General features: G+C 32.9%; 52 protein-coding genes and 2 tRNA genes (2 of these 54 running past the window's edge). 40 read left to right on the top strand and 14 right to left on the bottom strand.

The window, feature by feature from the left end:
- On the top strand, positions 1 to 481 hold the 3' portion of the coding sequence (locus tag ACM6UH_RS10135; RefSeq protein ID WP_011303501.1) for a fumarylacetoacetate hydrolase family protein. The gene continues 425 nt to the left of window position 1, outside the view; the window shows 481 of its 906 coding nt (coding positions 426-906); the start codon falls outside the window, past its left edge; it ends in the stop codon at positions 479 to 481.
- 202 nt (positions 482 to 683) lie between these two features.
- Complete coding sequence (locus ACM6UH_RS10130) at positions 684 to 1,073, top strand: YisL family protein (protein WP_011303500.1); 390 nt, start codon at positions 684 to 686, stop codon at positions 1,071 to 1,073.
- A gap of 69 nt (positions 1,074 to 1,142) precedes the next feature.
- On the opposite strand, the gene ACM6UH_RS10125 is transcribed toward ACM6UH_RS10130, so the two are convergent.
- Both ACM6UH_RS10125 and ACM6UH_RS10120 read right to left on the bottom strand, forming a co-directional pair.
- A complete protein-coding gene (locus ACM6UH_RS10125; RefSeq protein ID WP_069844420.1) occupies positions 1,143 to 2,465 on the bottom strand; it encodes a CoA-disulfide reductase in 1,323 nt (440 codons plus the stop codon).
- A 26-nt stretch (positions 2,466 to 2,491) separates the two neighbouring features.
- Positions 2,492 to 3,340, bottom strand: a complete 849-nt coding sequence (locus tag ACM6UH_RS10120) for a Cof-type HAD-IIB family hydrolase (RefSeq protein ID WP_011303498.1) — start codon at positions 3,338 to 3,340, stop codon at positions 2,492 to 2,494.
- Between the two features lie 113 nt (positions 3,341 to 3,453).
- Between ACM6UH_RS10120 and ACM6UH_RS10115 the strand changes: the two genes are divergently transcribed.
- The 3 genes from ACM6UH_RS10115 (at position 3,454) to clpB (ending at position 8,816) form a co-directional block, all read left to right on the top strand.
- Positions 3,454 to 3,762: a metal-sulfur cluster assembly factor gene (locus ACM6UH_RS10115; RefSeq protein ID WP_002483779.1), complete on the top strand. Its 309-nt coding sequence runs from the start codon at positions 3,454 to 3,456 to the stop codon at positions 3,760 to 3,762.
- 224 nt (positions 3,763 to 3,986) lie between these two features.
- On the top strand, positions 3,987 to 5,819 hold the full coding sequence (locus ACM6UH_RS10110; RefSeq protein ID WP_011303497.1) for an acyltransferase family protein: 1,833 nt from the start codon (positions 3,987 to 3,989) through the stop codon (positions 5,817 to 5,819).
- 387 nt (positions 5,820 to 6,206) lie between these two features.
- On the top strand, positions 6,207 to 8,816 hold the full coding sequence (clpB, locus tag ACM6UH_RS10105; RefSeq protein ID WP_283995366.1) for an ATP-dependent chaperone ClpB: 2,610 nt from the start codon (positions 6,207 to 6,209) through the stop codon (positions 8,814 to 8,816).
- 294 nt (positions 8,817 to 9,110) lie between these two features.
- Here clpB and ACM6UH_RS10100 read toward each other — a convergent pair whose 3' ends face one another.
- Positions 9,111 to 9,305: a YjzD family protein gene (locus ACM6UH_RS10100; protein WP_011303495.1), complete on the bottom strand. Its 195-nt coding sequence runs from the start codon at positions 9,303 to 9,305 to the stop codon at positions 9,111 to 9,113.
- 228 nt (positions 9,306 to 9,533) lie between these two features.
- Here ACM6UH_RS10100 and ACM6UH_RS10095 point away from each other — a divergent pair, with 228 nt between their 5' ends.
- The 3 genes from ACM6UH_RS10095 to ACM6UH_RS10085 all read left to right on the top strand — a co-directional run bounded on the left by ACM6UH_RS10095 (position 9,534) and on the right by ACM6UH_RS10085 (position 13,271).
- A complete protein-coding gene (locus tag ACM6UH_RS10095; protein WP_011303494.1) occupies positions 9,534 to 10,475 on the top strand; it encodes a beta-ketoacyl-ACP synthase III in 942 nt (313 codons plus the stop codon).
- 11 nt (positions 10,476 to 10,486) lie between these two features.
- Positions 10,487 to 11,731: a beta-ketoacyl-ACP synthase II gene (gene fabF, locus ACM6UH_RS10090; RefSeq protein ID WP_002483774.1), complete on the top strand. Its 1,245-nt coding sequence runs from the start codon at positions 10,487 to 10,489 to the stop codon at positions 11,729 to 11,731.
- A 307-nt stretch (positions 11,732 to 12,038) separates the two neighbouring features.
- Complete coding sequence (locus tag ACM6UH_RS10085) at positions 12,039 to 13,271, top strand: MFS transporter (protein WP_011303493.1); 1,233 nt, start codon at positions 12,039 to 12,041, stop codon at positions 13,269 to 13,271.
- A 55-nt stretch (positions 13,272 to 13,326) separates the two neighbouring features.
- On the opposite strand, the gene ACM6UH_RS10080 is transcribed toward ACM6UH_RS10085, so the two are convergent.
- Positions 13,327 to 13,701 carry a DUF3899 domain-containing protein gene (locus ACM6UH_RS10080; RefSeq protein WP_011303492.1) on the bottom strand — a complete coding sequence of 125 codons (375 nt, stop codon included), beginning with the start codon at positions 13,699 to 13,701 and terminating at the stop codon, positions 13,327 to 13,329.
- 246 nt (positions 13,702 to 13,947) lie between these two features.
- Between ACM6UH_RS10080 and opp3b the strand changes: the two genes are divergently transcribed.
- Genes opp3b through ACM6UH_RS10055 form a run of 5 tightly spaced genes read left to right on the top strand, consistent with a single transcriptional unit; the run spans position 13,948 to position 19,649 of the window.
- A complete protein-coding gene (gene opp3b / locus ACM6UH_RS10075; RefSeq protein ID WP_011303491.1) occupies positions 13,948 to 14,874 on the top strand; it encodes an oligopeptide ABC transporter permease in 927 nt (308 codons plus the stop codon).
- Complete coding sequence (gene opp3C / locus ACM6UH_RS10070; RefSeq protein ID WP_002483770.1) at positions 14,874 to 15,941, top strand: oligopeptide ABC transporter permease; 1,068 nt, start codon at positions 14,874 to 14,876, stop codon at positions 15,939 to 15,941. Before opp3b ends, opp3C begins: the two co-directional genes overlap by 1 nt.
- Positions 15,942 to 15,959: 18 nt before the next feature.
- On the top strand, positions 15,960 to 17,042 hold the full coding sequence (locus tag ACM6UH_RS10065) for an ABC transporter ATP-binding protein (protein WP_011303490.1): 1,083 nt from the start codon (positions 15,960 to 15,962) through the stop codon (positions 17,040 to 17,042).
- Complete coding sequence (locus tag ACM6UH_RS10060) at positions 17,032 to 17,976, top strand: ABC transporter ATP-binding protein (RefSeq protein ID WP_011303489.1); 945 nt, start codon at positions 17,032 to 17,034, stop codon at positions 17,974 to 17,976. Before ACM6UH_RS10065 ends, ACM6UH_RS10060 begins: the two co-directional genes overlap by 11 nt.
- Before the next feature lie 20 nt (positions 17,977 to 17,996).
- Positions 17,997 to 19,649 carry a peptide ABC transporter substrate-binding protein gene (locus ACM6UH_RS10055; RefSeq protein ID WP_002483767.1) on the top strand — a complete coding sequence of 551 codons (1,653 nt, stop codon included), beginning with the start codon at positions 17,997 to 17,999 and terminating at the stop codon, positions 19,647 to 19,649.
- Positions 19,650 to 19,731: 82 nt separating this feature from the next.
- Here the strand turns inward: ACM6UH_RS10055 and trpS are convergent, their stop codons facing one another.
- On the bottom strand, positions 19,732 to 20,721 hold the full coding sequence (gene trpS / locus ACM6UH_RS10050; protein WP_002483766.1) for a tryptophan--tRNA ligase: 990 nt from the start codon (positions 20,719 to 20,721) through the stop codon (positions 19,732 to 19,734).
- A gap of 303 nt (positions 20,722 to 21,024) precedes the next feature.
- Here trpS and spxA point away from each other — a divergent pair, with 303 nt between their 5' ends.
- The 5 genes from spxA to ACM6UH_RS10025 all read left to right on the top strand — a co-directional run bounded on the left by spxA (position 21,025) and on the right by ACM6UH_RS10025 (position 26,489).
- Positions 21,025 to 21,420, top strand: coding sequence for a transcriptional regulator SpxA (gene spxA, locus ACM6UH_RS10045; protein ID WP_002483765.1), 396 nt, complete (start codon positions 21,025 to 21,027; stop codon positions 21,418 to 21,420).
- Positions 21,421 to 21,770: 350 nt separating this feature from the next.
- Entirely contained in the window at positions 21,771 to 22,487 is a 717-nt protein-coding gene (mecA, locus tag ACM6UH_RS10040) for an adaptor protein MecA (RefSeq protein WP_011303487.1), read from the top strand.
- Positions 22,488 to 22,694: 207 nt separating this feature from the next.
- Positions 22,695 to 23,693: a competence protein CoiA gene (locus tag ACM6UH_RS10035; protein WP_047502509.1), complete on the top strand. Its 999-nt coding sequence runs from the start codon at positions 22,695 to 22,697 to the stop codon at positions 23,691 to 23,693.
- 51 nt (positions 23,694 to 23,744) lie between these two features.
- Positions 23,745 to 25,553: an oligoendopeptidase F gene (gene pepF / locus ACM6UH_RS10030; RefSeq protein ID WP_002483762.1), complete on the top strand. Its 1,809-nt coding sequence runs from the start codon at positions 23,745 to 23,747 to the stop codon at positions 25,551 to 25,553.
- Positions 25,554 to 25,874: 321 nt separating this feature from the next.
- Positions 25,875 to 26,489, top strand: a complete 615-nt coding sequence (locus ACM6UH_RS10025) for an NAD(P)-dependent oxidoreductase (RefSeq protein ID WP_011303485.1) — start codon at positions 25,875 to 25,877, stop codon at positions 26,487 to 26,489.
- 593 nt (positions 26,490 to 27,082) lie between these two features.
- Here ACM6UH_RS10025 and yjbH read toward each other — a convergent pair.
- The 3 genes from yjbH to ACM6UH_RS10010 form a co-directional block, all read right to left on the bottom strand.
- Positions 27,083 to 27,871, bottom strand: a complete 789-nt coding sequence (gene yjbH, locus ACM6UH_RS10020; RefSeq protein ID WP_011303484.1) for a protease adaptor protein YjbH — start codon at positions 27,869 to 27,871, stop codon at positions 27,083 to 27,085.
- 17 nt (positions 27,872 to 27,888) lie between these two features.
- Positions 27,889 to 28,260 (bottom strand): truncated hemoglobin YjbI, encoded by a 372-nt coding sequence (locus ACM6UH_RS10015; RefSeq protein WP_002483759.1) that lies wholly within the window; start codon positions 28,258 to 28,260, stop codon positions 27,889 to 27,891.
- 87 nt (positions 28,261 to 28,347) lie between these two features.
- A complete protein-coding gene (locus ACM6UH_RS10010) occupies positions 28,348 to 28,932 on the bottom strand; it encodes a CYTH domain-containing protein (protein ID WP_011303483.1) in 585 nt (194 codons plus the stop codon).
- A 187-nt stretch (positions 28,933 to 29,119) separates the two neighbouring features.
- Between ACM6UH_RS10010 and ACM6UH_RS10005 the strand changes: the two genes are divergently transcribed.
- The 7 genes from ACM6UH_RS10005 to fabI all read left to right on the top strand — a co-directional run bounded on the left by ACM6UH_RS10005 (position 29,120) and on the right by fabI (position 36,102).
- Positions 29,120 to 29,467, top strand: coding sequence for a hypothetical protein (locus ACM6UH_RS10005; RefSeq protein WP_002483757.1), 348 nt, complete (start codon positions 29,120 to 29,122; stop codon positions 29,465 to 29,467).
- A 16-nt stretch (positions 29,468 to 29,483) separates the two neighbouring features.
- Positions 29,484 to 30,119 (top strand): GTP pyrophosphokinase, encoded by a 636-nt coding sequence (locus ACM6UH_RS10000; protein ID WP_011303481.1) that lies wholly within the window; start codon positions 29,484 to 29,486, stop codon positions 30,117 to 30,119.
- Between the two features lie 11 nt (positions 30,120 to 30,130).
- Positions 30,131 to 30,940 (top strand): NAD kinase, encoded by an 810-nt coding sequence (locus ACM6UH_RS09995; RefSeq protein WP_011303480.1) that lies wholly within the window; start codon positions 30,131 to 30,133, stop codon positions 30,938 to 30,940.
- On the top strand, positions 30,940 to 31,794 hold the full coding sequence (locus tag ACM6UH_RS09990; RefSeq protein ID WP_002483754.1) for an RluA family pseudouridine synthase: 855 nt from the start codon (positions 30,940 to 30,942) through the stop codon (positions 31,792 to 31,794). Before ACM6UH_RS09995 ends, ACM6UH_RS09990 begins: the two co-directional genes overlap by 1 nt.
- 26 nt (positions 31,795 to 31,820) lie before the next feature.
- A complete protein-coding gene (gene mgtE, locus ACM6UH_RS09985; RefSeq protein WP_002483753.1) occupies positions 31,821 to 33,206 on the top strand; it encodes a magnesium transporter in 1,386 nt (461 codons plus the stop codon).
- 9 nt (positions 33,207 to 33,215) lie between these two features.
- A complete protein-coding gene (locus ACM6UH_RS09980; protein WP_011303479.1) occupies positions 33,216 to 35,060 on the top strand; it encodes a monovalent cation:proton antiporter family protein in 1,845 nt (614 codons plus the stop codon).
- Between the two features lie 271 nt (positions 35,061 to 35,331).
- Entirely contained in the window at positions 35,332 to 36,102 is a 771-nt protein-coding gene (gene fabI / locus ACM6UH_RS09975; RefSeq protein ID WP_011303478.1) for an enoyl-ACP reductase FabI, read from the top strand.
- A 175-nt stretch (positions 36,103 to 36,277) separates the two neighbouring features.
- On the opposite strand, the gene cozEa is transcribed toward fabI, so the two are convergent.
- On the bottom strand, positions 36,278 to 37,363 hold the full coding sequence (gene cozEa, locus ACM6UH_RS09970) for a lipoteichoic acid biosynthesis protein CozEa (protein ID WP_011303477.1): 1,086 nt from the start codon (positions 37,361 to 37,363) through the stop codon (positions 36,278 to 36,280).
- 337 nt (positions 37,364 to 37,700) lie between these two features.
- On the opposite strand from cozEa, the gene ACM6UH_RS09965 reads away from it, so the two are divergent.
- The 3 genes from ACM6UH_RS09965 (at position 37,701) to ACM6UH_RS09955 (ending at position 40,711) form a co-directional block, all read left to right on the top strand.
- A complete protein-coding gene (locus tag ACM6UH_RS09965) occupies positions 37,701 to 39,275 on the top strand; it encodes an alanine/glycine:cation symporter family protein (protein ID WP_011303476.1) in 1,575 nt (524 codons plus the stop codon).
- 94 nt (positions 39,276 to 39,369) lie between these two features.
- The gene (locus tag ACM6UH_RS09960) at positions 39,370 to 40,116 is read left to right on the top strand and encodes an esterase family protein (protein WP_047502503.1); all 747 of its coding nucleotides are present in this window, start codon (positions 39,370 to 39,372) and stop codon (positions 40,114 to 40,116) included.
- An 85-nt stretch (positions 40,117 to 40,201) separates the two neighbouring features.
- A complete protein-coding gene (locus ACM6UH_RS09955; protein ID WP_002483746.1) occupies positions 40,202 to 40,711 on the top strand; it encodes a YjcG family protein in 510 nt (169 codons plus the stop codon).
- Between the two features lie 121 nt (positions 40,712 to 40,832).
- Here ACM6UH_RS09955 and ltaA read toward each other — a convergent pair whose 3' ends face one another.
- Together ltaA and ACM6UH_RS09945 are read right to left on the bottom strand one after the other, a co-directional pair.
- The gene (ltaA, locus tag ACM6UH_RS09950) at positions 40,833 to 42,029 is read right to left on the bottom strand and encodes a lipoteichoic acid biosynthesis MFS flippase LtaA (protein ID WP_011303474.1); all 1,197 of its coding nucleotides are present in this window, start codon (positions 42,027 to 42,029) and stop codon (positions 40,833 to 40,835) included.
- Positions 42,007 to 43,182: a diglucosyl diacylglycerol synthase gene (locus tag ACM6UH_RS09945; RefSeq protein WP_011303473.1), complete on the bottom strand. Its 1,176-nt coding sequence runs from the start codon at positions 43,180 to 43,182 to the stop codon at positions 42,007 to 42,009. Before ACM6UH_RS09945 ends, ltaA begins: the two co-directional genes overlap by 23 nt.
- Before the next feature lie 402 nt (positions 43,183 to 43,584).
- On the opposite strand from ACM6UH_RS09945, the gene ACM6UH_RS09940 reads away from it, so the two are divergent.
- The 7 genes from ACM6UH_RS09940 to ACM6UH_RS09910 all read left to right on the top strand — a co-directional run bounded on the left by ACM6UH_RS09940 (position 43,585) and on the right by ACM6UH_RS09910 (position 53,249).
- The gene (locus tag ACM6UH_RS09940) at positions 43,585 to 45,069 is read left to right on the top strand and encodes a UDP-N-acetylmuramoyl-L-alanyl-D-glutamate--L-lysine ligase (protein ID WP_041784913.1); all 1,485 of its coding nucleotides are present in this window, start codon (positions 43,585 to 43,587) and stop codon (positions 45,067 to 45,069) included.
- Complete coding sequence (locus ACM6UH_RS09935; RefSeq protein ID WP_011303471.1) at positions 45,059 to 45,298, top strand: YueH family protein; 240 nt, start codon at positions 45,059 to 45,061, stop codon at positions 45,296 to 45,298. Before ACM6UH_RS09940 ends, ACM6UH_RS09935 begins: the two co-directional genes overlap by 11 nt.
- Positions 45,299 to 45,310: 12 nt before the next feature.
- Complete coding sequence (locus ACM6UH_RS09930; protein ID WP_002483741.1) at positions 45,311 to 46,873, top strand: peptide chain release factor 3; 1,563 nt, start codon at positions 45,311 to 45,313, stop codon at positions 46,871 to 46,873.
- A gap of 359 nt (positions 46,874 to 47,232) precedes the next feature.
- Positions 47,233 to 48,033 carry a TerC family protein gene (locus tag ACM6UH_RS09925; RefSeq protein ID WP_011303470.1) on the top strand — a complete coding sequence of 267 codons (801 nt, stop codon included), beginning with the start codon at positions 47,233 to 47,235 and terminating at the stop codon, positions 48,031 to 48,033.
- Between the two features lie 371 nt (positions 48,034 to 48,404).
- The gene (locus ACM6UH_RS09920; protein WP_047502496.1) at positions 48,405 to 50,198 is read left to right on the top strand and encodes a trypsin-like peptidase domain-containing protein; all 1,794 of its coding nucleotides are present in this window, start codon (positions 48,405 to 48,407) and stop codon (positions 50,196 to 50,198) included.
- Positions 50,199 to 50,216: 18 nt separating this feature from the next.
- Complete coding sequence (locus tag ACM6UH_RS09915; RefSeq protein WP_011303468.1) at positions 50,217 to 51,575, top strand: TrkH family potassium uptake protein; 1,359 nt, start codon at positions 50,217 to 50,219, stop codon at positions 51,573 to 51,575.
- A 165-nt stretch (positions 51,576 to 51,740) separates the two neighbouring features.
- Entirely contained in the window at positions 51,741 to 53,249 is a 1,509-nt protein-coding gene (locus tag ACM6UH_RS09910) for a bifunctional metallophosphatase/5'-nucleotidase (RefSeq protein WP_011303467.1), read from the top strand.
- Between the two features lie 590 nt (positions 53,250 to 53,839).
- On the opposite strand, the gene ACM6UH_RS09905 is transcribed toward ACM6UH_RS09910, so the two are convergent.
- A complete protein-coding gene (locus tag ACM6UH_RS09905; RefSeq protein ID WP_002483736.1) occupies positions 53,840 to 54,442 on the bottom strand; it encodes a CPBP family glutamic-type intramembrane protease in 603 nt (200 codons plus the stop codon).
- Between the two features lie 5 nt (positions 54,443 to 54,447).
- Positions 54,448 to 54,633: a YkvS family protein gene (locus ACM6UH_RS09900; protein WP_002483735.1), complete on the bottom strand. Its 186-nt coding sequence runs from the start codon at positions 54,631 to 54,633 to the stop codon at positions 54,448 to 54,450.
- Between the two features lie 200 nt (positions 54,634 to 54,833).
- Here ACM6UH_RS09900 and ACM6UH_RS09895 point away from each other — a divergent pair, with 200 nt between their 5' ends.
- Positions 54,834 to 55,823: a lipoate--protein ligase gene (locus ACM6UH_RS09895; RefSeq protein ID WP_002483734.1), complete on the top strand. Its 990-nt coding sequence runs from the start codon at positions 54,834 to 54,836 to the stop codon at positions 55,821 to 55,823.
- 81 nt (positions 55,824 to 55,904) lie between these two features.
- Here the strand turns inward: ACM6UH_RS09895 and ACM6UH_RS09890 are convergent, their stop codons facing one another.
- Positions 55,905 to 56,123, bottom strand: coding sequence for an IDEAL domain-containing protein (locus ACM6UH_RS09890; protein WP_011303465.1), 219 nt, complete (start codon positions 56,121 to 56,123; stop codon positions 55,905 to 55,907).
- A gap of 251 nt (positions 56,124 to 56,374) precedes the next feature.
- On the opposite strand from ACM6UH_RS09890, the gene ACM6UH_RS09885 reads away from it, so the two are divergent.
- The 4 genes from ACM6UH_RS09885 to ACM6UH_RS09870 all read left to right on the top strand — a co-directional run.
- Positions 56,375 to 56,941 (top strand): competence protein ComK, encoded by a 567-nt coding sequence (locus ACM6UH_RS09885; protein ID WP_011303464.1) that lies wholly within the window; start codon positions 56,375 to 56,377, stop codon positions 56,939 to 56,941.
- A 153-nt stretch (positions 56,942 to 57,094) separates the two neighbouring features.
- A tRNA-Asn gene (locus ACM6UH_RS09880) sits at positions 57,095 to 57,169 on the top strand.
- A gap of 2 nt (positions 57,170 to 57,171) precedes the next feature.
- Positions 57,172 to 57,260, top strand: a tRNA-Ser gene (locus ACM6UH_RS09875).
- Between the two features lie 211 nt (positions 57,261 to 57,471).
- A protein-coding gene (locus tag ACM6UH_RS09870; protein ID WP_002483731.1) for an organic hydroperoxide resistance protein crosses the window boundary here: on the top strand, positions 57,472 to 57,671 show its 5' end (the start). It continues 229 nt past the right edge of the window; 200 of the gene's 429 nt are visible here — the first part of the coding sequence; it begins with the start codon at positions 57,472 to 57,474; its stop codon lies off the right edge, out of view.

The following is a 57,671-nucleotide window of genomic DNA, read 5'->3' as shown; positions in this document are numbered from 1 at the left end:
ACTAGACTATGAAGGTGAGCTTGGTATTGTCATTGGCAAATCTGGTGAGAAAATACCTAAAGGTCTCGCTTTAGATTATGTTTATGGTTATACAATTATTAATGATATAACAGACCGTAAAGCTCAAAATGCACAGGACCAAGCATTCTTATCTAAAAGTTTAACAGGGGGTTGCCCTGTAGGACCATATATTGTAACAAAAGATGAATTACCTACGCCAGAAGATGTCAATATTGTAACCAAAGTTAACAATGATATTCGTCAAGATGGCAATACAGGTCAAATGATTCTTAAAATTGATGAATTAATCGAAGAAATTTCAAAATATGTAGCATTACATCCAGGAGATATTATTGCGACTGGCACACCAGCGGGTGTTGGTGCAGGTATGAATCCACCGCAATTCTTACAACCTGGTGATGAAATTAAGGTAACAATAGATAATATTGGTACGTTAACAAACTTTATTGCAGATAAATAATCATTGATTATTGTTAACTGGTTAATCCATGGCGGGTTAACCAGTTTTATTTTTTTGTAAATTAGTAATGTAGTTTTTTTGAATTGTACAGTTATATTGAGTATGATAAGAGATGTAATCTTTTGACTTCAAAGTTAAAAGGGGACAACATACTTCTGTTTTATATATTTTTGAAGTAAAAATTGTGTGGGGGTAATCAAGTATGTTACATATGCATATTGCTAGTTGGGTTTTATTAATCATCTTGTTCTTTGCTGCTTATTTTAATTTTTCAGAAAAACAAGGTGCATCACCATATTTCAAACCAATTCATATGCTATTAAGACTATTTATGCTATTAGTCTTAATTTCTGGATTTTGGGTTTGGATTCAATCATTTTCATCAGGAGCTGCTGGTGGGCACATGTTACTTACATTGAAAATGATATGTGGTGTGGCTGTAGTTGCATTAATGGAAGTAACAATTACTAAACGTAAAAAAGGGCAACCTAGTCATGGCTTAATGTGGACGACGATTGTAGTAATCATCTTAACGATGATTATAGGTATTATTTTACCTATGGGTCCAATTACGCAAATGTTTGGTTTATAAACGTAAGTGTATAACAATAATAAAAGCCGTACAATTCCATTAGGAAATGTACGGCTTTTATTTATATAGTTATTTATTTCGTGCTTTATAACCTATCATATTAATAATATCTTTGGGTCTACTGTATGGTGGTGCATAAGCTACTTCAAATTCAACTAATTCATCGATAGTGAGTTTATGCATCATAGCCATTGATAGTACATCAATACGTTTGTCGACACCTTTCATACCTACTGCTGCAGCACGAATGATACGTCGATTTGTCTTATCAAAGTAAACGCGTAAGTGCAGCTTGGTATTTCCTGGGTAATAACCGGCATGTTCACCTTGATTTGCTTCGACCATTGCATAATCAAAATTTGAAAGCTCTTTCGGTGATACACCGACACTAGAAAATGTATAATCGAAGAATTTTACGATATTTGAGCCTAAATAACCTTTAAAGTGTATCTTGTGATCACCAGCTAATTGTTCGGCGATGACACTAGCACCACGATGTGCACCCCAAGCTAAAGGAACGTGTGCATTTAAATCAACATGGCGATAATGGGACGTAATGATATCACCTAGTGCATAAATATTTGGAATGTTCGTTTGAAATTGGTCGTTTACTGGAATATAGCCTTTATCATCTAAAGTAACGTTTGAATTTTTTATAAATTCTGAGTTTGGTTTAACACCAACGCCTTCGATAATTAGGTCATAATTTTCAACTTTACCAGATTCAAAATGCACTGCATTGCCCACAACTTTTGAAATTTCTTCGTTGAATCTATAATGAATATCTCTCTTATCCATTTCATCGAGGATTGCTTGATTCATGTCTTGATCCATTAGTTTATTAATATGTGTTGAACGATGGATGAGTGTAGGGGAGATACCTCTTTCATATAGATTATCTAAAATTTCAAGACCGATATATCCAGTACCTACGACAAGTGCGTTTTTAACTTGATTTTCTTTGATGAATGTTTCAATTGCATCTGTATCTTCCATGTTTCTTAATGTAAACGCAATAGGACTATCTAAATTTAATGAATTGGCACTACAGCCAGGACTTAATATTAAAGTATCATAATGTGTCTCAAAATACGTATCCTGTATACGATCATAGACAGTAATTGTATTCTCTGTGTCATTGATTGATGTTACTTTGTGACAAGGTTTGACAACAATATTTTTAGCTTCATAAAATGATTCAGGTGTTGCTTCAAGCACCTTATTGCGCGAATCTACCACGTTACCTAAATAATAAGGCAGGGCACAATTAGCAAAACTCATATCTCTATCTTTTTCAAAGACAACAATTTCGCTTTCTTGATCAAGTCTTCTAATTTGACTGGCTACCGTTGCACCACCTGCAACTGCACCTACTACTACAATTTTATTCATAATGAAAAGCCTCCTTAAGTATCTATCTATGATTCTATACTAGATTTTACTGATTCTTCATAAGGCATATTTAATTGGAAATAGTCGTTTAAATAACGTCCAATGCCATCCTCATTATTAGAATATGTAGTTTGATTTGCAACGTGTTTAAGTTCATCTAAACCATTGTCCATCGCGATACCGTGTTTCGCATATTTAATCATTTCCAAATCGTTATCTTCGTCTCCAAAAGCAATGATATGATTTCTATCAATATTTAAATATGATTTCACATAATCAATCCCACGTGCTTTGCTAATACCTTGCTTAACAATTTCTATTACTGGGAATGGTGAACCCCATCGACGATGTTCAATATTTTCAGCGTAAAAACGTGTGAGCATTTGTTTGACTCTAGGAATCATAAATTCTTCTGCTTCAACTAAAATCGATGTTGGAGACTCAGTTAATGAGTTAAGTAAATCGCCTGTTTCAACTTTTGGATTTCCCATAGAGAACCCATCGAATAATTTTTGATCGTAATTATTAATAAAAACATAATCTTTAACTTCAGCAATCATGTTTGTTACGCCATAATCATTCAGTGATTCAATGATGTTTTTAGATAAATCTAAGTCCAATACTTCATGCATTGGCTCAAACTGATCGTCTTTTGGATGATGAACAAAGGCACCATTGAAATTAACAACCGGTGTATCCATATTTAATTCATGGTAATATATTTGACTGGCTCTATAAGGTCTACCAGTAGCAATCATTAATTTATGACCTTGTTGTTGTAGTGTTGTTAAAACGTTTTTTGTATATGGTGAGATTACTTTTTCATCTGTTAATAACGTGCCGTCTAGATCTAGACAAATTAAATAAGATTCCATTTAATTCTCCTTAATGTTTTTTATTGATGTATTGAATATCATAGCATTTTATTGGCGTTTTGTAAGATATTTGATATATTGTTAGTATCATTAAATTCGAAGAGGTGATATGAATGGATGAAGGATTAAAAGATAGCATATTAAATGCGTTAGAAATGGTTATTGACCCTGAGTTAGGTATTGATATTGTCAACTTAGGTTTAGTATATAATGTTGATGTTAATGACGAAGGTTTATGTACAGTTGAAATGACATTAACATCTATGGGATGCCCAATGGGACCACAAATTGTTAACCAAGTTAAAATGGTTTTAGCTGAGATTCCAGAAATAGCAGATACAGAAGTGAATATTGTTTGGAGTCCACCATGGGGTAAAGACATGATGTCTCGTTATGCTAAAATTGCATTAGGCATCGGCTAACGCTACTAATAGTAATTGAAAATACTAGCTTAAAGATCGATAATGGTCTATAGGCTAGTATTTTTTTGAAAAATTTAAAGCATGCTGACAATCTTAAAATAAAATTTTTCTATAGTGCAAATCATTAAAATAATTGCAGTTATGTTACGAAAGTATTACAATAGCTTGGTGTAAAACATTAAAAAGCAAAAGTAATATATTCGGAGATGAAAGTATGGTAGTAAATGAACAGAAATTCTAATAATCGTAATCAAACCAACCGTCACACGCGTTATATGCCTGGTTTAGATGGACTTAGAGCAATTGCAGTTATAGGTATTATTATTTATCATTTAAATAAGCAATGGTTATCTGGTGGGTTTCTTGGTGTAGATACATTTTTTGTAATTTCGGGCTACTTAATTACAAGTTTACTTTTGTTTGAGTATGAAAGTACCGGCATTATCAATTTGAAGCAGTTTTGGTTACGGCGAATTAAACGTTTGATACCGGCCGTATTGGTATTAGTTGTTACAGTAACTTTAGCGACACTCATTTTTAAGCCTGAACAAATTATAAGTATAAAGCATGATGCATTTGCAGCCATTTTTTATGTATCAAATTGGTGGTATATTGCAACTGATGTAAATTATTTTGAACAGTTTGCCTTTATGCCATTAAAACATTTGTGGTCATTAGCAATTGAAGAGCAATTCTACATAGTTTTTCCAATCGTTTTGATAGCATTATTATTAACAATTAAGAAATACCGAAATGTAACACTTATTTTTTGGATTATTTCACTGATTTCATTACTTTTAATGGTTTGGATTTCTCAACCACATATGCAACATTCTCGTGTTTATTTTGGAACAGATACAAGGTTACAAACGATGTTGCTCGGTGTTATATTAGCCTTTATTTGGCCGCCATTTAAATTAAAGCAGAACCCTAATCCTAGTCTCAGGTTCATTATTGATAGTATAGGTGCAATAGGGATTTTAATACTCTTATTACTTTTCATTAAAGTCGATGATAATAGTGATTGGATCTATAATGGTGGTTTTTACCTTATTTCCGGTATCACTTTATTTGTTATCATTAGTGTAGTGCATCCATCGGGGTATTTCGCTAAATTAATTGGAAATCCTTTCTTTGTTTATATTGGTAAACGCTCTTATAGTTTATATTTATGGCATTTCCCAGTCATAAGCTTTTTACATTCCTATTATGTTGAAGGCCAAGTCCCATTATATGTATATGCTCTAGACATCTTATTGACTATTTTCTTTGCTGAAATATCATATAGATTCATTGAAACACCGTTTAGAAAACAAGGATTCAAGGCCTTAAGTATTAATAAATATAAAAAGTCCGCATTAATCAGAACTATACTACTAGGCGTGATACTGCTACCAACCATTTTTATTTTTGCGGGGACATTTGATCGTTTAGGAAAAGACCAAATTAATAATAAATCAACGTCATATAATACAGCAGAAATTGATAAGTATATGGTTAGACCCATACCGGTCGACCATGTTAACTTTTTAGGAGATTCAAATTTTAAAAAAGATAAAGATAATGAGGTATATACTGATTTGAGTCCACTGCTTATTGGTGATTCGGTTATGGTTGATATTGGAGAAACTTTTAAAACGCACGTTCCCAATGCAACCATTGATGGTAAAGTCGGACGTAATTTATATGAAGCTATACCATTAACAGATGAAAAATATAAATCTTACAATTATAAGTCTAAGCAAGTGATTTTAGAATTAGGAACGAATGGAGATTTTTCTGAAGCACAGTTGGACGAACTGATAGGCAAATATGGTAAAGCCAATGTGTATTTGATTAACACGCGTGTACCAAAAAGCTATGAAGGTCATGTCAACCAAGTTATGTCAGACGCAGCTAAAAAGCATCATAATGTAACATTGATTGATTGGTATCAACGTTCGAAAGGCCATAGCGAGTACTTTGCACCAGATGGTATTCATTTAGAGCCTTCAGGTGTAAAAGCATTAACAGATGAAATTTTAAAACATATTGCAACGAAATCAACTGCTAAGTAGCAAAATTAAATATGAAATTGAGTCAATTTAATAAATTTAATTAGAGTGTGATTTGCATGAAATAGACTGCTAAAACACAATAAAAGGCATAACCGCTTAATGAACAAGAGGTTATGCCTTTTAATTTATTGAGTGTCATGAATATTCATATCTAAGGGGTGTTTATATATCATGTTTAAAATGAACAAAGTCATTGTTTAGAATATAAAAATTATGGGCAAAACATAGGTATATAAGGCATTACACGCAGCTAAAATAATTTAAAATTTATAGTCATATTGGTTGATAAAAGTGAACAATAGGATTATAATAAAATTAAGGTCAAAGAAAGTCAAAGTCAAACTTACTTTGTTCTTGATCAAAGACTAAATGGTGAGGTGAATCATTTTGGATATTAATCAAATGACCTATGCAGTTCAAGGTGCTTTGCAAAAAGCAATAGAGCTAGCAAAAGATAACGAAAATCAAAATATCGAAATAGAAGCAATATTAAAAGCAGCACTTGAAGAAAGTGAAAGTTTATTTAAAAGTGTATTGGAAAGAGCAAACATAGAGACCGAACTTTTAAATAAGGCTTACGATGAAAAATTGAAAAATTATCCTTCAGTACAAGGGGATAACGTACAATATGGTCAATATATTAGCCAGAAAGCAAATGAATTAATAAATAAAGCTGAAACGTATATGAATACTTATGAAGATGAGTATATTTCTATGGAACATATCATTTTAGCTGCAATGGACATAGATGATACAACAATTAAATTTGTCGATAATAAAAAAGAAGTTATTGTAGAAATCATTAAAAAAATTAGAGGAGGAAATCATGTGACGTCACAAAACCCAGAAGCAAATTATGAAGCTTTAGAAAAATATGGTAGAGATTTAGTTGAAGAAGTCCGTCAAGGTAATATGGATCCTGTCATTGGACGTGATGAAGAAATAAGAAATACTGTGAGAATCTTAAGTAGAAAGACTAAGAATAATCCAGTATTAATCGGTGAACCAGGTGTAGGTAAAACAGCAATTGTTGAAGGCCTTGCACAACGTATTGTGCGTAAAGACGTGCCTGAATCACTTTTAGATAAAACAATATTTGAATTAGATTTAAGTGCGCTTGTTGCAGGTGCAAAATATCGTGGTGAATTCGAAGAACGTTTAAAAGTAGTACTTAAAGAAGTGAAAGACTCAGACGGTAGAATTATATTATTTATAGATGAAATTCACATGCTTGTTGGTGCAGGTAAAACAGAAGGCGCGATGGATGCAGGTAATATGCTAAAACCAATGCTTGCACGTGGCGAATTACACTGTATCGGTGCAACAACACTCAATGAATATAGAGAATATATTGAAAAAGACTCTGCATTAGAGCGTCGTTTCCAAAAAGTAAATGTGTCTGAGCCAGATGTAGAAGATACAATTTCCATTTTACGTGGACTGAAAGAACGTTATGAAGTTTATCATGGTGTACGTATTCAAGATAAAGCATTAGTAGCTGCGGCAGAACTATCAGATCGTTATATTACTGATCGCTTCTTACCGGATAAAGCGATTGATCTTGTGGACCAAGCGTGTGCAACGATTCGTACTGAAATGGGTTCAAATCCAACAGAGTTAGACCAAGTTAATCGTCGCGTCATGCAATTAGAAATTGAAGAAAGCGCATTGAAAAACGAATCAGATAACGCGAGTAAACAACGCTTACAAGAATTACAACAAGAATTGTCTAATGAAAAAGAAAAACAAAACGCAATTCAATCACGCGTAGAAGAAGAAAAAGGCAAAATTGCAAAACTACAAGAAAAACGTACTGAATTAGACGAAAGTAGAAAAGCCTTAGAAGATGCAGAAAACAATTATAATTTGGAAAAAGCGGCAGAATTACAACATGGTAAAATTCCTGAATTAGAAAAAGAATTACGCGAGTTAGAAGCTGCATTCCAAAATGAGCAAAATAGTGACAATGAGCGCATTATACGTGAGATTGTATCAGATGAAGAAATTGGTGATATTGTTAGTTCATGGACAGGTATCCCTGTTTCTAAACTTGTAGAAACAGAAAGAGAGAAGTTATTAAATCTTTCAGACATTTTACACGAACGTGTCGTTGGTCAAGATAAAGCTGTAGATTTAGTTTCTGATGCTGTTGTCAGAGCGCGCGCTGGCATTAAAGATCCAAATAGACCAATAGGTAGTTTCTTGTTCTTAGGACCTACAGGTGTTGGTAAAACAGAATTAGCCAAATCCTTAGCGTCAACTTTATTTGATTCAGAAAAACATATGATACGAATTGATATGAGTGAGTACATGGAAAAACATTCAGTTTCCCGTTTAATTGGTGCACCTCCAGGCTATGTAGGTCACGATGAAGGTGGACAATTAACTGAAGCGGTTCGTCGTAATCCATATTCTGTTATATTATTAGATGAAATTGAAAAAGCACATTCAGACGTATTTAATGTATTGTTACAAATACTTGAAGAAGGTAGACTTACTGATTCTAAAGGTCGTGAAGTTGATTTTAAAAATACAATTATCATTATGACTAGTAACATTGGCTCACAAATCCTATTAGAAAACGTAAAAGATGCTGGTGTGATTACTGATGATACAGAAAAAGCTGTTATGAATAGCTTAAACCAATACTTTAAACCAGAAATTATTAACCGTATGGATGATATTGTATTATTTAAACCATTAACAATCAGTGATATGAGTTCTATAGTAGATAAAATATTAACTGAATTGAATATTAGATTAATGGCACAACGTATTTCAATTAATGTGTCAGATGAAGCTAAAGCGTGGTTAGGTGAAGAAGCATACGAACCACAATTCGGTGCAAGACCGTTGAAACGTTTTGTGCAAAGACAAATAGAAACACCACTTGCACGTAAAATGATTAGAGAAAATTTACCTGAAGACACAACAATAGACATCGACCTATCAGAAGATGGTTTAAGATTTACTGAAAACAAACCAGAAATCGATTAGTAAGTATAATTGAATTTAACAAAACGGTGTGGCGCAGAAACCTTAATTTTTACATTGGTTTCTGCGCCACTTTTTTAATTATAAAATCGGGGAACAAGATTGTAAGTTAATATATCATATCTCAACAAACCAATAAGTTTATTTTTTAATATTGAAAATAAAAAAACTGCCAACGTCAGTCAGAAGACTTTGTTGACAGTTTAAAGATTCTAGGACATAAATCAATGTTTCAAACTTTACATTTCATTAAAATGAGTCGTTCTTAAACATAAGCTAAACCATTATCCTAGTCATCTAATGTTGTTCGTTTGTATTATTATGTTTAGGTTTAATTACCAAATCAAATAAGATAATAATAATCGTAAATACAACAGCGCCCATGATTGGTGTAATGAGGTTCAGTGCACCGCCACCATTTAAGCTGTTAAGTACGAAATTAACCATTTGTAATAAGACAATAGACCAAAATAAAACTGCGAGGTATTTCATTATGTAATGCCTCCAATATCGTATATATATCTACATTATAAATAATAAAGTGTAGTTTGTATAGTAGGTTAGTAATAATTGTGGTTATACTTTGTGATAATGAGCTAAGTCATTTATAATTATTTGTGGAAAACACGCAATGAAATATGTATAGTTCTTGTATTTGAAATGTGTATTATGTTAAATTAATACCTGGTATTAAAATTAAATTTAAGAAGGTGTACAACCATGGACGTGGGTATTAAAGGTTTTGGTGCATACGCACCTGAAAAAGTTGTAGAAAATACCTATTTTGAATCATTTTTAGAAACATCAGACGAATGGATTTCTCAAATGACTGGTATTAAAGAACGTAGATGGGCTGGTGAAGACGAAGAAACTTCAGACATGGCTTATCAAGCTAGTTTAAAAGCAATTGAAGATGCAGGTATAGAAGCATCAGAAATAGATATGATTATTGTTGCGACATCAACAGGGGATTTTCCATTCCCAACAGTTGCCAATATATTACAAGAAAGATTAGGCATCGGCAAAGTTGCTTCTATGGATCAATTAGCCGCTTGTAGTGGTTTCATGTATTCAATGATAAATGCTAAACAATTTGTTCAATCTGGTGATTATAAAAATATTTTAGTAGTTGGAGTGGACAAATTATCTAAAATCACAGATTTTACAGACCGTTCAACAGCCATTTTATTTGGTGATGGAGCTGGAGCTGTAGTAATCGGTGAAGTATCTGAAGGTCGAGGTATCTTAAGTTATGAATTAGGTTCAGACGGCTCAGGTGCTAAGCATTTATATTTAAATCCAGAAAACGGAAAAATATTTATGAATGGCCGTGAAGTTTTTAAATTTGCTGTAAGAATTATGGGTGAAGCATCTAACAACGCAGTAGCAAAAGCTAATTTAACTGCAGATGATGTAGATATGTTTGTACCTCATCAAGCAAATATAAGAATTATGGAGTCAGCGAGAGAACGTTTAGGTATACCAAAAGAAAAAATGAGTGTATCTGTTGATCGCTTTGGTAATACTTCAGCAGCGTCAATCCCATTAAGTATAGGACAAGAGTTAGAAAATGGTAGGATTAAAGATGATGATGTCTTAGTGTTAGTAGGTTTTGGTGGCGGCTTAACATGGGGCGCTGTGACACTAAGATGGGGAAAATAGGAGGATAAATTATGAGCAAAGAACAACGTGTTGTTATTACAGGAATTGGCGCATTATCACCTATAGGAAATGATGCTAAGTCTACTTGGGACAATGCATTAAAAGGTGTAAGTGGTATAGATTCGATTACACGCATAGATACAACGGATTACAATGTCCATTTAGCTGGAGAGTTAAAAGACTTTGATATTGAAGAGCATATTCCTAAAAAAGAAGCGAGACGCATGGATCGCTTTACACAATATGCAGTTGTAGCTGCAAGAGAAGCCGTTAATGATGCTAAACTTGAAATTAATGATAGTACTGCGGATAAAATTGGCGTATGGATTGGTTCAGGTATTGGTGGTATGGAAACATTTGAAATTTCACATAGCCAATTATTAAATCGTGGACCAAGACGTGTGAGTCCGTTCTTCGTACCTATGCTGATCCCAGATATGGCGACAGGTCAAGTATCAATAGATTTAGGTGCTAAAGGGCCGAATGGTTCGACGGTTACTGCTTGTGCAACTGGTACGAACTCAATAGGTGAAGCATTCAAGATTATTCAACGTGGCGATGCAGATGCAATGATTACTGGTGGTACAGAAGCACCGATTACACATATGGCATTAGCTGGCTTTAGTGCGAGTCGTGCATTATCTACAAATGATGATAAAGAAACTGCATGTCGTCCTTTCCAAGAAGGTCGTGATGGATTTATCATGGGTGAAGGTGCAGGTATTGTCGTTTTAGAATCACTTGAATCAGCGAAAGCTCGTGGTGCGCAAATTTACGCTGAAGTCGTAGGTTATGGATCAACTGGTGACGCATATCATATAACAGCCCCAGCTCCAGAAGGTGAAGGCGGTTCACGTGCTATGCAAGCGGCAATAGATGATGCTGGTATTGAAGCGAAAGACATTCAATATTTAAATGCACATGGAACAAGCACTCCAGTAGGTGACTTAACTGAAATTCAAGCTATTAAGAATACTTTCGGTGAAGCGGCGAAATCATTGAAAGTAAGTTCAACTAAATCAATGACAGGTCATTTACTAGGGGCTACAGGTGGATTAGAAGCTATTTTCTCTGCACTTTCAATTAGAGATAGTCGTATTGCACCAACGATTCATGCTGATTCACCAGATCCTGAATGCGATTTAGATATCGTTCCAAACAAAGCAGAAGATTTAGATATTACCTATGCAATGAGTAATAGTTTAGGTTTTGGTGGACACAATGCTGTACTTGTATTGAAAAAATTTACTGATTAATGTAGATAAGTTATATTTTGAAAAGCAAGATCATCTCAATCGGATGATCTTGCTTTTTTTGTAAATATCGAACTTAAGAAAGTTAGAGAAATGATAACAATAATAGAGAGGCTTATAGTTTATTATAATAACTTTTTAACGGTTGAATATTTAAAATTCTTGTAAAACATAAAATTTATATTGTGAAATGTTTAGAAAAAGTTAAAATATAAAGTGAAGATAATTTTATATTTATAAAATGTCTATTCAAGACATACATTTAGTGTATAATGTAAATTATTAGATTATAAAGTGGGGTGTAATTAAGATGAAGCAATTTCTAACATTATCTACAACGTTGAAAACAAGAATGATAGCAGATTTCATCTTAATTATAGCGAGCCAAGCGATTTTACCCTTTATGGCATTATATTTAACGAGTAAAGTAAATGCTGTATTTGCTGGTACATTTTTAATTGCCAATATCATTGTAAGTTTTGTAGTGTCCTTCGTAGGTGGATATTTAGGAGACAATTATAATAGGAAGAAAGTAGTCAATTTAATACATTTTATCTACGCTGTGTGTCTGATTATTTTAAGTATTACGGTGACTATGGATGGTTTAGGTTTAATCATATTTTGTATAACGGTATTTATCTTTGAATTATTGTTTGCTGCGAGTGAACCTATTTTTGAAGCAGCAATTATGGATGCCATTTATGAAGAAGTTCGCGAGTACGTTTATCAATTAAATTATTGGATGTTTAATATTGGTACGGCGATTGGCATGGCATTAGGCGCGTTGTTATATTTAGGACATAAGCATTTATTATTTGTATTATTTTTCATTGCTATGCTGATAAGTTGGTATTTATTTGAAAAATATTATGACGTGGAGCAAGTTATTACTAAAAAAGAAGATCTAACCTCTAAATTTAAACATTTCGTAGATAGTTATCATGTTGTCATTAAGGATAAATACTATATGTTGCTTAATATTGGGTTTATGATGGTCATCATGGCTGAACTCAGTTTGAATTCTTATGTAGTTGTAAGACTAAAAGAAGCGTTTGAACCTTTACATTTTTTAGGCTTTTATATTGATGGTGTCCGAATGTTTACAGTAATTATGATCATCAATACACTTGTAGTGGCGACATTAACTTTTACGGTTAATAGAATTGTAGATAACACCTCAAAGAAAATTGTATTTATGATAGGTATTGTTTTATATACCGTTGGTTATAGTGTTTTGATGTCAGCTTCTGAATTTTGGATATTATGCTTATTTTCTATTATAGCTACATTAGGTGAATTGATTTATTCCCCAATTCAAAATGCGCAACGTTTCTTGATGATTCCTGAAGATAAACGAAGTACTTATAATACATTTGGGATGATTTCATTCTATGGAGGGAATATATTGGCACGTTTAGGATTAATAATTGGTGCGTTTATTCTGCCTTGGATGATGTCAGTATATGTAGCTGTTATAGTACTTTTAGGATTTATCCTCTTGTATTACGCATTATTTCATAACCCTAATATTGAAACAAAATAATGAAAAGACTGTATTCGTTTATTGTGAATCATCACAATAGCTGATACAGTCTTTTTTATATAATAAATGAAATGGCAATCGAAATAAGTAAATATAGCAAATTAAAAACAAAGCCCACTTTAATCCATGGATTTACAAAGTAGGATGATTTTTTGGCTTGTGTAGGTTTAAAAAAATCATCATTTTCTAGCGTATCTTTGTGTTTTTTATTCGTTAGCTGATACTTTAGTCTTCTAAAACCGTAACTCGTAGGATCTAATATACCTTCTTGAACAATGATTAAACTAAATAGGATAATCACAAATATAAAAGATACATAGAATATGATATTTAAATACTGAGTTAATTGATGTGAGGCAAAGAGCCAACATAAGAATGAAATCAATGGTGTAAATAATAGCCAAAATAGATAAGTGGTAAATTTCCTCATATTTATTGTCTCCTTTATTTAATAAATTTATTGTAACTTAAAATAACTAAAAAATGAATAATTTGCCTTATAAATTCTTTTATATCAACACTTTTAAAGAGAAAGAAAATTAAATAAAATTCATTTACTTTAATAAAGTAAAGCAAAACAATATTGATTAAAATATGAACTATAAGTATACTGTTATTAAATATTTCTGAATATTTCGAAGGGAATGTTTATTCTGAAATCAAAGGGGGATAAAAAATGCTTAAGTATGTTTTGAAGCGTTTAGGCTACATGATTTTATCACTGTTCATTATCATTTCGATAACATTTTTCTTAATGAAGCTGATGCCCGGTTCACCATTTAATGATGAAAAATTAAATGAAGAGCAAAAGCAGATTTTAAATGAAAAATATGGTCTCAATGATCCAGTACCAGTGCAGTATGTTAGTTATTTGAAGAATGTCGTTACGGGGGACTTTGGTAACTCATTCCAATATGATAACCAACCTGTATGGGAGTTAATTAAACCGAGGTTAGTTCCGTCGCTTGAGATGGGGTTAACGGCAATGGTGATAGGTGTAATTATAGGTTTGATACTAGGCGTTATTGCAGCAGTACGGCAAAATACTTGGGTTGATTATACAGCAACGGTCATCTCAGTTATTGCAGTTTCAGTACCATCGTTCGTGTTAGCGGTATTGTTACAATACGTATTTTCAGTTAGATTACAGTGGTTTCCAGTCGCAGGTTGGGAAGGTATATCGACAGCTGTACTACCTTCACTGGCATTGTCAGCAGCAGTATTAGCAACAGTTGCAAGATACATAAGAGCGGAAATGATAGAAGTTTTAAGTTCAGATTATATCTTGTTAGCACGTGCAAAAGGGAATTCAACGATGAGAGTGTTGTTTGGTCATGCATTAAGAAATGCATTAATCCCAGTCATCACAATTATTGTACCGATGTTAGCAAGTATATTAACGGGTACATTGACAATTGAAAATATATTCGGTGTGCCTGGTTTAGGGGATCAATTTGTACGTTCAATTACGACAAATGATTTCCCAGTAATTATGGCGACAACGATTTTATTCAGTACACTATTTATTGTTTCTATTTTCCTTGTAGATATTTTATATGGTGTGATTGATCCACGTATTCGTGTACAAGGAGGTAAAAAATAATGGCTGATAAAAGAGATGAAAAATACAATGATGACCATTCAAATGCAGTTATGACACATACCTCAGAAGCGATACCAGCTTCGGATTTTATTAGAAGTAAAAACGATTTAGAAAAAGAACCAGAAATGCAAAGAGAAAGTAAAAACTTTTGGCAAGACGCTTGGGCACAGCTTAAAAGAAACAAGCTTGCCGTCGTAGGGATGATAGGTTTAATCATCATTATCTTACTAGCATTGATTGGACCTTTATTAAGTTCTCATGATTATGCAGAGCAAGATGTAGAGAGACGTAACTTACCTGCAAAAATTCCTGTATTGGATCAAATTCCATTTTTACCTTTTGATGGTGAAGGAGCACAGGGCGTAGATGCATATAAAGAAGCAGGTGTGAAAGAAAACTTCTGGTTTGGTACAGACCAACTTGGAAGAGATTTATGGTCTAGAACTTGGCAAGGTGCACAAGTATCCTTATTCATTGGTGTTGTAGCAGCGTTACTAGATATATTCATAGGCGTTGTATATGGGGCAATATCCGGTTTCTTTGGGGGACGGATAGATAATGTCATGCAACGTATTATTGAAGTAGTTGCGTCTATACCTACACTAATTGTTGTTATTTTATTCGTACTAATATTTGAACCGTCTATTTGGACAATTATATTAGCCATGGCAATTACAGGATGGATTGGCATGAGTCGTGTGGTTCGTGGTGAATTCCTAAAGTTAAAAAACCAAGAATTTGTATTAGCATCTAAAACTTTGGGAGCATCTAAAATAAAATTAATATTCAAACATATTTTACCTAATACATTAGGTGTTATCGTAGTTACATCTATGTTTACAGTACCTAATGCAATATTCTTCGAGGCTTTCTTAAGTTTCATTGGTATTGGGGTACCAGCACCTAGAACATCATTAGGTTCTTTAGTGAATGAAGGTAGAGCCATGTTATTAATTCATCCGCATGAATTATTTATTCCAGCACTTGTATTAAGTTTATTAATCTTATTCTTCTATCTATTTAGTGATGGATTACGTGATGCATTTGATCCTAAAATGCGTAGATAACAAAAGGGGGCAACATATATGTCAGAAAGAGTATTGGAAGTTAGTAATTTGCATGTTTCCTTTGATATCGATGCAGGGGAAGTGCAAGCGGTAAGAGGCGTGGACTTCTTTATCAATAAAGGAGAAACCCTTGCAATTGTTGGTGAATCTGGTTCTGGGAAGTCAGTTACAACCAAAGCGATCACTAAGTTATTCCAAGGAGACGCTGGACGTATTAAAAAAGGTGAAATTAATTTTTTAGGGGAAGACTTAGCTAAAAAATCAGAGCAAGAATTAATCAAATTACGTGGAAAAGACATTTCAATGATTTTCCAAGATCCAATGACATCATTAAATCCAACAATGAAAATTGGGAAACAAGTCATGGAACCACTTATGAAACATAAGAATTACAGTAAAACAGAAGCTAAAAAAAGAGCGTTAGACATATTGAATTTAGTTGGGTTACCAAATGCAGATAAAAGATTTAATGCATATCCTCATCAATTTTCAGGCGGACAACGTCAAAGAATTGTTATCGCAACCGCGCTTGCTTGTGAACCTAAAGTGCTTATTGCAGATGAACCAACAACAGCGCTTGATGTAACAATGCAAGCTCAAATATTGGAATTAATGAAAGAACTACAAGATAAGATTAGTACCTCCATTATATTTATCACGCATGACTTAGGGGTCGTTGCGAATATTGCTGACCGAGTAGCGGTCATGTATGGAGGACAAATGGTAGAAACAGGGGATGTGGATGAAATATTTTATGATCCTAAACATCCATATACATGGGGATTATTATCATCTATGCCAGATTTGACAACTGGTACAGAGACTGAATTATTAGCTATTCCAGGTACACCACCCGACTTGTTACATCCACCTAAAGGTGATTCGTTTGCAGAAAGAAGTCAATTTGCTTTAGATATTGATTTTAAAACGCCACCGCCATGGTACCAAGTGTCACCAACACATTTTGCAAAATCTTGGTTATTAGATGAACGCGCACCACATGTGGAACCACCGGAAATGGTGAAAAAACGTTTGCGTAACATGCCAAATAATTTCGATAAGCCACAACAGGTAGAAAGGGTGTCGTTAGATGGAAAATAAAAATGAACTGTTATTACAAGTGAAAAATTTAAAACAGTATTTTAACGAAGGTAAACGCAATGAAGTAAGAGCAATTGAAAATATTTCATTTGACGTTTATAAAGGTGAAACTTTCGGCCTAGTTGGAGAATCTGGTTGTGGTAAATCAACGACAGGTAAAGCGATTATTAAACTAAATGATATTACTGATGGTGAAATTTTATATGAAGGTATAGATATTCAAAAAATTAAAAATCGTAAAGATTCATTGAAATTTAATAAAAAGATACAAATGATTTTTCAAGATCCATACGCATCGCTCAATCCAAGACTTAAAGTAATGGATATTGTGGCAGAGGGGATTGATATTCATAAACTTTCTACAGGTGTCAAAGATCGTAAAAGACGTGTCTACGATTTATTAGAAACTGTGGGACTAAGTAAAGAACACGCCAATCGTTATCCACATGAGTTCTCTGGAGGACAAAGACAACGTATTGGAATTGCACGTGCACTTGCCGTTGAACCTGAGTTTATTATTGCGGATGAACCTATTTCAGCATTAGACGTTTCAATACAAGCACAAGTTGTAAATTTATTACTTAAATTGCAAAAAGAACGAGGCATTACGTTTTTATTCATCGCTCATGACCTTTCCATGGTTAAATACATTTCGGACAGAATTGCAGTGATGCACTTTGGTAAAATTGTCGAAATTGGTAGTGCGGATGAAATTTATAATCATCCTATGCACCCTTATACGCAATCACTACTGTCGGCTGTACCTCAGCCAGACCCAGAAAGTGAACGTGTGAGAAAGAGAACACTTTTTAAAGAAGACGAGACTAAAAATGACCAACGTACATTGCATGAAATCAGACCGAATCATTTTGTATTTACAACAGATGACGAAGCGGAAGATTTGAAATCACATACACAAGAAGCATCTGTATAACATGGGAAAGGGGGATTACGATGAGAAAATTCAAATTATTTATTATTCTGATTGCACTATCGGTTGTATTAGCTGGTTGTGGTAGTGCGGAAGGGGTATATTCTGATAAAGGACAAGTTTTTAGGAAAGTACTGCCATCAGATATTTCAACATTAGATTCTGCATTAGCTACAGATACGGTGTCATTCGATATTTTCAATCAAATATACGAAGGCTTATATACATTAGATAAAGATGATAAAGCACAACCAGGGGTAGCAAAAGCAATGCCAAAAGAAAGTAATGGGGGAAAAACACTTACAATCAAGTTACGTAAAGATGCCAAGTGGTCAAATGGGGATCCAGTAACGGCACATGATTTTGAGTACGCTTGGAAACGTGTGGTGAATCCAGATACGGCATCTGAGTATGCTTATATCATGTATGATTTGAAAAATGCTGAAGCAATTAATATGGGTAAAAAGGATGTCGATGAGCTAGGTGTGAAAGCGGTTGATGACCATACATTAAAAGTTGAGTTAACAAAACCGATTCCATATATTAATGAAATGTTCGCATTTGGTACGTTTATGCCACTGAACGAAAAAGTAGTGAAGAAAAATGGTGACCAATATGGGACAACAGCAGCAAAAACAGTATTTAATGGGCCGTTCAAAGTGAAAGAATGGAAAGTAGAAGATAAGATACAACTTGTAAAAAACGAAGATTATTGGGATAAAAAGCAAGTACACTTAGATCGTGTAAACTATAAAGTATTAAAAGATCAGCAAGCTGGTGCCTCACTTTATGATACTGGTTCAGTTGATGATACGACGATTACAGCAGATCAAGTGGATAAATATGCTGACAACCCAGGCTTGAAAAAACGTTTATTAGCAAGTACATTCTACATTAAAATGAACCAAGATAATGTACCTGAATTTAAAAATAAAGACTTAAGACTGGCAATTGCACAATCTATTGATAAAGAAGGATATGTTAATTCAGTTAAAAACAATGGGTCAGAAGCAACAAATGGTTTCACTGCGAAACTAACAGCAGAGACACCTGATGCTAAAGATTTTTCTGAGTCTATTGATTCGCCATTAACTTATAATCCAAAAGCAGCTAAAAAACATTTTGAAAAAGCTAAAAAGGATTTAGGCGTTAAAAATATAACCTTTACGATGAACACTGAAGATACACCAGATGCTAAAATATCTGCTGAATATATTAAATCACAGGTGGAAAGCACTTTACCTGGCGTTACTTTGAAAATTAAACAATTACCATTTAAACAGCGTTTAAATCAAGAATCAACAGAAGCGTTTGAAGCTTCATTATCTGGTTGGGGTCCTGATTATCCTGATCCACTAACATTCTTAAATATTATGACAACAGGTAACTCTAATAATAATACAGCATGGAGTAGTAAGGAATACGATAAACTTGTTAAAGATGCTAACGGAAAACTATTGAAAAAACCTGAAGAACGTAATGCAGCTATGAAACAAGCTGAAGAATTAATGTTAAATGATGCCCCAGTTGCACCAATTTATCAAAAAGGGGAAGCGCATTTAACAAATCCACAAGTTAAAGGTTTGGTATATCATCAAATCGGTGGTGATACAACACTTAAAGATGTAACCATTGATAAAGATATCGATCCTAAAACTGGTAAAAAGAAAGACTAATAAAAAATTAAAAAGTAACATAAAAGGAGCATCCAACTTAATGGATGCTCCTTTTTAACTTGCGGGATTTGAGATAAGTAACTTATCTTTTACGACCTAAGCCCATTGCTTTTTCCATTTTTTTCAACGTTTTGAATGATACTTGTTGTGCTTTGTCTCTACCATTATCTAAAATAGTGTCAAGTTCTTCTGAATTTAAATAGTATTCATATTTTTCTTGGAAAGCAGTTAAGAAATCACTCACGATTTCTGCTAAGTCTGCTTTAAACACACCATAATTCGAATCTTTGTATTTTTCTTGAAGCGCATCAATTGATTCGTCAGTTAAACTTGAATAAATAGATAATAAATTAGAGATACCTGGTTTATTGTCGCGATCGAATTTAATAATACCATCTGAATCAGTTACAGCACTTTTTATTTTTTTAGCCGCAACGCTTGGTTGGTCTAGTAAAGAAATGAAGTTTTTTTGATTATCATCACTCTTACTCATTTTTTTCGTTGGATCTTGGAGACTCATTACGCGGCCGCCAACTTTAGGCATACGAATCTCAGGCTTAACTAAAATGTCGTTGTAGCGAGAATTAAATCTATCAACTAAGTTTCTTGTTAATTCCATGTGTTGCTTTTGGTCATCACCAACGGGCACGATATTTGTGTTGTATATAACGATATCCGCTGCCATTAAAGGAGGATATGTTAATAAGCCGGCAGGGACACCTTCCGTTTGTTTAACGGCTTTATCTTTAAACTGAGTCATACGTTCCAATTCACCGATAGAAGAAATGGTTGTTAACATCCAACTTGCCTGAACATGCGCTGGCACTTCTGATTGAATAAATAAAGTTGATTTTTCTGGATCGATGCCAGAAGCTAAATAAATTGCAGCTAGTTGTCTTGTTTGTTTACGTAATTTCAAACGATCTTGTGGTACCGTAATTGCATGCTGATCTACGATACAAAAGAAACAATTGTAATCGTCTTGAACTTCACCGAATTGTTTTAAAGCACCAATATAATTACCAATTGTAGGAATACCACTAGGCTGGATACCCGAAAATAATGTTTCCATATTACAATGCCTACTTTCTTAAATTTAATTTTTTACATAATAGGTTTATTATAACAGTATTTCAATCATTTGTAAGTTATGTTAGACTATAGACATATCAATATTTTTAATTGAATTTATTGAGAAATACTTTTAATTTAAAATTTTTGAAAAAATTAGAGAATTCTCATTTAATTTTAATGTTGAAAGGGTATACTTTCATTGTAAGGTTAAGGAAGGCGAAATTACTTAAGCAATTTCTTAATCAAATAAATATTGAAATCAAATGAATTTACATTCATGAAAAATAGGAGAGTGAGATGTATGGTAACATTATTTACTTCACCAAGTTGCACATCTTGCCGTAAAGCGAAAGCATGGTTACAAGAACATGACATTCCGTATACGGAGCGTAACATTTTTTCAGAACACTTAACAATCGACGAAATCAAACAAATTTTAAAAATGACTGAAGATGGTACAGATGAAATTATATCTACACGTTCTAAAACTTACCAAAAATTAAATGTGGATATCGACGCATTACCACTTCAAGATTTATATTCAATTATTCAAGATAATCCTGGTTTATTACGTCGCCCAATTATTTTAGACGAAAAACGTTTACAAGTTGGTTATAATGAAGACGAAATTAGACGTTTCTTACCAAGAAAAGTTCGTACGTTCCAATTGCAAGAAGCACAACGTATGGTTGACTAATTAATACATTAAATACATGAACTAGACGAGCCATAAAGCAATATTTAAGCATGTTGCTTTGTGGTTTTGTTATATTTTTAACATAACAAACAATTAGGTATGCACGTCAAATGATAAGGTGATATCATCTTATTGTTATGAGGTGGCTAGCTATTTGTGAATAAGTAATGACATGATTGCAACAGCACTTTCTTAGTTTAGTGCTGTTTTTTTGGCTAATTCAAAGCTATATGTTAATATTAGAGACCAAATAGGATTTAGTAAAAATTAATCAAACAAATCAATTGTAATTCTTACTACGTTCTAATACAATATGATTACTATTCATCGACTGTAAGGAGTGAGATGATATGAGAATAGAGCGCGTTGACGATACAACTGTTAAATTATTTATAACTTATAGTGATATTGAGGCTAGAGGATTTAAACGAGAAGATTTATGGACAAACCGCAAACGTGGAGAAGAATTCTTTTGGAATATGATGGAAGAAATCAATGAAGAAGAAGACTTTGTAGTAGAAGGCCCATTATGGATACAAGTGCATGCGTTTGAAAAAGGCGTTGAAGTTACGATATCTAAATCTAAAAATGAAGATCTTATTAATATGTCAGATGAAGACAATGAACAACTTGATTATCAGGTAAATGATTTATTGTCACAAACATTTGATCAAGATGATAGTTTAGAAGATTTATTTGATCAACGTCAACAACAAAAAGATAACAAGCAAAATCAAGATCAAAATGAGCGCAATCGTCAAAATACACGTACTGTGATTGTTAAATTCAATGATTTAGAAGAAGTTATTGAATATGCACACTATAATAATCAAGTGACAGATGAGTTCGAAGATTTATTATATAGTCTTAACAATGTATATTATTATGCTGTCCATTATGATGAAACAGTAGATCAAGAAACAATTAATGATAGTTATAGTCAATTACTTGAGTTCGCATATCCTACTGATAAATCAGAAGTGTATTTAAACGACTATGCCAAAATTATCATGAGTCATAATGTTGCATCACAAGTACGTCGTTATTTCCCAAACACAGAAGCATAAAATACAAGTCAAAATTGACGTATTTAATTTATAAAAGCACGTTAGATAACAAATGCATTATAAGATGTTGAAACCAGCTATGGGTCATTACCCTTAGCTGGTTTTTTTATAGAGCAATTGCGTTTTTAAATAAATAGGCAATATTTTATCTAGTAGTAGAAGTAATTTATTGATTAATAAGGTGTAATTATTATGAGGTGAAGAAACGTGTTGTTAGCGTATGACCATCATAAGCATTTAGTTTTTGCAAACCATGCTGTTAAAGATGCCGAATATACATGTCCACATTGTAAAAGTAAAATGATTTTAAAAAAAGGTGAAATAATCACACCACATTTTGCTCATTTAAAAGTAGCTTCTATTTTTTGTAGTAAAGGTGAAACTCAGGCACATTACTCACTTAAATATCAGCTTGCACTGAAATTGTCATGTATCGGTTATCATGTACAAATCGAGCCTTATATTGCTGGGATTTATCAATATCCTGATTTAATTATTGATAAAAAGATCGCCATAGAAATACAATTTTCAAAAATCACAATTTCTAGTGTGAAAAAACGTAGTAACGGTTTGTTACATATTGGTTATAGATTAATATGGATTATTCCAAACCCATATTACGATAAACTTAGGCATATTTTAATATTAACGAAGTACGAAAGAACTTTTATAGATTTTAAATCTAAACGCTTGCTCACTTGGGACAGTAGTAACAAGCAGTTATATATGTATCAAATTTATAATTTTATTGGTGGCAATCGCTATATTGCACATAAATTTAAACTGGAGATTAAAGATTTTGAATATGTGTTTAGTCAAATTGAAACTGAAGATTTTACGCGTGATATCAAATTAAACAAAAATACGATTCAGCAATATATAAATCGTTGTCGATGTACACGCTCTGTTAAAGAACCAAGTTTAAGCGTTATGTATAATTTAGGTCTATCTGATAATTGGGTAAGTACGTATTTAGGAATCATATATCCAGAACAATTATACATTCAATCCCATCCTATTTATTGGCAATTGCAATTATTATATTTACTTGTTAAAACACCGCAAAATTTAAACGAATTTAATGAAAAAATAATGCTTAATCACTTTTATAACATAGAAAATATAAAGGATGTCATAGTTAATGAGCTTATAAATAAATTCAGAAATTCTTACAGTAAAATGGAATACAATAACGTGCAAAATTAGGCCGGACGTGAGAAAATTAAAGTATTGAAAAACATAGGAGGTTTACTAAAAATGACACAACAATTAACAAGAGAAGAACAAGAACGTAAATATCCTGAATATACATGGGATTTAACAACTATATTTGAATCAGATGAAGCTTTTGAACAAGCTTTCAAAGAGGTTGAGGATAACCTCGGTCAAGAGCAACAATTTCAAGGACATTTAGGAGATAATGCTGAAACTTTATATAAAGCGTTAGCATTAGAAGATGAACTAGGTTCAAAATTAGAAAAAGTATATGTATATGCACATTTAAAACAAGACCAAGACACTGCAAATGATAAATATACAGGATACGAATCACGTGCACATCAATTAATTATAAAATTTAGTTCAGGTTGGAGTTTCTTAGTACCTGAAATCTTACAAATAGATGAAGAAACAATTCAATCATTCATTGAAGAAAATGATGATTTAAAACAATATGCATTTGATTTGAAATTAATTAATGAAAAACGTCCTCATGTATTAACTGCAGATAAAGAAAAGTTACTAACAGAAGCGCAAGATGCATTATCAACACCAGATAATGTATATGGTATGTTTAGTAACGCTGATTTAGAGTTTGAAGACGCTGTCGATAAGGATGGTAATACGCATTCACTCACTCAAGGTACATTTATTAAATGTTTAGAATCAGATGATCGCGTGTTACGTAAATCTGCATTCGAAAACTTATACAAAGCATACGGCGCATACAATAATACGCTAAGTGCTACATTGGCTGGAGAAGTTAAAAAGAATGTATTTAATGCAAGAACACATCATTATGAATCGGCAAGAGCAGCGGCGTTAAGTAATAACCATATACCAGAGACAGTATATGATAATTTGGTGAAAACAGTCCATGAATACTTACCATTGTTACATCGCTATACCAAATTACGTAAAGAGTTATTAGGTTTAGATGATATGAAAATGTATGATCTTTATACACCATTAGTTAAAGATGTGAAATTTGAAATGCCATATGAGGAAGCAAAAGACTGGATGGTAAAAGCGTTGCAACCAATGGGTGAAGAATATATGAAAGTAGTACATGAAGGCTTAAACAATCGCTGGGTTGATGTGTTTGAAAACAAAGGCAAACGTTCAGGCGGTTATTCTTCAGGTGCGCACTTAACCAACCCATTTATTCTCTTAAATTGGTCGAATACAGTTTCTGATTTATATACTTTAGTGCATGAATTTGGACATTCAGCGCATAGTTATTTTAGTCGTCAAAATCAGCCTTCTAATTCAAGTGATTATACGATTTTTGTTGCTGAAGTTGCGTCTACTTGTAATGAAGCTTTATTGAGTGACTATATGGATAAGCATTTAGACGATGAAAGAAGACTATTGTTACTAAATCAAGAGTTAGAACGTTTCCGTGCTACATTATTTAGACAAACAATGTTTGCAGAATTTGAACATAAAATTCACCAAATTGAAGAGGCGGGTGAGCCGTTAACAGCTAATCGTATGAACGAAGAGTATGCAGAATTAAACAGATTATACTTTGGCGATTCAGTTGAAACTGATGAAGATATTAGTAAAGAATGGTCTAGAATTCCTCATTTCTATATGAACTATTATGTGTATCAATATGCAACCGGATACAGTGCAGCACAAAGTTTAAGTCATCAAATATTAACTGAAGGACAACCTGCTGTTGATCGTTATATTAATGAATTCCTGAAAAAAGGTAGTTCAAATTATCCTATAGAAATATTGAAAAATGCTGGGGTAGATATGACAACACCAGAACCAATTGAACAAGCTTGTAAAGTCTTTGAACAAAAATTAGACGCTTTTGAAAAGCTAATGAAAGCTTAATGTGAATGTATTCGTTTACAATATGACAAGTTTGTGACAAACTAAAATTATTTAATTCAAATGGTTGAAAGGTCTATTTTAGCGTGTTATATTATAAACATGAAATTAATCACATAACAAACATACCCCTTTGTTTGAAGTGAAAAATTTCTCCCATCCCCTTTGTTTAGCGCCGTGTAATCAGACACGGCGTTTTTTTATGTTCTCTTTTAAATAAATTTCCAAAATGCGTTTAAATGAATAACTATTCAATTGACTTTATTCCGAAAAAGCGTTATCCTAAACTTGTATCTAAAATAAATACAAGAAAGAAGTGTTTTCATGAAAATTGCAGTAGTAGCAGCAAATGGGAAAGCCGGTCAACTTATTACTAAGGAAGCGGTAGAAAGATCGCTAGATGTTACAGCAATTGTTAGAAGTGAGAATAAAACAGTTGCGCATCAAGTCATACAAAAAGATTTGTTTGATTTGACTAAAGAAGATATTGCACCTTTTGATGTCATTGTTGATGCATTTGGACAAATGAATAAAGATAAGTTGAATGAGCACAGTCAATCGCTAGAACATCTTAGTAATTTGGTTAGTGACAGTCAAAAACGACTCATTATTATAGGTGGCGCAGGTAGTTTATACGTAGATAAAGCACATACAGAAAGATTGATTGATTCTCCTGATATGCCAGAAGAAGTAAAACCTATTAGCATGGCGCAAGTCAAAACATTTGAAGAAATTAAAGAGCGTGATGATGTGCAATGGACTTTTGTGTGTCCAGCACCAGATTTTCAATTTGATGGTGAGAAAACAGGCGCTTATAAAGTGAGTGATGATGAAGTAATAGGTACACATGTAAGTTATGCAGATTTTGCTAAAGCAATTGTAGATGAGGCAATGAACCCTGAACATATTCAAAGTCGCTTTGCGGTATTTGCAAAGTAATTTTCAAAAAACAAAAAAGTAGTAAGTCATTCATAATAAAGCACTATCATAAATTGGACTGGTGAGCAAAAGCGCACTAGTCCATTTTTTATGAACATACTAAGTAGTGCAAATATCTCTGCAATTAAAAAGATGTCATCGTAATAAAGGAAAATAGTTTGACTATGAATAGCTTAATAACTAAATATTTGTAAGATTAAAGGACAAAATATAAGAATTCACGTTTTGTTTACATTAATATAATTTTCTAATGTATTAAGTAATCTTTTTACTATAGTGTCATCAGGACAATTTCAAGTTCTTATTTATGAATAGCGTGAAAATCAAGTGCATTTTAAATTGTATGTATTAATCGTTTCTACACGAAATCTTCACGTGCTGATATACAGAGAAATTGTATGAGTTAAGGACTATGGCTTGGTCTATATCTCTAGAGTAGCAAGTACAATCTAAATGGTGTAATGAATATAAAAAAAGAGGGCTAATCCATTTACATAGTGATTAGTCCTCTTTATTTGAACATGGGACTGTATGTCCCAACTTCATGTTTTTGAAATTAATACATTTATACTATATCGTACGTGTTAAAAAGATTAATTTTTTGCTTTCCAGAATTTGCCATCTGGTGATTTAAGTTTTTCAATTTTTTGCTGTAGTGCTAGCTTTTTAAGTTCTTTATTCATTAGTTTTTCCGGCCATTCATAAATCGTAAGTAGCTCTTCTTTGGTAACCAATTGTTGTTGTTGGATATAGTCTTCTAAACTTGGTGGTAATTCTTTTTCTATTGTTGAACCAATAAGCTCATTAATAATATATGTGTATATATGGTAAGGATATAAGCCTTCCACTTTTAAGCCTTCTTCGTGAACATCTTCATTAAAAAATACGAGAGAGGGCGCTTCCTCAATTTCCATTTCTCGAGCAATATGCAAGTCTACTTGTAAACTTTCTTTTAAGCAAGAACTATTTAAATCTTCTTTAAATACTTCGTAATCTAAACCTGCGTTACTGATACAACTATTTACCATTGATTCAGTAATAATATCACGCTTAGGAATAATTTCATTTTGAACGAGATGTATAAATCGTTCAGCACGAATACGTCCTTGAAGTTCCGCAGCCTTATAGGCTAATGCGATATTATCTAAATCAGAGGTGCTCTGAGCTTGGCATTTTGTTAAAACACGTAATGAAGGGTTCAATATATGTCTAATACTAATATATTGCTTATATTCAATACGTAATTTAGAAAGGATAGCCGATAGCTTAAAGCATTCCTTACTGAATGGATCGAAAAAGGAATAAATTTCTATCTTGCTCACAGGTGAAAGATTTGCATCTTCACGACTATTAGGTTGTATTAATCTTAATTCTTCAGTCATGTCTATTCCACCTACAATTAATTTTCGGAATTAACCATGTGATTTGCCGTTAAACGTAATCGTTCATATAAGTAATCACCAACACCAGCTGGAAATTGTGCATGCGCGATTGCATGTGCCATATTTTCAAGCCACGCATCTCGTTCGTGATTTGTGATTATGAAATCCATATGCCGTTTTTTTAGCATTGGGTGACCATGTTCCTGTGTATAAAGGTTTGGACCACCTAAAAATTGCGTCAAGAATTGCTTTTGTTTTCTACTCGTTTCTTCAAAATCCCCAGGAAACAAATGGTTAATTCTATCGTCGCGTTTAACTAAATAATAAAAATGATCAATCATCTTGTATAAGGCGTCATGTCCAATGATTTCATAAGGTGTTTGAGTCATAATATCACCGTATCCTGTTAATATATTACTAATATAACATGAATTTTTACATTTGGAAGTAATTCGACTTCTTGCTATTGTGCTTGATTAATTGCCAAATAAATTTGATTTACGTTTAAAAAATCTTTGGACTTTATTATCTGGTATTTCATGTTGCATATTAAATTGTTCAAGAATATTTTTAAATTGTTTGAACCCTTCATCGTAATCATCAACTTCAAATTCTAGTTCAAAATCTTCGAAATCAAGATAGCGACTTTTATCTAATACAAGTAAATTCCCATTAACTTCTTTTTCGAGTCGTTCTGTCGTTAATGCGCCAAGAATAACTAATTGATTTAAGTCAAAGTCCATTTTTTCAAGTTGTTCTATGATTTCAGCAGGCAACATTTGTGTCGTGATTGATTTGTTTAATTCAGGCACGACCCGAGTTTCAAAATTATATTCCATCAGACCAACTTCAGCAGGTATTTTTAAAGTCATCTCATTATAATCATCTTTCACACGAATTCTTAAGGCTGACTGGTGTGCCTTCAAGTCAAATTGTGGTGTATCAATATAGTAGTTGGTTTGACTAAAGGTACCGACATCCTGAAAATAGGTTTTATAAATGGATTGGTATTGTGATTGGGTTAATAATTGTTTAAATTCAATTTCATTATTCGTAGCCATGCATACACTCCTTTTTTACATATAATAACTTATTTTAAATCACTTTTTCCTTATTTTAAATTGAACTGCATTTGTAAAATTTGAATTAAGTAAAAGTTATGTATATATGTTGGTAAAACATGTAAGTTGTGACGTGTTATGTACGATAGAATTATGTTAAAATGATGAGGAATAAGGAGGAACAAGCATGCGTATTTATGTAAATGAAATTAAAGTTACAGAAGACAGTATAAATTGTTATACAGAGCAATCTACAGAAGGCTTACAAGAAGCAGGACAAATGCTTGTTGATAGCGATAATTATAGTTTTGCATATATTTTAGACGATGGACAATCATATTCTTATTTAATATTTGTCCAAGAAACTTGGTCTATGTTACATGAAAATAAAGGCAAGAAATTGATTATTAATGATGAACTAGAATTAAAACAATTCGAAAATGAATTTAACTATATATTGGATAACATACAAGGTAATTCAAATTATGGTAAGGAGTTTGTGTCCGTTGTTGAAAATACTTTCGAATTAGATTGAAGCGGAGTGAAGCACAATGAATCAGTGGGGTCAGTTTTTATCTCCATATAAGCAAGCAGTCGACGAACTGAAGATTAAATTAAAAGGGCTTAGAAAACAATATGAAGTAGAAGATAATGCTTCTCCTATAGAATTTGTAACGGGCCGTGTGAAACCAATGACGAGTATTATTGATAAGGCAAATAAGCGCCAAATATCATTTGATCGTTTACATGAAGAAATGTACGATATCGCTGGTTTACGTTTAATGTGTCAATTTGTTGATGATATAGATATCGTGGTTAATTTATTGAGACAACGTAAAGACTTTAAAGTTGTCGAAGAAAGAGATTATATTAGTAATACGAAACAAAGTGGTTATCGTTCATTCCATGTGATTATTGAATATCCTATAGAAACACTTAATGGAGAAAAGAGCATTTTAGCAGAAATTCAAATCAGAACGTTAGCGATGAATTTTTGGGCAACGATAGAACATACACTGAGATATAAATATGATGGAGACTATCCACCTGAGATTCAACATCGTTTAGAGCGAGCGGCAGAAGCAGCTTTCTTATTAGACGAAGAAATGTCTGAAATAAAAGAAGAAATTCAAGAAGCACAGAAATATTATTCTAAAAAGCGTGCGAAAAAGCATAATAATGACTAGGGGATGTTACGATGCGTTACACGATATTATCTAAAGGTGATTCAAAATCAAATGCTTTAAAACATAAGATGATTAACCATATGAAAGATTTTCAAATGGTTGAAGACCCAGATAATCCAGAGATTGTCATTTCTGTAGGGGGAGATGGCACATTGTTACAAGCGTTTCACCAGTATAGTTACATGCTTTCTCGTTGTGCATTTGTTGGGATTCATACAGGACATTTAGGTTTTTATGCTGATTGGCTACCACATGAAGTGGAAAAGTTAATTATTGAAATTAATAATTCCGAATTTCAAGTCATTGAGTATCCCTTATTAGAAATCATCGTTCGTTATAATGATAATGGTTATGAAACTCGCCATTTAGCTTTAAATGAGGCTACTATGAAAACGGAAAATGGTTCTACGCTTGTTGTGGATGTAAATATAAGGGGTAACCAGTTTGAGCGTTTTAGAGGTGATGGTTTGTGTATATCCACACCATCAGGTTCAACTGCTTATAACAAAGCGTTAGGTGGGGCATTGATACATCCTTCATTAGAAGCAATGCAAATTGCAGAAATCGCATCGATTAATAATAGAGTCTTTAGAACGGTAGGTTCTCCCTTAGTCTTACCTAAACATCATACGTGTTTGATAACACCAGTTAATCAGGACACAATTTTAACTACCATTGATCATGTGAGTATTAAACATAAGAATGTGAATGCAATACAATATAGAGTAGCCAATGAGAAGATACGATTTGCTCGATTTAGACCATTTCCTTTTTGGAAAAGAGTTCATGATTCATTTATTTCCAGTGGAGACGATGAATAATGAAGTTTACTTTTAATATTACTGCTTCAGAAATGTTACGTTCTTTTTTACAACGACATCATTTCTCTAAGCGAACGATAAGCGCCATTAAACATAATGGCGCTTTAGTAGTTAATGGTCAAACTGTTACGGTTAGAAAACAATTGGCTATTGGTGATATTTTGGAAGTATACCTTGGTAAAGAAATCCCAAGTACAAATCTTAAACCTTATCAACAACCATTAAATATTTTATTCGAAGATGACTATTTAATTGTTGTATCAAAACCACCGTATCAGAACTGCGCACCTTCAAGAGACCATTTGCATTATAGTATAGTAGAACAAGTATTAGGCTATTTAAATGAAAAACAGCCTGGCATCAATCCCCATATAGTGACACGACTAGATCGTAATACCTCTGGAATTGTTATATTGGCTAAACATGGGTTTATTCATCATTTAATGTCTAACCTTAATATAGATAAAAAATATCTTTGTATCTGTTATGGTAAGACTGAAAAAGAAGGCGTGATAGATGCGCCCATTGCAAGACACCCAGAAAGTATTATTCAACGTCGTGTCGATGCAGCTGGAAAAACAGCGCAAACACGGTTTAAGCGAGTGGAATATAAGGAAGGATTTAGTATGTGTGAAGTAACATTACTAACTGGAAGAACACATCAAATACGTGTGCACTTTCAGCATATCGGTCATTCTATCGTAGGCGATGCGCTTTATGGTGGCAAGCATGAAAGCTATCATCATCAACTATTGAGATGTACCCAGGTGGCATTCATACATCCTATAAAAAATCAAAATATTGTAATTAATGATAAATATGATGCAATAGAAACGCTATTTAATATGATATAATTTTAAACATACATGGAGGTGTACGAATGGCTAATGAGAAAGATTCAATCGTTTTAGAGGATGAACAAGTTTATGACCAAACATTATTAGACAATTTGTTGTTAAATAATCATATAGATGAATTTAGAGATGAATTCTTATCCATGCATACATATGAACAAAGTGAATACTTTGAGGATAGCAATGAAGATATACGCCAACGTATGTATGAAGTACTATCGCCAGAAGAAGTAGCGGATTTCTTTGAACAATTAGAAATTGATGAAGATGAATACGAATCACTTTTTGATGCGATGAATGCTAATTATGCAAGCAAGGTACTAGAAGAAATGTCTTACGATAATGCAGTTGACATTATGAACCAGCTATCTAAGCAAAAAATAGTTAGTCTCCTCACGTTAATGAATAGAGAAGATGCAAAAGAAATAAAAGCATTATTACATTATGATGAAGATACTGCCGGCGGTATTATGACAACTGAATATATTTCTTTAAAGGCAACCATGCCAGTAAAAGAAGCGCTCATGCATGTCAAAGAACAAGCGCCAGACGCTGAGACAATTTATGTTATTTTTGCAGTTAATGATAACAAACAATTGGCTGGGGTACTCTCTCTTAGAGATTTAATTATTGCTGAAAATGATGCATACATAGAAGACATAATGAGTGAACGTGTCATTAGTGCAAATGCTGCAGATGACCAAGAAGATGTAGCTCAAAAGATGAGAGACTATGATTTTATTGCAATGCCAGTTGTCGATTATCAAGATCATTTGCTAGGTATTATAACAATCGATGATATCTTGGATGTTATGGACGAAGAAGCCAGTGAAGACTACTCTCGTTTGGCTGGTGTATCAGACGTAGATGCAACAAATGATTCAGTGTTTACGACAGCTAAAAAGAGATTGCCATGGTTAATTATTTTAACATTTTTAGGGATGATTACAGCAACAATATTAGGTTCATTTGAAGATACTTTATCAAAAGTAGCATTATTAGCAGCATTTATTCCTATTATCAGCGGGATGTCCGGGAACTCTGGGACACAATCACTCGCCGTATCCGTACGTAATATTTCTACTGGTGAAATATATGAACAAAGTAAATTTAAAGTCGCTTTAAGAGAAGCGGGTAGTGGATTTTTAAGTGGTCTTGTATGTGCTTTGTTACTATTTATTATTATAATGGTGCTGTACGGACAAGCAATACTAGCTATCATTGTTGGTGGAAGTTTGACGATTGCAATGACGGTAGGTACTTTAGTGGGATCCATGATTCCCTTAGTAATGAATAAATTGAAAATTGATCCAGCGGTTGCTAGCGGACCATTTATCACAACAATCAATGATATTGTCAGTATGCTAATTTATTTTGGATTAGCTACATCATTTATGTCTTATTTAACTTAAGGGGGTTATATGGAATTTTTATCGCTTGTTGTCGTAGTGTTAGCGGCATTTTTTACACCAATATTAGTCAATCGACTCAGAATCACATTTTTACCTATAGTGGTAGCTGAAATTTTAATGGGCATTGTCATTGGGCACTCATTTTTAAATTTAGTAGAACGAGATGCAATGCTCAATATATTATCAACTTTAGGATTTATTTTCTTGATGTTCTTAAGTGGTTTGGAAATAGATTTTAAAGCTTTTAAAAGAGATAAAAGTTCAGCGAATAAAGAACAAAAATTGAAGAAACAAGAACCTGGCCATTTACAATTAGCAGTTGTTGTTTTCATGTTTATTATGATTATTTCTATTATTTTCGCATATATGTTTAAGTGGTTTGGACTTATTGATGATGTCTTACTAATGGTTATTATTATTTCTACGATCTCATTAGGCGTAGTCGTGCCGACACTTAAAGAAATGAATATTATGCGTACGACGATAGGTCAGTTTATCTTATTAGTAGCTGTACTTGCAGACTTAGTTACAATGATTCTATTAACAGCTTATGGTACATTACATGCTTCGGGTAATACATCGTTATGGCTAATTGGTAGTTTAGTCGTCTTTACCATTATTTTCTATTTGTTAGGCGGCATTTTCAAAAAAGCACAATTTTTACAGAAATTAATGGATGGTACGACTCAAATCGGTATACGTGCAGTATTTGCCTTGATTATTTTGTTAGTTGCTTTAGCTGAAGGGGTTGGGGCAGAAAATATTTTAGGTGCATTTTTAGCAGGTGTGGTTGTCTCATTACTTGGTCCAGATGAAGATATGGTTGAAAAGCTAGACTCTTTTGGCTATGGCTTTTTTATTCCAATCTTTTTCATAATGGTCGGCGTAGATTTGAATATTCCACAACTCATTAAAGAACCAGCATTATTATTAATTATTCCATTTTTAATTTTGGCATTTTTAATTTCTAAATTAATTCCATTGTTTTACATACGAAAATGGTTTGATATGAAAACAACGATTTCTTCCGCATTTTTACTAACATCAACTTTATCGTTAGTTATTGCTTCTGCAAAAATAGCAGAACAATTAGGTACAATTTCACCAGAAATTTCAGGTATTTTGATATTAAGTGCAGTGATTACATGTGTATTTGTACCTATTGTATTTAAAAAAATGTTTCCTATGCCTGATGAGGCCACTAGACAAATTGAAGTTAGTTTGATTGGGAAAAATCAATTAACGATTCCAATTGCCCAAAATTTATCATCACAACTTTATCAAGTATCGCTTTATTATAGAAATGATTTAAGTGATAAACGTAAATTGTCTGATGCCATTTCAATGATTGAAATTTCGGATTACGAAGAAGAGTTGTTAGAACGTCTAGGACTATTCGAAAGAAATATCGTAGTATGTTCTACAAATGATGATGAAATTAACCGTAAAGTAGCATTGATGGCTAAGGCGCATGGTGTGAAACGTGTTATCTGTCGATTGGAGTCTAGTTCGTCAGATGAAACGTTACAAAAAGCGGGTATTGAAATCTTCAGTAGTTATATGAGTAACAAAATTTTGTTAAAAGGTCTTATTGAAACACCAAATATGCTTAATCTTTTAAGTAATGTTGAAACATCATTATATGAAATTGCGATGTTAAATCATCAATATGATCAAATCCAATTACGTAATTTCCCATTTGGTGGAGATATTATCTTTGTACGAATTATTAGAAATAATGAATCTATCGTGCCACATGGTGATACACAATTACGTTACAGAGATAGAGTAATCGTTACTGGTTCAAAAGAATATGTAGACGAATTAAAACGCGAATTAGAATTCTATTATTAAGTTAGTGAAAAATAGAGTGAAGGACATTGCATGGTATGCAATGTCGTTTGCTTTATTTTTATGTTTTCTTTTGTACGAAAGCGCGTTATATTGACAAATTTGGAAGTGAAAACGTATTAAATTTATGAGTATAGTAAAATAAATTGTTTATTCAATCAAACCAATGTTAAAATAGGGAATGGTTATATTGGCATAGAGCAAAGTGATCGTTCGTAGCTTCATAACTACTCGAACCAATTAAAATGGAAATTTAAATAAAGGAGTTATATTCATGTTAAATTTAGAGAATAAAACATTCGTCATTATGGGTATTGCGAACAAACGTAGTATCGGTTTTGGTGTAGCTAAAGTATTGGACCAACTTGGTGCAAAATTAGTATTTACATACCGTAAGGATCGCAGTAAAAATGAATTAGAAAAATTAGTTGAACAATTAAACCAATCAGAACATCATATGTATCAAATTGATGTTCAACAAGATGAAGATGTCATTAATGGTTTTGCTAAAATTGATGAAGATATCGGACATATTGATGGCGTATACCACTCAATTGCTTTTGCAAATATGGAAGATTTACGTGGTCGCTTTAGTGATACATCACGTGATGGTTTCTTATTAGCGCAAGATATTAGTTCTTATTCTTTAACACTTGTAGCGCGTGAAGCAAAAAAATTAATGCCTGAGGGTGGTAGCATTGTAGCTACAACATATCTAGGCGGAGAATTTGCAGTACAAAACTACAATGTGATGGGTGTTGCTAAAGCAAGTTTAGAAGCAAATGTACGTTATTTAGCTTTAGACTTAGGTGAAGATAACATTCGTGTTAATGCGATATCAGCTGGTCCTATCCGTACATTAAGTGCGAAAGGTGTTGGCGGCCTTAACACTATCTTAAAAGAGATTGCAGAACGTGCGCCTCTAAAACGTAACATTGATCAAGAAGAAGTAGGTAAGACAGCGGCATACTTGTTAAGTGATTTTTCAAGTGGTGTAACGGGTGAAAATATCCATGTAGATAGTGGTTACCATATCGTTAAATAAAGAAACACAAAATACGCATGACCATCGTTACAATTCAACGATGGTCATGCGTATTTTTATATAAATGAGACCGAGACATAGATTGTTGTCTCGGTCTCAAACTTTATTTTCAAAAAAGGAAGATGAGGTCATTTTATATAACCATGAGTTCATCTTCCCACTTATTTTTGAATGATTATTCTTTTACATCACTATTCGCTTTTTCCATAATCTTTTCTCGATAATGGAATACATTACGAACAATTGTTTTAATGACTGCATATAATGGAACGGCAACTAGGATGAGTACGAAACCACCTAAATTACCAGCAGCAAGAATAACAACAATAATCGTTAGTGGGTGAATATTTAATGATTTACCCATAACGTTTGGTGTGATGACATTACCTTCTAATTGTTGAGCAATTAGTGTAATGATACATACCCAAATGAAAATTGTAGGACTTTGGATAATACCAATAATACCTGCTGGTGCAAATGCCATCCAAGGACCTAAGAACGGTATCATATTGGCAACACATGCAAACATAACAAGTAATAATGTGTAATTTAAACCTACAATAGAATAGCCTATATATAAAATGATACCTAAGATAATACTTACTGTCACTTGACCTTGAATATAAGATTTTAAAGTATCATTTAAATCTTTTAATAAATCAACAATAAATACTTTTCTTTCGCCTTTAAATAATTTAGCGATAAATGGAATAAAACGTTCGTGATCTTTTAACATATAGATTAAGAAGAATGGCACCATGATGAGTAAGAATAAAGTTGAAATAAATGAAGTCAAGTAACTTAATGAGTTAGATAAAACATTTGCAGTACTATCACTCATAGATTGAACCATTTTATTAATTCTATCTGTGACATCATTAGGTAGTCTTTCCATTTGGTCTAATGAAAAGTTAATGATGTGTTGAACTTCGTGCTGTAATGCTGGAATTTGATTAATTAAATTTTCAATTTGCTCGGCAATCAGTGGTCCAATATAACCAATGACAACACCAATGATGATAATTAAGCCAATGAAAATTAAAGTGATACTTCCCCAACGAGGGATTTTATTTTTTTCAAGTATTTTTTGAAAAGGTAAGCAAATATAGAATAAGAAGCCACTTAATAATAGTGGTAACAACACCGATTGTAAAATAATAATAAATGGCGTGAACACACTATGGACTTCCATTACTAATTTGATTAGTAAAAACAGGATTAATAGTGCAATACCTGTTCTAAACCAAACCTTATTTAGCATAGAACGGTTCCTCCTAAAATTCATTATTTAAGTACAATTCAGTATATCTTAAATGAAGACATAACAAAAGATGAAATTAAAATTATTGAAGCCAATAGAGTATATTGTGACAAATAAAGAAATCTAAAAACGATATACGCATGACGTCATATTAAATAGTGTGAAATTATTTTCCTTTGATATAAAGTCATTGTAAATATTTTATATTAATTATAACTTGAAATATATAAATTGTGAAAATGATTACTTATGAAATACGTTGCACGGAATATTTTATAAGTGTATAATGATAAAAAATATATCATTTTACATAATGGTACTACAAGGGGGATACATTATGTTAGAGGGGTTACTTACTTGGTTTTATGATATTGTTTGGAGCAAACCGTTAGTTTATGGGTTACTGATTACAGGTGTACTTTTTTCATTAATGATGCGCTTTTTCCAAGTTAGGCATTTTAAAGAGATGATCAGATTAATGTTTCAAGGGGAAAAATCACCCACGGGGATATCGAGTTTCCAAGCCATTGCACTGTCACTCGCTGGCCGTGTCGGTACTGGTAACATAGTGGGTGTATCAACTGCAATCTTTATTGGTGGACCAGGTGCTGTATTTTGGATGTGGGCAACGGCTTTCTTAGGGGCAAGTAGTGCATTTATAGAATCAACACTAGGTCAAATATATAAGCGAGAAGAAAAGGGACAATACCGTGGTGGACCAGCATTCTATATTGAATATGGGATTAAGGGCAAATTAGGAAAAGTCTATGGCTTAATTTTTGCTATTGTCACAGTCATTTCTGTAGGACTCCTATTACCAGGTGTTCAGTCTAATGCGATTGCCAGCTCTATGAAAAATGCATTTAGATTGGAACCATGGATTATTGCAATATTTTTAGCGGTGCTTTTAGCCTTAATTATTTTTGGAGGTATTAAATGGATAGCGAATGCAGCAACCGCTATTGTTCCATTTATGGCAATTGCATATATTATAATGGCTGTTATCATTATATTCTTGAATATTGAACAAGTTCCAGGATTGATTGCACTTATTTTCAAATCTGCTTTTGGTATGCAAGCGGCTTTTGGTGGTATCTTAGGTGCCATGATTGAAATCGGTGTTAAACGTGGATTGTATTCTAATGAGGCTGGACAAGGAACTGGACCACATGCAGCTTCAGCAGCAGAGGTGTCACACCCAGCTAAGCAAGGGTTAGTTCAAGCGTTTTCTGTCTATGTAGATACATTGTTTGTATGTTCGGCAACGGCTTTAATTATATTACTTTCAGGTACATATAATGTGACAGATGGAGGGACAACCTCAAGTGGTAAACCAAGTATGATTAAAGATAATGGCATTTTTGTAGAAATGTCAAATGGTGATAAAGATTATTCGGGTACAGCGATGTATGCACAAGCTGGTATTGATAAGGCCCTTCAAGGTGGTAGTTATCATTTTGATCCTGCATTTTCAGGCATTGGCTCATACTTTATTGCATTTGCGTTATTCTTCTTTGCATTTACAACGATATTAGCGTATTACTATATTGCAGAAACCAATATTACTTATTTGACTCGGAAGGGAACAGGAAGGACAACATTCTTCTGGATTAATGTCACGAGAGTCGTATTAATTGCTGCCACAGTATATGGTGCAGTGAAGACGGCGGATATCGCTTGGATGATGGGTGATTTGGGAGTTGGTATGATGGCTTGGTTGAATATCATAGCTATTTGGATATTGCACAAACCAGCTATTCAAGCATTGAAAGATTATGAATTACAGAAAAAACAACTAGGTTCTGGTAAAAAAGCAATTTACAAACCAGACCCCAAAAAAGTACCAAATGCCGTCTTTTGGCTAAAAGACTATCCACAACGGTTGGCCAAACAAAAAATAGATGAGTCATAGAGGTATTTACACCATAAATAATAAGATTTCAACATTTTAAAATAATGCGTCTCTTGGTACAATGTCATTAAGACTACGAGGGGGCGCATTATTTATGTATGATTTTAAAACGGGATGTATCACTAAAATTAATTTTCCTAGTAAAATATTAGATAGAGATGTCACACTATCTATTTATTTACCAAAAGATTTTACCGAATTATTTAAATATAAAATCATATTTTGTTTTGATGGTGCTGATTTTTTCAGTTTTGGTAGAATTCATCGAACTTATGAGCAGTTACGAGAGGCCAATGAGGTAGAAAGAGCTATATTTGTTGGATTTCACTATGAAGATGTTGATAAACGGCGCGCAGAATTTCATCCACAGGGTGCACGTACACATTTAACTGTAAAAGCAATGGCCAATGAAATATTGCCATATATTGATCAAACATTTCCTACATTTAAAGTAGGTAACGCACGCATTTTATTAGGTGATAGTTTAGCGGGTAGTGCTGCGTTAATTACGGCGTTATCTTATCCGCGTATCTTCAGTCAAGTTGGTTTATTAAGTCCACAACATGATGAAGCGATTGAAATGTTAATTGAACGTTGTCAGTTTAAAGAACAATTATCCATTTGGCATGCTGTAGGATTAGAGGAAGAAGACTTTAAATTGCCAACAACAGGCAAATCTGCAGACTTTTTAACACCTAATCGAAAATTAAATCAAGTCATTGAAAAAAATGATTTCACATACCATTATTTAGAATTTGAAGGTGGCCATATGTGGAAGTCATGGAAACCATTATTAGGAGATCTGTTAAAATATTTTTTATCAGATAATATTTCTTTTTAATAATCTGAACTAAGATGACTTTAGAGTAACGAATTTTTCAGAAATTTGCTATAATGAAAATATGTTAAACAAAGGAGGAATTTAAATGATTTTAGGATTAGCATTAATTCCGTCAAAAGCATTTCAAGATGAAGTGAACGCATATCGTAAGCGTTATGATGCACATTATGCGACAATTATGCCGCACATTACGATTAAGGGGCAATTTAAAATAAACGATGGTGATTTAGAATCTGTTAAAGAGACAATTAAATCTAAAATCGAAGGCATTCCAACGATTGATATACATGCGACAAAAGCATCAAATTTTGCGCCAATCACTAATGTTATTTATTTTAAAGTTGAAAAAACTGAAACTTTAGAAAGACTATTTAATCAATTTAACAATGGTGATTTTTATGGTGTAGCAGATCATACATTCGTGCCTCACTTTACTATTGCTCAAGGCTTGACTAGTCAAGAATTTGAAGATATTTATGGTCAATTAAAGTTAGCGGGAATTGATTACAAAGAAACAATTGAGCAACTTTCTCTAGTTTATTATGATGAAAAAGAAGAAAAATGGAAAGTACTTGAGAACTATAACTTAGCTTAAGATTAAACTATAAAATATGAGTCATAACATACGATAAAAACTTGGAATGAATAAAAGCGCCACTCGCAATACTAGAAATAAATTTTCTAATATGCGAGTGGCGCTTTTTTATATTATTTAGTTAAGAAGTTTTAGTTTTATTGTTCACTTTTACAAAATAAATACCATAAAAGATGGCTAAGAATAAGAATACAAGTGCTGAGAAATAAAAAGTATTGTTAACTGATTTGGTGAATTCAGTAATGAGTCCACCTACAAGGGGACCGATCATTGAACCGAAACCTTGTACACTATTGAATACCCCCCAAGTTTCTTCTTGTTCATCTGAATGGATATGACTTGCCATAAACGTATTCCACGCTGGCAGTAAAATACCGTACATAAGACCTATAAATACTGCTAGCACCCAAACGATTGTAATATTTGTAATAAGTGAAAGTGCAAATATCATCAGCGTGTATAAGACAAAGCCACCAAAAATAACCCAGTACATAAATAAGGTGCCATGTTTATCTATTATTTTAGATAAGAAGAGCATTGAAATAGCACAACCGATCCCGCCGAACACAATTGCCATAGTATATTCTAATGTGGAGACACCAACAACTTTAGTAGCGTATGTAGGTAATATGGGTACCAATGCAGTGATTGAAGCACCTTGTAATAATATACCAGGGAATAATATCATGTGACGTTTAGTCACATCGACTATTTGCCCTAATTGTTGTTTGACTGGGCGTGTATTGTAATTCGTCAATCTTACTTTCACGAAGTAGTATAATATCCAAGCGATTAATACAACGAGTGACATTAAAAATGCAAATTGAGTTGGATGGAATTTAAAAATGACATTCATACCAACCATACCGACTAGCAGGCCTAACAGCCAAGAGAAATATACATATCCCATTTGCTTACCACGATTATTCTCATCTACACTTGCTAACATAATCACCCAAATTGGACTCACAGCGATACCAAGTAAAATGGCACTGGCTATTAAAACAAAGGGCGATGTAGGGAACCAAATGACTAAAAATAAACTTGCAAAGGCAAGTAAGAAACCTAGTGTTAGCACTAATTTAGTACCTAAACGCTTAAGTAAAAAGCCAATCACAAAATTGGTAGTTGCATCAGCAATAAAATGTATAGAAATAGCGATAGATGTAATACCTACCGCGATAGATGTTGCTGTTGGAAGTAGCGCTAAATAACTGAGTATGTACATACCGCGAGCGAATTCCATCAAGAATAAGATGATGAGCATGATTATGAAATTTTTATTTGAGTTGTAATTATTTAACGAAGAGCTTTGCATATAAAGGAACCTTTCCATATACTTCTTCATAATGAGATGAATGATTAAGTAAGTTTAATAAATCTTTACATAATTTATAAGTTGAATATGGAATTCTTGACGCGTCCATAGATTCTGACATCGAAGCTAATTTGGTCGGTGCATTCGTTAGAGCAGCGACTTGCTCAATAGCAGCTTCAGGTGTATTAGCAATACGACCATAGCCTTTTTCTTCAAAGTAAACTGCATTCTCAAGTTCTTGACCTGGCGCAGGATCTAAGAAAATCATAGGGATTTGTCGCGTTAATGCTTCTGAGATCGTGATGCCACCTGGTTTAGTAATCATCAACTGACTCGAAGCCATCCATTCATTCATATGTTTGGTATAACCTAAAATCAAGACGTTGTTAAAATCTTTAAATTGCGATGTTAATGAACGTTTTAAATCTTTATTTTTACCACATATCATGACAACTTGTGCATGCGGACTGCGATTTAAAATTTCTTGAATCATTTGACCAAAACCTTTAGAAACACCAAAAGCACCCGCAGACATTAGAATTGTCGGTTTGTCAGGGTCTAAGTGATTTTGACTTAGCCATGCTGTTTTATCAATGTCTGTTTCGAATTTATCAGATATAGGAATACCTGTAACCTTCAATTTATCTTTAGGAATGCCAATACTTGCAAACTCATCTTTCAGTTCCTCTGTAGCAAGATAGTATCGTTGAGAGAAAGGTGTAATCCAATTCTTTTGCATACGATAGTCAGTCATGACAGTAGCGATTGGTATATTCATATCAAATTGCTCAGTTAATACAGACATGACTGGTGTAGGGAATGTGAGTAAGATAAGGTCTGGCTTTTCTTTCAAAAGTAAATTCATTAATTTATTTAATCCGTAATATTTATAGAAACATTTATCTAATTGATCTGGTTGGCTATAATAAAAAGCTTTATACATATTTCTAAAGTATTTAAAGCTGTTAATGTACCATTTTTTACAAATAGAAGTGAGGATAGGGTGTGCTTCTAAAAATAAATCGTGTTCGATAACTGTTAAATTGTCTAGATTCATTTCTTTGAATTGGTTCACTACACTCTGAGTAACTTGTAAATGCCCATTACCAAAAGATCCAGTAATTATCAGTATTTTTTTATTTTGAGTAACCATTAAAAGCCACCCTCCAATAGATTATATTTAGCTCATGTTAAGTTTAACGTATTTTTTTAACGTGTGAAAGAAAAAACACAATTAATAATGATTATATCATTTTACAATCAGATAAGAAATGCTACATACTGTATTGGAAATTAATACATATTAAAATAAGATTGTTGTATATCTATACCATACCACTATTAATCTAGAAGTAAGCTTGCAAAATGGTAATTTAAGCAAATATATAGAAAATATTAACAATTATATAACATGGGGTTAATATTTAACAGATTTTAAATGTATAAAATAGCTATATACAATAGGAAGAAATTATTAGCATCTCATCTTTAGATTCTATAAAATAAGTTGAAAATGTGTATAATAGAACTATTGGAAATAAAGGAGCGATAAATGTTGGATGCAAATGTGTTGTTTGAAAAAATAAGAGTGAAACAAGTTATCGGCACACTAGAAAAAAATATAACAGATATAACGACCGATTCTCGTACGGCACAACATGGCAGTGTGTTTGTTGCCTCAAAAGGTTATACAGTGGATAGTCATAAATTCTGCCAAGATGTCGTTAATCAAGGATGCCAAGTGATTATCGTTAGCCATCAGCAAGAAATAACAGGCGATGTAACTCAAGTTATCGTACCTGATACTTTGCGTGTGGCTAGTTTATTGGCAAATACATTGTACAATTACCCTAGTAAACAATTGATAACTTATGGTGTAACTGGAACAAATGGTAAAACGTCAATTGCAACAATGATACACCACATATATAGAAAGTTAGGTAAAGGAAGTGCTTATTTAGGTACGAACGGCTTTCAAATTAATGAGGATAAATCAAAAGGTGCTAATACGACGCCTGAAACAGTCTCACTGACTAAAAAAATAAATGAAGCAGTAGAAAAAAATGCAGAAGCTATGACTTTGGAAGTGTCAAGTCATGGATTATCATTAGGTAGATTACGAGGCGTTGATTTTGACGTAGCAATCTTTTCAAACTTAACACAAGATCATTTGGACTTTCATGGTACTATGGAAGCCTATGGACATGCCAAATCATTATTATTTAGTCAATTAGGAGAAGACTTATCACAAGAAAAGTTTGTAGTATTGAATAAGGATGACGCTTTTTCAGAATATCTTGCCTCTGTTACACCATTTGAAGTATTTACATATGGAGTGACAAATGACGCACAATTTACAGCACATCATATCAATGAATCATTACAAGGTGTGCAGTTTACCTTTAAAACCCCTGAAGGTGAGTTTCAAGTGAAATCACCTTACGTTGGTTTATTCAATGTCTCTAATATTATGGCAGCAATGATTGCTGTGTGGAGTAAAGGTATTGCGTTAAATGATATCGTTGATGCGGTAGAAAATCTAGAACCAGTTGAAGGACGATTGGAAGTACTTGATCCGTCATTACCTATAGATTTGATTATAGATTATGCACACACGGCTGATGGTATGGATAAACTGATAGATGCGGTTAAACCATTTGCTAAACAAAAATTGATATTCTTATGTGGTATGGCTGGAGAACGAGATTTAACGAAGACGCCAGAAATGGGCCGGGTCGCTTGTCGTGCAGACTATGTTATTTTTACACCTGATAATCCAGCTAATGATGCCCCTAAGACACTAACTCAAGAATTAGCAAAAGGTGCTACACATGATAATTATATTGAATTTGAAGACAGAGCTGAAGGTATTCGTCATGCAATCAATATAGCGGAACCAGGAGATACTGTCGTTTTAGCTTCTAAAGGGCGTGAGCCTTATCAAATTATGCCTGGACATGTCAAAGTGCCACATCGCGATGATTTAATTGGTCTTGAAGCGGCTTATGATAAATTCGGTGGTGGTCCACTTGAAGATTAAAAATTTACATTTTAATGAAATAGCTGGTCATGTGTATATTTATGAAAACAAAGTGAATCAATGTATGTTAATCGCAATTCCTGATATGCATTGGTCATTAGAAATCGATTCATCTTTAAATGAAGATGATATGAACGAGGAACTTGTGATACACTTGTTTACGTTACTTGATGAGTCAACAGCTTCACAAATTGCTGATGACATCGTTAAATGGATATTTGAAAGTTAAAGGAGAGTATAAATGAGTATAAAGGAAGAAGTAGAATCAAGAAAAACCTTTGCGATTATATCTCACCCAGATGCTGGTAAGACTACATTAACAGAAAAGTTATTACTATTCGGTGGTGCGATAAGAGAAGCAGGTACGGTTAAAGGTAAAAAAAGTGGCAAATTTGCGACGAGTGACTGGATGAAAGTTGAGCAGGAGAGAGGGATTTCTGTTACAAGTTCAGTGATGCAATTTGATTATGACCACTATAAAATCAACATTTTAGATACGCCAGGACATGAAGACTTCTCAGAGGACACATATAGAACACTGATGGCAGTTGATAGTGCTGTAATGGTGATTGACTGTGCTAAAGGTATCGAACCTCAAACATTGAAACTATTCAAAGTATGTAAAATGAGAGGTATACCTATTTTCACATTTATTAACAAATTAGATAGAGTCGGTAAAGAACCTTTTGAATTATTAGATGAAATAGAATCTACATTAGAAATCGAAACATACCCAATGAATTGGCCAGTAGGTATGGGGCAAAATTTCTTTGGTATTATCGATCGTGAATCTCACACAATAGAGCCTTTTAGAGATGAAGAAAATGTACTGCATTTAAATGATGATTATGAGTTGGAAGAAGACCATGCAATGAAAAACGATAGTGCATTTACTCAAGCAATCGAAGAGTTAATGCTTGTCGAAGAAGCGGGCGAAACGTTTGATAATGAAGCATTATTAAGCGGTGACTTGACACCTGTATTTTTCGGGTCTGCACTAGCGAATTTTGGTGTTCAAAATTTCTTGAATGCTTATGTTGATCATGCGCCAATGCCGAATGCTCGTCAAACTAATGAAGATATAGAAGTTAGTCCATTTGATCTTGATTTTTCAGGATTTATCTTTAAAATTCAAGCTAATATGGATCCTAAACATAGAGATAGAATTGCATTTATGCGAGTTGTAAGTGGTGCTTTTGAACGTGGTATGGATGTAACCCTTCAACGTACACATAAAAAACAAAAGATAACACGTTCAACTTCGTTTATGGCAGATGATAAAGAAACCGTTAATCATGCTGTTGCGGGCGATATTATTGGACTTTATGACACAGGGAATTACCAAATTGGTGATACGCTCGTAGGTGGTAATCAGAAATTCAGTTTCCAAGAACTACCGCAATTTACACCGGAATTGTTTATGAAAGTTTCTGCAAAAAATGTTATGAAGCAAAAACATTTTCATAAAGGTATTGAACAGCTTGTTCAAGAAGGTGCTATTCAATATTATAAAGCATTGCATACAAATCAAATTATCATTGGTGCAGTTGGACAATTACAATTTGAAGTATTCGAACATCGTTTGAAAAATGAATATAATGTTGACGTAGTGATGGAACCGGTTGGTCAGAAAATTGCACGTTGGATTGAAAACGAAGAAGACATAAAAGATAAAATGAGTACATCACGTTCAATCTTAGTAAAAGATATATACGATAACTATGTATTCTTGTTTGAAAATGAATTTGCTACAAGATGGTTTGAAGAGAAGTTCCCAGAAATTAAATTATATGGATTGTTATAAATTTTATTTTTGTGTATAATAACTATATTAATAGAATACCTATGACTCAGTTGTCAGAGGGGAGTAACTTAACTTTAGTTGAAAATATATGAGTTTCGCATACAATCGTTTATATATGGAAAGTAATGCAACTTATTTATCTTTTAACTTAGTCATTTTATCGTCATTACGAAGTATCAAACTTCCGGTAAAGTGGGCAGAATAAAACTGTCGAGTGAGACCTTTGCTAATAGTGAATATGGATTGCCAGTTGGTTCTTAACATCATTATAGATGATGAAGACAAGTGCAAGTTACGTAAACACTAGCTTAGCTTAGGTCTCTATTTTTATGCTTAAAAAATTAAAGGAGTTGTCCTATATGGATCCAAGTTTGATTTTACCTTATCTATGGGTACTATTAGTGCTCGTATTTTTAGAAGGTTTACTCGCTGCAGATAATGCAGTTGTAATGGCTGTTATGGTGAAACATTTACCACCAGAGCAACGTAAAAAAGCACTGTTTTATGGTTTGATTGGTGCATTTGTATTTCGTTTTATTTCTTTATTCTTAATCAGTATCATAGCGCATTTCTGGTGGATACAAGCACTAGGTGCGATATATCTACTTTATATGTCAATACGGAACTTGATAACCTTCTTTAAAGAGAAAGATCAGCAAGAGCATGATGGTACCGACGATCATCATTTTGATGATGATGGAGAAGAAATTCATGCCAGTGCTAAATCATTCTGGGGTACAGTATTGAAAGTTGAATTTGCAGATATTGCTTTTGCAATAGACTCAATGCTTGCAGCACTTGCAATAGCAGTTACGTTACCAGCGGTTGGTATACACTTTGGTGGTATGGACTTAGGTCAATTTGCTGTGATGTTCTTAGGTGGTATGATAGGTGTTATCATTATGCGTTTTGCAGCAACATGGTTTGTCAACTTATTAAACAAATATCCAGGTTTAGAAGGCGCGGCATTTGCCATTGTTGGTTGGGTTGGTATTAAACTTGTTGTTATGGTGTTAGCGCACCCAGACATTTTAATTTTACCTGAACACTTCCCACACAGTATTTTATGGCAATCTATCTTCTGGACAGTTATGATATTATTAGTTCTAATTGGTTGGTTGACGTCAGTTCGTCAAAATAAAAAAGAAGAGAAAAAATAATCATTTATTATTAGACTGGAAAGCCATTGTGCTTTTCAGTTTTTTGTTTGCAGAAAATAGTTTATTTTAAATAATGATTGTTTAAGTAAATTTAAAAATATCTGCTTAAATTATTTAAAGAGAAAATGAGATAAAGTTAGAAATTTGTATAAAAAGAGCTTATAATCAAAGCTAAGGTATAAATGATAAAATATTTGAAAATATAATAGCTAAATAGTAAATTTGGCGATTTCTGCAATACATTTACACACTCAATCAAAATAGAATTCAGTATGAATATTTGTGTGTACTAGTAAAATAAATCGGAAAAATCCTTAATGATATGTCATAATGGATAGTATAGAAAAGATGTAGTTTAGGGGGGCGTTTTTGTGGCGAATGATAAAAAACATGTGATCCCAAGAGAGAAATATGGTCGTAAAAGACGAGAATATTTTCACAATGAAGAACGGGAACAACGTGTCCAAATGGAACGTAAAGCTAGAAAACAACGGGCTGAAAAAGCGGAAAAATTAGCAAAGAATAACGAAGAACGTGTTAAAGAAAATTTAAGAAAAGCACGCATAGAAAAACTAACACAAGAAGAAATTCAGCAGCAACAAGCAATGGCTACGAAACGAAATAGCAGTAATTCAGAAAGTGAATTTGAACCATCTGAAGATAACGCTCTGAATCATGTATCTAAGCAACAACCAGAAGAAGTTTCTCCTACATCGGATATAGCCAAAGATGATGTTGAAGTGGCATCAACGACAAATGAAACAAATGGTTATTTAAAAACCAACGAAATATCAAATGATTCAGATATAGATGTAAATGCGTCTACTAACAAAGACCGTTTACATGATGATTATTTTTATTCTGAAGAAGCGCAACAGTCAAGGGTTAATCAGTATATTGAAGAAGATAACTCAGATAAGGTTCATAACAATATTGCCAGAAATCATAAGTCTGGACAGACAGATGATAAATCTGACCAACACAGACATAGTGACCAACCAACTTTAATAGATAAAGTTAAGTATTTCTTCAAAGAACACTGGGCGAAAGTACTAATTGTATTGGCAGTTATTTTGTTAATTATCTTAATTAATGCCATCTTTAATAATGTAGATCATAATGGAAACACGAAGGATAATATATTCCAAAGCAGCGATAATGCTAATAAAGAAAAAACATATACAGATACAATGAAAAGTGCGAATAGTGCCATTCATTCCATCGTAACAGTCGAAAATGATACAAGTAATAATAGTTCATCTGCGGAGAAAGAGACACAAGAAGCAGGAAAAGAAAATGAATTAGGATCAGGTGTCGTCTACAAAAAAGTGGGCGACTCTATTTTTATCATGACGAATGCGCATGTTGTAGGTGATAAAAAGGAACAAAAAATTACATACGGTAATAATGATACATCTATTGGTAAGGTCATTGGAACGGACAAATTTTCTGATATTGCAGTAGTTAAAACCAAAATAAAATCAGGTAGTGATGTTAAATCAATTAAAATGGGTGATTCCAGTACATTAGTCCTCGGTGAGCCTATTATTGTCGTAGGGAACCCACTAGGTGTTGACTTTAAAGGTAGTGTTTCAGAAGGTATTGTGTCTGGATTAAATCGTCATGTGCCAGTTGATATCGATAAGGATAATCAATATGATGTGCTCATGAGCGCTTTTCAAATGGATGCACCTGTTAATCCTGGTAATTCAGGTGGTGGTGTTATTGATAAAAATGGTAAATTGATTGGTATAGCTTCTTTAAAAATTGATATGGATCATGTTGAAGGAATTGCATTTGCAATCCCAGTCAATGACGCTGAATCTATTGCCAAACAACTTGAAGCAAAAGGTGAAGTTAAATATCCTAATACTGGCATAAAAATCGCGAATGTTAAAGATATGGATGAAGCTACGCATCAATCCCTTAACTTACCTGAAGAGGTTAATAAAGGTGTTGTCATTGGAGATGTAAAAGACAATAGTTTAGGTGAAAAATCTGGGTTGCAAAAAAATGATGTAATAGTAGAATTAGATGGTAAAGAAGTTGAAGATAATCTAAGATATAGACAGATTATTTTTAGTCATAAAGATGATTTAGATACATTGCCAGCAAAAATATATAGAGATGGTAAAGAGCAAGATATCAAGATTAAATTGAAGTAGCGTTGAGGTGAGTACGCGTTGTCCATTTTCAATCAATTATTTAAAAAATCAAGTCCTCAACAAGGTATTGTGATGTATTATATAGTCGCGATTATCGTGGCATTCTTACTGTTGAACTTACCTTATGTTCATAAAGCAGGTGTCTCTGTAGACCCAATCGATTCATTGTTTGTTGCTGTTTCAGGTGTGAGTGTTACAGGGTTATCACCAGTTAATATTGTAGAAACATATACGACGTTTGGACAAATTATCATCATGATCATCCTAAACATTGGCGGTATTGGTGTAATGGCAATTGGAACAATGTTGTGGGTAGTACTTGGTAAACATATTGGTATGCGTGAAAGACAGTTAATTATGTTGGATAATAATAAAGATACAATGAGTGGTACAGTTAAATTAATTCTCGATATCGTGCGTACCATTTTAATAATCGAAGTGGTTGGTGCAGCATTATTAACGTTCTATTTTTATCGAGATAACCCTGATTTGCAGTATGCTATCATGCAAGGGTTCTTTGTTGCAGTATCGGCAACGACGAATGGTGGTTTAGATATTACCGGTCAATCCTTGATTCCATATGCTAATGATTATTTTGTGCAAACCATTGTAATGTTTTTAATTATATTAGGTTCGATTGGCTTTCCTGTGTTAATTGAAGTGAAGGCATATATTAAAAATAGAATCCCTAATTTTAGATTTTCATTATTTGCTAAAATAACAACAGTAACGTATTTAGTACTATTTGTATTTGGTGTCATTATCATTTTACTATTTGAATATAACCATGCATTCCAAAATATGTCTTGGCACAAATCGTTATTCTATGCTTTGTTCCAATCTGCAACGACGAGAAGTGCTGGATTACAGACAATTGATGTAAGTCATTTTGGTGAAGGTACGAACGTGATTATGAGCATCTTGATGTTTATTGGGTCATCACCAAGCTCGGTCGGTGGTGGTATTAGAACAACAACATTTGCAATTTTAATCTTATTTTTATTGAACTTTAATAATAATAGCGAGAAATTGTCAATTAAAGCATTTAATCGTGAGATACATACAACAGATGTTCAACGATCATTTGCAGTGTTCACAATGGCAGGTATTTTAACTTTTGCAGCGACGATTTTTATATTAGTTGTTGAGAATGGTAAAATTTCATTTCTTCAAGGCTTTTTTGAGGTGATGTCTGCGTTCGGAACGTGTGGGTTATCATTAGGTGTCACTGGCGATTTTAATGATATGTCGAAAGTTACACTTATGATATTAATGTTTATCGGACGTGTAGGTTTAATTAGCTTTATTATAATGATTGGTGGACGTAGAGAACCAGATAAATTCCATTATCCAAAAGAACGTGTGCAAATTGGATAATGTGATGAGCATAGAATCCTAAAAAAACACTTAGTTGAACGACAAATCCAATTAAGTGTTTTTTAATTATCTATTTTTAATATAGTTATAAATAATGAAGATAAGATATTAGTATCGACGTAATTTAAAAACATGTTAAACTGTGATTAACGAGGAGAGAGGCATATGAAAAAAAGTGAAAAGATTGCAATTGATGTTATTGCTACTTCAGATATGCATAGTTATTTTCTAAATGGAGATAATGGTTCTAATATCTATCGAGCTGGTACGTATGTTAAATCGAAAAGAGAAGAAAATGAACATGTCATTTTACTAGATAGTGGCGGGAGTTTAGCGGGTTCTCTGGCTGCGTTTTACTACGCTGTGGTAGCGCCATATAAACGCCATCCAATGATAAAATTAATGAACGCCATGCAATATGATGCAAGTGGCATTAGTCCTAATGAATTCAAATTTGGATTATCCTTCTTTTCTAGAGCAGTTTCATTATCGAGATTTCCATGGCTTTCTGCCAATATTGAATATAAGAAAACACGTGAGCCTTATTTTTCAACGCCTTATACAATTAAAGAAATAGAAGGTGTTAAAATTGCAATCGTTGGATTAACTTCGGACGGTTTAATGGAGAGAGAGCATTTTGAAATGGAGAATGATGTACAAATTGAAAAAACCTTGCTGTCTTCTAAGCGATGGATTCGATTTATTCACGAAACAGAGATGCCAGAATTTCTAATTGTCATTTATCATGGGGGATTAGATCAGCTTAATAAGTCATCAAATGAACGTGAGCAAAATGTGAATGAAGCAGAAAAACTAATGCAAACCTTAGGTGTCATCGATTTGCTTATTACTGGTCATCAGCATCAAACATTTATTGGAAAAGATGAAAAAACTTTATATGTTCAAGCTGGCCAAAATGCAGAACAGTTAATCCACGTGAAAATCAATTTTAAAAAGCGAACGAATTCATTCGAATTAGAAAATGTAGAATCAAAAATCGTTGATTTAAATGAATATAAAGAAGATGAAGCGTTATTAGATTTAACTTATTATGATCGAAAAACAGTTGAACATTGGGGAAAAGAAATTTTAACAAATAAAGATATAGATGCACATATTGATGGGTTAGATGACGTGATTACCAAACCCCATGCATTTACCCAACTATTACATGATAGTATACGTCGCAAATTTGATTATGATATTTCCTGTGTCCATTTGCCTACAAGCGGCGAAACTGGATTATCTGGACAAATTACTAATGAGGCATTATATAATGCATATCCTCATCCAGATGTACCAATTGATTTAACTTTGAAAGGTCAACAAATAAAAGAAATTTTAGAATATTGTTATGCACATATTGAATTTAGTGGAGGTTCGTTAAGCTTAACTATTGTGGATGAAACACTCTGTACATTTTGGCAAGGTGTGGACTATACAATTGATATGAATGCATTGCCATTTGAAAGAGTTCAATTAAATAATATAACATTAGATCATATGTATCGCGTAAGTATGACAGATTATTGCTACAGAAATTATAAACAATATTTAGAGCAAGCAGTTATTCATGAAACAGGTGAAATTACGATGGTTGAATTGATTTCACGAAATTTGAAAGATGACCAATATAAAATAAAACAAAAACAGACATTTGAAGTTTTAATATAAGCAGGTCTAGTATATAAGTAACTTTGACTAAAAATAAACGTCAATTTCTATTGAGATAATATAGAAATTGACGTTTTCTTTACTTTTTGCAAAATTATACGAAAGTATCTTTATTTAGAATATTAAATTAAAGATTATATGATGTTGTAACATCCTGACTCTCGGGCGCATTGTATAAATATCGTTTTGTATCGCTAACTTTCAATAGCTTGAATGAATCTCCAAAAGTGCAAAATGTTAATAACGAAAGGGGAGTGGGACAGAAATCAAATTTTTAAATAGAGATTTCGTAGTCCCACGTATGCAATCAAGGCAAGGATGACTAGGATTGAAATGTTTATCTGAGCTAAAGCCCATGCATAAGTCTCCTAGAATTTTATGCAGAATACATAAGCTTTGGCTTATGCATAAGAACTACTGATTTTCATAAATTGAAAAAGTAGTTCTTTAAATCAGTGAGACTTTACATTTTCAATTCAGTCATCTGCTGCCTAAATGAAAAAGAGTCTGAGACAACTATTTATGTCTCAGACTCCTTTTCATTTGAGAAGGGTATTGAAGTCCCAACGTTTATTAATAATCGTATAGGTTTATACGTTGAATATTAATAAGATAACAACTGCTACAATTTGAGCTACAACAGTTGTTGCTATTCTACGTGTATAGAAATAACTTAATGAAAGTGCCATTTGTACAATAAATACAAAGAAAACAATCCATAAGTTGTCAAGATAGTAAAATAATGAAGCAGAACATAATGCTGTAATTATAATACTTAACCAACTTGGGATATTTAATTTTATTAATTCTTTTTGTAAAACAGTTCTCATGTAAAGCTCATGACAAGGTATAACAAAGACTAATGTTACTAACATTTGCCATTTATAATAGACACCCGTACGTGTGAGTTCTTTGATTAATTCAGCATATTTTATATCAGAAGCAATTGCTGCGATAATAAGTTGAATAATAATCAATACAATACCAGTAATAATGCCCACACCTAGTGATGTGAGTAAACGTTTAGATTCAATATCTCTCTGATAAAAGATATAACTGATACCAGCAATTAGCATAATGCCCGTATAAAGATACCAATATTCTTGTTTCTCGCCCCACATTACCAAAAGAATAATGTGGAATACTATGAAACTTACGACAAACCAAATTAGTGCCTTAGAAATTCTATTCATTTTAACTATCCTTCTTGTTCGACGATTGTGTATCGTTTGTGATTAATGACAGTTTTTTCTGGCAAGTCTAGTTCTTCGAAGTTCTCCATAATTGTTAAATCAACAATTACTGAGTTGTCATTAATTTTTTCAACTCGACCTTTTAAGCCGTCATAAAATTCTACGATATTTCCCACTTCTGCAACAGTCATTTTTAGTCCTCCCTAGAAATGCTAACTAGATAGTATTATACAAAAAATCGGCAGACAAATAAACAAAAAACCATTAAATTGCATGATGTAAAACAATTTTCAATTTTTAGCAAAATATCAAAGTGAATGATTGGCAATTTTTGTGAAAATATAGCATAAATAGGGTAAGGGCATATATTTATGGAAAAGGAGTGCAGTAGATGAAGTTTATTAGTAACAACGACATTACAGATCCAACATTAAATTTGGCAATGGAAGAATATGTTTTAAAAAATATGCCAAAAGATGATAGTTATTTTTTGTTTTATGTAAATAGACCTTCGATTATTATTGGGAAAAATCAAAATACAATTGAAGAAGTGAATCAACCATATATAGACGAACACGGCATTGATGTCGTTAGACGTATATCTGGTGGAGGAGCAGTATACCATGACACAGGCAATTTAAACTTTAGTTTTGTAACTGATGATGATGGTAACAGTTTCCATAATTTCAAAAAATTCACAGAGCCGATTGTTGAGGCATTACAATCATTAGGCGTTGATGCTGACATGAGTGGTAGAAATGACATTCAAGTAGGTAGTGCAAAAATATCAGGTAATGCTATGGTCAAAGTAAAGGATCGTATGTTTAGTCATGGCACATTAATGCTAAATAGTGAATTGAATGAAGTCCAAAATGCATTGAAAGTTAATCCAGCAAAGATTAAATCGAAAGGTATCAAATCAGTAAGAAGCAGAGTAGCCAATATTTCTGAGTTTTTAGATGAACCTTTAGATATTGATCGATTTAAGGAAATAATTTTAAAAACAATTTTTGGAGAAGCTACGCAAGTAGAAGAATATATATTAACTGATGACGATTGGAAAAAAATTGAACAACTAAGTAATGAAAAATACCGTACATGGGAATGGAATTACGGTAGGAATCCAAAATATAATTTTGAAAGAGAAGAAAAATTTGAAAAAGGTTTCGTTCAAATAAAATTAGATGTAAAAAAAGGTCGGATTGAGCATGCAAAAATTTTCGGTGACTTTTTCGGTGAAGGGGACATAACTGAATTAGAAAATGCACTAGAGGGTACAATGCATGAATTCGATAGTATAGAAGAAGCACTTTCAAATTACGATATTTATCATTATTTTGGTGATATTGAACGCTACGAATTAATCAGATTAATGTCATAATAAATAACATATAAAAAGGTCTATTCTCTATCTTAATTTTAAGTAGGGAATAGACCTTATTTTAAGTAACAAAACAATAAATTAACCAACGAGAAATTCCTCCAAATTTTTGTATTCTTCAGTATAGCGTTTGAAATCATTCTCGTTTTTATTTTTTAAAGCATTATCAATGAGTTGTTCCAATTTTTGCTTACGGACGTTCCGCAATGATTCATCTATGATCAATTCAATGCCTAAATCATTAATCGTAGATACAAATGATTCTAGTGTATTGTACTTTACATGTGTATTATGTTTCATAATCAACACAGCCCCTCTATCTATATTTATATACAGTATACAAGGTTTTAATTTTTAAATCAATGAATATTCAGACTTTTCCGAAAAAATAAGTGTAAAATGCAACTTTACAAAAAATAAATTAATGCAAAAGTATAGATACTAAAAATTAATTGCAGAAAATTTATAAAAATTATTATTATATAAGTTGATTTTAAGATGTTTGTATTATATTATTTGATTGTCGCCATAATATATAAGGAGGTAAAAATATGATTCAACCCTATATCATTAAAAAAGGGGATATGGTTTTACAACCATGCAGTTTATCAACTGGTAAGTATGAAGGTAGTTATCTTTTAAAGTATAAGGATGACAGCAAAGTTCTAAAAGAACGTGTTCCAAAGATTATTGATCGATCGTGTAGATTTTATGGTAGTAGTTATAATTTTAAGAAAGAAGATACGATGAGAATTACTGGCATAAGCAGTAAACCCCCAATTTTATTTACTCCACTTTTTCCTACTTATTTTTTCCCAACGCACTCTGATAGAAAAGAAGAAAATACTTGGATTAATATTCATTATGTTCACCAAATCAAACCACTAAAAGAAAAGAAATGTAAAGTGACATTTGTAGATAATCAAACAATTGTAGCTAACATTTCAGCACATAGCATGCATCATCAATACCTAAATGGTATTTATTATTACTATATGATGGATAGGGCAGCAAGAGTTGCTACCTTTGATCCAGAATCTCCTATTGATTATACAAAACCTCAATTAAATATTTATGAAGCATTAGCAAAATATTCATTATTTGAAAATAAATCATAGTAAATTTGGCGACGTAAGCATGTAAAAATGATATATGTGGAATATTATATTAATTTAGTGTAAATATTCCGCATATTTTTTTACGTTTACTACTTGAAAATTTAACGAGAGTTGATATAATAATATTTGTGCTTGATTAGAGCAACCCATTATTCCACAGTAGCTCAGTGGTAGAGCTATCGGCTGTTAACCGATCGGTCGTAGGTTCGAGTCCTACCTGTGGAGCCATTGGAAACGTACTCAAGTTGGCTGAAGAGGCGCCCCTGCTAAGGGTGTAGGTCGCGAGAGCGGCGCGAGGGTTCGAATCCCTCCGTTTCCGTAATATAAAACTTTGTTTTAAACACCGTAATCCTTTTTGGGATTGCGGTGTTTTTTTGTGCGTTTAAAGTAAGTGAATTAAGTAGTGTTTGCAATTCTATAAAATAGCTCAAATCATATTTTTGTTAATCACAAAAAAATAATGTTATATTAATAATGAATTAATGTTGATTGTATAAAAAAACAATATAATTTTAAAAGGAGATTTTAAGATGGTCAAACCTTTATATGAAACAAAAGTGATTAGCAATGGTGGAAGAGATGGTAAAGTATTTAGTGAAGATAATACATTTTATCAGGATTTAGCAGTGCCGAAAGAGATGGGTGGTAATGGCGTAACAGAATCTAATCCCGAGCAGCTATTTGCAGCAGGTTACAGTGCATGTTTTAACAATGCACTTATGCATATTTT

It is taken from the genome of Staphylococcus sp. LKG4-2, assembly GCF_050955665.1.
GTDB classification, from domain to species: Bacteria; Bacillota; Bacilli; order Staphylococcales; family Staphylococcaceae; genus Staphylococcus; species Staphylococcus saprophyticus.
This window is presented reverse-complemented; position numbering and strand designations above follow the sequence as displayed.

Coding starts and splice junctions, on each gene's coding strand:
- ACM6UH_RS10115 (WP_002483779.1), top strand. CDS start 3,454: ATGGATGAAGGATTAAAAGATAGCATATTAAATGCGTTAGAAATGGTT.
- ACM6UH_RS09945 (WP_011303473.1), bottom strand. CDS start 43,182: ATGGTTACTCAAAATAAAAAAATACTGATAATTACTGGATCTTTTGGT.
- opp3C (WP_002483770.1), top strand. CDS start 14,874: ATGGCTGATAAAAGAGATGAAAAATACAATGATGACCATTCAAATGCA.
- ACM6UH_RS09895 (WP_002483734.1), top strand. CDS start 54,834: ATGAAGTTTATTAGTAACAACGACATTACAGATCCAACATTAAATTTG.
- ACM6UH_RS10000 (WP_011303481.1), top strand. CDS start 29,484: ATGAATCAGTGGGGTCAGTTTTTATCTCCATATAAGCAAGCAGTCGAC.
- ACM6UH_RS10060 (WP_011303489.1), top strand. CDS start 17,032: ATGGAAAATAAAAATGAACTGTTATTACAAGTGAAAAATTTAAAACAG.
- ACM6UH_RS09900 (WP_002483735.1), bottom strand. CDS start 54,633: ATGACTGTTGCAGAAGTGGGAAATATCGTAGAATTTTATGACGGCTTA.
- ACM6UH_RS10125 (WP_069844420.1), bottom strand. CDS start 2,465: ATGAATAAAATTGTAGTAGTAGGTGCAGTTGCAGGTGGTGCAACGGTA.
- ACM6UH_RS09910 (WP_011303467.1), top strand. CDS start 51,741: ATGAAAAAAAGTGAAAAGATTGCAATTGATGTTATTGCTACTTCAGAT.
- ACM6UH_RS09960 (WP_047502503.1), top strand. CDS start 39,370: ATGTATGATTTTAAAACGGGATGTATCACTAAAATTAATTTTCCTAGT.
- opp3b (WP_011303491.1), top strand. CDS start 13,948: ATGCTTAAGTATGTTTTGAAGCGTTTAGGCTACATGATTTTATCACTG.
- ACM6UH_RS10015 (WP_002483759.1), bottom strand. CDS start 28,260: ATGACTCAAACACCTTATGAAATCATTGGACATGACGCCTTATACAAG.
- ACM6UH_RS10120 (WP_011303498.1), bottom strand. CDS start 3,340: ATGGAATCTTATTTAATTTGTCTAGATCTAGACGGCACGTTATTAACA.
- ACM6UH_RS09885 (WP_011303464.1), top strand. CDS start 56,375: ATGATTCAACCCTATATCATTAAAAAAGGGGATATGGTTTTACAACCA.
- ACM6UH_RS10010 (WP_011303483.1), bottom strand. CDS start 28,932: ATGGCTACGAATAATGAAATTGAATTTAAACAATTATTAACCCAATCA.
- pepF (WP_002483762.1), top strand. CDS start 23,745: ATGACACAACAATTAACAAGAGAAGAACAAGAACGTAAATATCCTGAA.
- ACM6UH_RS09990 (WP_002483754.1), top strand. CDS start 30,940: ATGAAGTTTACTTTTAATATTACTGCTTCAGAAATGTTACGTTCTTTT.
- fabI (WP_011303478.1), top strand. CDS start 35,332: ATGTTAAATTTAGAGAATAAAACATTCGTCATTATGGGTATTGCGAAC.
- ACM6UH_RS09995 (WP_011303480.1), top strand. CDS start 30,131: ATGCGTTACACGATATTATCTAAAGGTGATTCAAAATCAAATGCTTTA.
- mecA (WP_011303487.1), top strand. CDS start 21,771: ATGAGAATAGAGCGCGTTGACGATACAACTGTTAAATTATTTATAACT.
- ACM6UH_RS09965 (WP_011303476.1), top strand. CDS start 37,701: ATGTTAGAGGGGTTACTTACTTGGTTTTATGATATTGTTTGGAGCAAA.
- ACM6UH_RS09890 (WP_011303465.1), bottom strand. CDS start 56,123: ATGAAACATAATACACATGTAAAGTACAATACACTAGAATCATTTGTA.
- ACM6UH_RS10065 (WP_011303490.1), top strand. CDS start 15,960: ATGTCAGAAAGAGTATTGGAAGTTAGTAATTTGCATGTTTCCTTTGAT.
- ACM6UH_RS09905 (WP_002483736.1), bottom strand. CDS start 54,442: ATGAATAGAATTTCTAAGGCACTAATTTGGTTTGTCGTAAGTTTCATA.
- ACM6UH_RS10110 (WP_011303497.1), top strand. CDS start 3,987: ATGAACAGAAATTCTAATAATCGTAATCAAACCAACCGTCACACGCGT.
- ACM6UH_RS09925 (WP_011303470.1), top strand. CDS start 47,233: ATGGATCCAAGTTTGATTTTACCTTATCTATGGGTACTATTAGTGCTC.
- ACM6UH_RS10055 (WP_002483767.1), top strand. CDS start 17,997: ATGAGAAAATTCAAATTATTTATTATTCTGATTGCACTATCGGTTGTA.
- ACM6UH_RS10100 (WP_011303495.1), bottom strand. CDS start 9,305: ATGAAATACCTCGCAGTTTTATTTTGGTCTATTGTCTTATTACAAATG.
- ACM6UH_RS10130 (WP_011303500.1), top strand. CDS start 684: ATGTTACATATGCATATTGCTAGTTGGGTTTTATTAATCATCTTGTTC.
- fabF (WP_002483774.1), top strand. CDS start 10,487: ATGAGCAAAGAACAACGTGTTGTTATTACAGGAATTGGCGCATTATCA.
- ltaA (WP_011303474.1), bottom strand. CDS start 42,029: ATGCAAAGCTCTTCGTTAAATAATTACAACTCAAATAAAAATTTCATA.
- ACM6UH_RS09930 (WP_002483741.1), top strand. CDS start 45,311: ATGAGTATAAAGGAAGAAGTAGAATCAAGAAAAACCTTTGCGATTATA.
- mgtE (WP_002483753.1), top strand. CDS start 31,821: ATGGCTAATGAGAAAGATTCAATCGTTTTAGAGGATGAACAAGTTTAT.
- ACM6UH_RS10095 (WP_011303494.1), top strand. CDS start 9,534: ATGGACGTGGGTATTAAAGGTTTTGGTGCATACGCACCTGAAAAAGTT.
- yjbH (WP_011303484.1), bottom strand. CDS start 27,871: ATGACTGAAGAATTAAGATTAATACAACCTAATAGTCGTGAAGATGCA.
- cozEa (WP_011303477.1), bottom strand. CDS start 37,363: ATGCTAAATAAGGTTTGGTTTAGAACAGGTATTGCACTATTAATCCTG.
- trpS (WP_002483766.1), bottom strand. CDS start 20,721: ATGGAAACATTATTTTCGGGTATCCAGCCTAGTGGTATTCCTACAATT.
- ACM6UH_RS09955 (WP_002483746.1), top strand. CDS start 40,202: ATGATTTTAGGATTAGCATTAATTCCGTCAAAAGCATTTCAAGATGAA.
- ACM6UH_RS10025 (WP_011303485.1), top strand. CDS start 25,875: ATGAAAATTGCAGTAGTAGCAGCAAATGGGAAAGCCGGTCAACTTATT.
- ACM6UH_RS10005 (WP_002483757.1), top strand. CDS start 29,120: ATGCGTATTTATGTAAATGAAATTAAAGTTACAGAAGACAGTATAAAT.
- ACM6UH_RS10085 (WP_011303493.1), top strand. CDS start 12,039: ATGAAGCAATTTCTAACATTATCTACAACGTTGAAAACAAGAATGATA.
- spxA (WP_002483765.1), top strand. CDS start 21,025: ATGGTAACATTATTTACTTCACCAAGTTGCACATCTTGCCGTAAAGCG.
- ACM6UH_RS10080 (WP_011303492.1), bottom strand. CDS start 13,701: ATGAGGAAATTTACCACTTATCTATTTTGGCTATTATTTACACCATTG.
- ACM6UH_RS09980 (WP_011303479.1), top strand. CDS start 33,216: ATGGAATTTTTATCGCTTGTTGTCGTAGTGTTAGCGGCATTTTTTACA.